At 70.4% G+C, this 55,684-nt stretch carries 53 protein-coding genes and 1 pseudogene (2 of these 54 cut by a window edge); 22 read left to right on the top strand and 32 right to left on the bottom strand.

Annotated features, from left to right (window positions below; all coding sequences use genetic code 11):
* Positions 1-430, bottom strand: the beginning of a protein-coding gene (gene gcvA, locus LG391_RS10810; RefSeq protein WP_225768024.1) for a transcriptional regulator GcvA. Its footprint begins 452 nt before the window's first position; the window shows 430 of its 882 coding nt (coding positions 1-430); its start codon is at positions 428-430; its stop codon lies off the left edge, out of view.
* Between the two features lie 100 nt (positions 431-530).
* Here gcvA and LG391_RS10805 point away from each other — a divergent pair, with 100 nt between their 5' ends.
* Both LG391_RS10805 and LG391_RS10800 read left to right on the top strand, forming a co-directional pair.
* Positions 531-701 (top strand): hypothetical protein, encoded by a 171-nt coding sequence (locus LG391_RS10805; protein ID WP_225768023.1) that lies wholly within the window; start codon positions 531-533, stop codon positions 699-701.
* Positions 698-1,123 carry a GFA family protein gene (locus LG391_RS10800; protein WP_225768022.1) on the top strand — a complete coding sequence of 142 codons (426 nt, stop codon included), beginning with the start codon at positions 698-700 and terminating at the stop codon, positions 1,121-1,123. Before LG391_RS10805 ends, LG391_RS10800 begins: the two co-directional genes overlap by 4 nt.
* A 3-nt stretch (positions 1,124-1,126) precedes the next feature.
* Here LG391_RS10800 and LG391_RS10795 read toward each other — a convergent pair whose 3' ends face one another.
* The gene (locus LG391_RS10795) at positions 1,127-2,023 is read right to left on the bottom strand and encodes a DMT family transporter (RefSeq protein ID WP_225768021.1); all 897 of its coding nucleotides are present in this window, start codon (positions 2,021-2,023) and stop codon (positions 1,127-1,129) included.
* Between the two features lie 129 nt (positions 2,024-2,152).
* On the opposite strand from LG391_RS10795, the gene LG391_RS10790 reads away from it, so the two are divergent.
* The gene (locus LG391_RS10790) at positions 2,153-3,064 is read left to right on the top strand and encodes a helix-turn-helix domain-containing protein (RefSeq protein ID WP_225768020.1); all 912 of its coding nucleotides are present in this window, start codon (positions 2,153-2,155) and stop codon (positions 3,062-3,064) included.
* Between the two features lie 62 nt (positions 3,065-3,126).
* Positions 3,127-4,566 (top strand): hypothetical protein, encoded by a 1,440-nt coding sequence (locus LG391_RS10785; protein ID WP_225768019.1) that lies wholly within the window; start codon positions 3,127-3,129, stop codon positions 4,564-4,566.
* Positions 4,567-4,581: 15 nt separating this feature from the next.
* Here the strand turns inward: LG391_RS10785 and LG391_RS10780 are convergent, their stop codons facing one another.
* The 6 genes from LG391_RS10780 to LG391_RS10755 form a co-directional block, all read right to left on the bottom strand.
* Entirely contained in the window at positions 4,582-5,865 is a 1,284-nt protein-coding gene (locus LG391_RS10780) for a nucleotide sugar dehydrogenase (protein ID WP_225768018.1), read from the bottom strand.
* Positions 5,866-6,094: 229 nt separating this feature from the next.
* Positions 6,095-9,013 (bottom strand): [protein-PII] uridylyltransferase, encoded by a 2,919-nt coding sequence (locus LG391_RS10775; RefSeq protein WP_225768017.1) that lies wholly within the window; start codon positions 9,011-9,013, stop codon positions 6,095-6,097.
* Between the two features lie 8 nt (positions 9,014-9,021).
* The gene (gene mutS / locus LG391_RS10770; RefSeq protein ID WP_225769336.1) at positions 9,022-11,649 is read right to left on the bottom strand and encodes a DNA mismatch repair protein MutS; all 2,628 of its coding nucleotides are present in this window, start codon (positions 11,647-11,649) and stop codon (positions 9,022-9,024) included.
* A 192-nt stretch (positions 11,650-11,841) separates the two neighbouring features.
* Positions 11,842-12,075, bottom strand: coding sequence for a GIY-YIG nuclease family protein (locus LG391_RS10765; protein ID WP_225768016.1), 234 nt, complete (start codon positions 12,073-12,075; stop codon positions 11,842-11,844).
* Between the two features lie 202 nt (positions 12,076-12,277).
* Complete coding sequence (locus LG391_RS10760) at positions 12,278-12,778, bottom strand: N-acetyltransferase (protein ID WP_225768015.1); 501 nt, start codon at positions 12,776-12,778, stop codon at positions 12,278-12,280.
* Between the two features lie 145 nt (positions 12,779-12,923).
* Positions 12,924-13,085: a hypothetical protein gene (locus tag LG391_RS10755; RefSeq protein ID WP_225768014.1), complete on the bottom strand. Its 162-nt coding sequence runs from the start codon at positions 13,083-13,085 to the stop codon at positions 12,924-12,926.
* Positions 13,086-13,576: 491 nt separating this feature from the next.
* On the opposite strand from LG391_RS10755, the gene LG391_RS10750 reads away from it, so the two are divergent.
* The 6 genes and pseudogenes from LG391_RS10750 to LG391_RS10725 all read left to right on the top strand — a co-directional run bounded on the left by LG391_RS10750 (position 13,577) and on the right by LG391_RS10725 (position 22,240).
* Positions 13,577-15,862 (top strand): NADP-dependent malic enzyme, encoded by a 2,286-nt coding sequence (locus LG391_RS10750; RefSeq protein ID WP_225768013.1) that lies wholly within the window; start codon positions 13,577-13,579, stop codon positions 15,860-15,862.
* Between the two features lie 203 nt (positions 15,863-16,065).
* Complete coding sequence (gene ppa / locus LG391_RS10745; RefSeq protein ID WP_225768012.1) at positions 16,066-16,614, top strand: inorganic diphosphatase; 549 nt, start codon at positions 16,066-16,068, stop codon at positions 16,612-16,614.
* Positions 16,615-16,632: 18 nt separating this feature from the next.
* On the top strand, positions 16,633-17,163 hold the full coding sequence (locus LG391_RS10740) for an O-acetyl-ADP-ribose deacetylase (RefSeq protein ID WP_225768011.1): 531 nt from the start codon (positions 16,633-16,635) through the stop codon (positions 17,161-17,163).
* Between the two features lie 170 nt (positions 17,164-17,333).
* Entirely contained in the window at positions 17,334-18,251 is a 918-nt protein-coding gene (locus LG391_RS10735) for an MBL fold metallo-hydrolase (RefSeq protein ID WP_225768010.1), read from the top strand.
* A gap of 130 nt (positions 18,252-18,381) precedes the next feature.
* Positions 18,382-20,850: a GNAT family N-acetyltransferase gene (locus tag LG391_RS10730; protein ID WP_225768009.1), complete on the top strand. Its 2,469-nt coding sequence runs from the start codon at positions 18,382-18,384 to the stop codon at positions 20,848-20,850.
* 133 nt (positions 20,851-20,983) lie between these two features.
* Positions 20,984-22,240 (top strand): annotated as a pseudogene (locus LG391_RS10725) (lytic transglycosylase domain-containing protein).
* 154 nt (positions 22,241-22,394) lie between these two features.
* Here LG391_RS10725 and LG391_RS10720 read toward each other — a convergent pair.
* The 11 genes from LG391_RS10720 to hrcA form a co-directional block, all read right to left on the bottom strand.
* On the bottom strand, positions 22,395-22,976 hold the full coding sequence (locus tag LG391_RS10720) for a class I SAM-dependent methyltransferase (RefSeq protein WP_225768008.1): 582 nt from the start codon (positions 22,974-22,976) through the stop codon (positions 22,395-22,397).
* A gap of 61 nt (positions 22,977-23,037) precedes the next feature.
* Complete coding sequence (phoB, locus tag LG391_RS10715) at positions 23,038-23,745, bottom strand: phosphate regulon transcriptional regulator PhoB (RefSeq protein WP_225768007.1); 708 nt, start codon at positions 23,743-23,745, stop codon at positions 23,038-23,040.
* Positions 23,742-24,473: a phosphate signaling complex protein PhoU gene (gene phoU, locus LG391_RS10710; RefSeq protein WP_225768006.1), complete on the bottom strand. Its 732-nt coding sequence runs from the start codon at positions 24,471-24,473 to the stop codon at positions 23,742-23,744. Before phoU ends, phoB begins: the two co-directional genes overlap by 4 nt.
* A 25-nt stretch (positions 24,474-24,498) precedes the next feature.
* Positions 24,499-25,332, bottom strand: coding sequence for a phosphate ABC transporter ATP-binding protein PstB (pstB, locus tag LG391_RS10705; protein WP_225768005.1), 834 nt, complete (start codon positions 25,330-25,332; stop codon positions 24,499-24,501).
* Positions 25,333-25,337: 5 nt separating this feature from the next.
* Positions 25,338-26,195 carry a phosphate ABC transporter permease PstA gene (gene pstA, locus LG391_RS10700; protein ID WP_225768004.1) on the bottom strand — a complete coding sequence of 286 codons (858 nt, stop codon included), beginning with the start codon at positions 26,193-26,195 and terminating at the stop codon, positions 25,338-25,340.
* A 2-nt stretch (positions 26,196-26,197) separates the two neighbouring features.
* The gene (pstC, locus tag LG391_RS10695; protein WP_225768003.1) at positions 26,198-27,178 is read right to left on the bottom strand and encodes a phosphate ABC transporter permease subunit PstC; all 981 of its coding nucleotides are present in this window, start codon (positions 27,176-27,178) and stop codon (positions 26,198-26,200) included.
* 80 nt (positions 27,179-27,258) lie between these two features.
* On the bottom strand, positions 27,259-28,320 hold the full coding sequence (gene pstS, locus LG391_RS10690) for a phosphate ABC transporter substrate-binding protein PstS (protein ID WP_225768002.1): 1,062 nt from the start codon (positions 28,318-28,320) through the stop codon (positions 27,259-27,261).
* Between the two features lie 101 nt (positions 28,321-28,421).
* Positions 28,422-29,858: an ATP-binding protein gene (locus LG391_RS10685; RefSeq protein ID WP_225768001.1), complete on the bottom strand. Its 1,437-nt coding sequence runs from the start codon at positions 29,856-29,858 to the stop codon at positions 28,422-28,424.
* 123 nt (positions 29,859-29,981) lie between these two features.
* Entirely contained in the window at positions 29,982-30,110 is a 129-nt protein-coding gene (locus tag LG391_RS34700) for a hypothetical protein (RefSeq protein WP_255646542.1), read from the bottom strand.
* Positions 30,110-30,742, bottom strand: coding sequence for a nucleotide exchange factor GrpE (grpE, locus tag LG391_RS10680; RefSeq protein ID WP_225768000.1), 633 nt, complete (start codon positions 30,740-30,742; stop codon positions 30,110-30,112). The genes LG391_RS34700 and grpE overlap by 1 nt, the downstream gene beginning before the upstream one ends.
* Positions 30,739-31,839: a heat-inducible transcriptional repressor HrcA gene (hrcA, locus tag LG391_RS10675; protein ID WP_225767999.1), complete on the bottom strand. Its 1,101-nt coding sequence runs from the start codon at positions 31,837-31,839 to the stop codon at positions 30,739-30,741. The genes grpE and hrcA overlap by 4 nt, the downstream gene beginning before the upstream one ends.
* Positions 31,840-31,954: 115 nt before the next feature.
* Here hrcA and rph point away from each other — a divergent pair, with 115 nt between their 5' ends.
* From rph to LG391_RS10660, 3 genes are all read left to right on the top strand, one after another.
* Complete coding sequence (gene rph / locus LG391_RS10670) at positions 31,955-32,674, top strand: ribonuclease PH (protein WP_225767998.1); 720 nt, start codon at positions 31,955-31,957, stop codon at positions 32,672-32,674.
* Positions 32,675-32,755: 81 nt separating this feature from the next.
* Positions 32,756-33,355 (top strand): hypothetical protein, encoded by a 600-nt coding sequence (locus LG391_RS10665; RefSeq protein ID WP_225767997.1) that lies wholly within the window; start codon positions 32,756-32,758, stop codon positions 33,353-33,355.
* Positions 33,356-33,417: 62 nt separating this feature from the next.
* Entirely contained in the window at positions 33,418-33,777 is a 360-nt protein-coding gene (locus LG391_RS10660; RefSeq protein WP_225767996.1) for a GFA family protein, read from the top strand.
* On the opposite strand, the gene LG391_RS10655 is transcribed toward LG391_RS10660, so the two are convergent.
* From LG391_RS10655 to LG391_RS10640, 4 genes are all read right to left on the bottom strand, one after another.
* On the bottom strand, positions 33,765-34,283 hold the full coding sequence (locus LG391_RS10655) for a DUF962 domain-containing protein (RefSeq protein ID WP_225767995.1): 519 nt from the start codon (positions 34,281-34,283) through the stop codon (positions 33,765-33,767). The genes LG391_RS10660 and LG391_RS10655 overlap by 13 nt on opposite strands.
* 69 nt (positions 34,284-34,352) lie before the next feature.
* The gene (locus tag LG391_RS10650) at positions 34,353-35,012 is read right to left on the bottom strand and encodes a TetR/AcrR family transcriptional regulator (protein ID WP_225767994.1); all 660 of its coding nucleotides are present in this window, start codon (positions 35,010-35,012) and stop codon (positions 34,353-34,355) included.
* Between the two features lie 179 nt (positions 35,013-35,191).
* The gene (locus tag LG391_RS10645; protein ID WP_225767993.1) at positions 35,192-37,123 is read right to left on the bottom strand and encodes a calcium-binding protein; all 1,932 of its coding nucleotides are present in this window, start codon (positions 37,121-37,123) and stop codon (positions 35,192-35,194) included.
* A gap of 1,047 nt (positions 37,124-38,170) precedes the next feature.
* Positions 38,171-39,034, bottom strand: a complete 864-nt coding sequence (locus LG391_RS10640; protein WP_225767992.1) for an NAD(P)-dependent oxidoreductase — start codon at positions 39,032-39,034, stop codon at positions 38,171-38,173.
* Positions 39,035-39,129: 95 nt separating this feature from the next.
* On the opposite strand from LG391_RS10640, the gene rdgB reads away from it, so the two are divergent.
* From rdgB to LG391_RS10620, 4 genes are all read left to right on the top strand, one after another.
* On the top strand, positions 39,130-39,762 hold the full coding sequence (gene rdgB, locus LG391_RS10635; RefSeq protein WP_225767991.1) for an RdgB/HAM1 family non-canonical purine NTP pyrophosphatase: 633 nt from the start codon (positions 39,130-39,132) through the stop codon (positions 39,760-39,762).
* On the top strand, positions 39,759-40,913 hold the full coding sequence (hemW, locus tag LG391_RS10630; RefSeq protein ID WP_225767990.1) for a radical SAM family heme chaperone HemW: 1,155 nt from the start codon (positions 39,759-39,761) through the stop codon (positions 40,911-40,913). Before rdgB ends, hemW begins: the two co-directional genes overlap by 4 nt.
* A 72-nt stretch (positions 40,914-40,985) precedes the next feature.
* Positions 40,986-41,567, top strand: coding sequence for a nicotinamide riboside transporter PnuC (gene pnuC / locus LG391_RS10625; RefSeq protein WP_225767989.1), 582 nt, complete (start codon positions 40,986-40,988; stop codon positions 41,565-41,567).
* Positions 41,564-42,532, top strand: coding sequence for an AAA family ATPase (locus tag LG391_RS10620; RefSeq protein WP_225767988.1), 969 nt, complete (start codon positions 41,564-41,566; stop codon positions 42,530-42,532). The genes pnuC and LG391_RS10620 overlap by 4 nt, the downstream gene beginning before the upstream one ends.
* 27 nt (positions 42,533-42,559) lie before the next feature.
* Here the strand turns inward: LG391_RS10620 and LG391_RS10615 are convergent, their stop codons facing one another.
* The gene (locus LG391_RS10615; RefSeq protein ID WP_225767987.1) at positions 42,560-43,207 is read right to left on the bottom strand and encodes a dihydrofolate reductase family protein; all 648 of its coding nucleotides are present in this window, start codon (positions 43,205-43,207) and stop codon (positions 42,560-42,562) included.
* Between the two features lie 135 nt (positions 43,208-43,342).
* Between LG391_RS10615 and LG391_RS10610 the strand changes: the two genes are divergently transcribed.
* From LG391_RS10610 to LG391_RS10590, 5 genes are all read left to right on the top strand, one after another.
* Positions 43,343-43,708, top strand: a complete 366-nt coding sequence (locus tag LG391_RS10610) for a VOC family protein (RefSeq protein ID WP_225767986.1) — start codon at positions 43,343-43,345, stop codon at positions 43,706-43,708.
* A gap of 75 nt (positions 43,709-43,783) precedes the next feature.
* A complete protein-coding gene (polA, locus tag LG391_RS10605) occupies positions 43,784-46,558 on the top strand; it encodes a DNA polymerase I (protein WP_225767985.1) in 2,775 nt (924 codons plus the stop codon).
* Between the two features lie 159 nt (positions 46,559-46,717).
* Complete coding sequence (locus LG391_RS10600) at positions 46,718-47,539, top strand: SDR family oxidoreductase (RefSeq protein ID WP_225767984.1); 822 nt, start codon at positions 46,718-46,720, stop codon at positions 47,537-47,539.
* 3 nt (positions 47,540-47,542) lie between these two features.
* Positions 47,543-48,379 carry a polysaccharide deacetylase family protein gene (locus tag LG391_RS10595; RefSeq protein ID WP_225767983.1) on the top strand — a complete coding sequence of 279 codons (837 nt, stop codon included), beginning with the start codon at positions 47,543-47,545 and terminating at the stop codon, positions 48,377-48,379.
* 72 nt (positions 48,380-48,451) lie between these two features.
* Entirely contained in the window at positions 48,452-49,066 is a 615-nt protein-coding gene (locus tag LG391_RS10590; RefSeq protein ID WP_225767982.1) for a LysE family translocator, read from the top strand.
* Positions 49,067-49,070: 4 nt separating this feature from the next.
* On the opposite strand, the gene LG391_RS10585 is transcribed toward LG391_RS10590, so the two are convergent.
* From LG391_RS10585 to LG391_RS10550, 8 genes are all read right to left on the bottom strand, one after another.
* Positions 49,071-49,985 carry an ABC transporter ATP-binding protein gene (locus LG391_RS10585; RefSeq protein ID WP_225767981.1) on the bottom strand — a complete coding sequence of 305 codons (915 nt, stop codon included), beginning with the start codon at positions 49,983-49,985 and terminating at the stop codon, positions 49,071-49,073.
* A complete protein-coding gene (locus LG391_RS10580; protein WP_225767980.1) occupies positions 49,982-51,145 on the bottom strand; it encodes an ABC transporter ATP-binding protein in 1,164 nt (387 codons plus the stop codon). Before LG391_RS10580 ends, LG391_RS10585 begins: the two co-directional genes overlap by 4 nt.
* Entirely contained in the window at positions 51,142-51,972 is an 831-nt protein-coding gene (locus LG391_RS10575) for an ABC transporter permease (protein WP_225767979.1), read from the bottom strand. Before LG391_RS10575 ends, LG391_RS10580 begins: the two co-directional genes overlap by 4 nt.
* A gap of 214 nt (positions 51,973-52,186) precedes the next feature.
* Positions 52,187-53,167, bottom strand: coding sequence for an ABC transporter permease (locus LG391_RS10570; protein WP_225767978.1), 981 nt, complete (start codon positions 53,165-53,167; stop codon positions 52,187-52,189).
* Positions 53,168-53,620: 453 nt separating this feature from the next.
* Positions 53,621-54,247 (bottom strand): hypothetical protein, encoded by a 627-nt coding sequence (locus LG391_RS10565; RefSeq protein WP_225767977.1) that lies wholly within the window; start codon positions 54,245-54,247, stop codon positions 53,621-53,623.
* Between the two features lie 380 nt (positions 54,248-54,627).
* On the bottom strand, positions 54,628-55,062 hold the full coding sequence (locus LG391_RS10560; protein ID WP_225767976.1) for a hypothetical protein: 435 nt from the start codon (positions 55,060-55,062) through the stop codon (positions 54,628-54,630).
* A gap of 24 nt (positions 55,063-55,086) precedes the next feature.
* Positions 55,087-55,371, bottom strand: a complete 285-nt coding sequence (locus LG391_RS10555) for a type II toxin-antitoxin system Phd/YefM family antitoxin (protein ID WP_225767975.1) — start codon at positions 55,369-55,371, stop codon at positions 55,087-55,089.
* 128 nt (positions 55,372-55,499) lie between these two features.
* Positions 55,500-55,684 carry the final stretch of an ABC transporter substrate-binding protein gene (locus LG391_RS10550; protein ID WP_225767974.1) on the bottom strand. It continues 1,426 nt past the right edge of the window, so 185 of the gene's 1,611 nt are visible here — the last part of the coding sequence; the start codon falls outside the window, past its right edge — the gene reads right to left on this strand; the stop codon is at positions 55,500-55,502.

Below are 55,684 nucleotides of genomic sequence, written 5' to 3'. Positions count from 1 at the left end.
TCGCCAGGTCGGTCCGGTCGCCACGGAAATCGGCCAGGCGCTGGGTCGGGTCCAGCTCGATGTCGATGCCGGGATGCAGCTTGCGGAAGGCGCCGAGCCGCGGCACCAGCCAGCGCCCGGCGAAGGCGGGCTCGACCGACAGGCGCAGCCGGCCGCGCCCGGCCTCGGCCGCGATCGCGACCATGCCCTGGGACAGCCGGTCGAAGGCGTCGGCGACCACGGCGGCGAAGGCCCGCCCGGCCTCGGTCGGGGCCAAGCCACGGCCGTCGCGCAGCAAGAGCGGCACGCCCAGCCGCGCCTCCAGCCCGCGGACATGGCGGCTGATCGCGGCGTGGCTGACGCCGAGCTCGGCCGCCGCCGCTGTGAAGCTGCCGCGGCGGGCGGCGGCCTCGAAGGCGCGGACGGCGTTGAGCGGCGGCAGCGGGCGCATGGCTTAATCTGTAACTTTTCCTTACAGATGCTGCAAGGGAACGGCGTTTGTGCCAGGGCGCGCGAAGCGGCAGAGTCATGGTCAAGCCCAGGAGGCGACCATGTTCCACCATCTGCTCGACGCCTATCTCACCGTCTTCGCCCCCGCCCAGCGCCGGCCCCCGGTGCAGCCGGTCGAATGCCGCACGGCGCCGGAGATCCTGCCGCCGCTGCCGATCGGCCGGCGCCGCAGCCGCCCGTCGCGGCGGCCGATGGTGATCGGCCGGCCGTGAGCGGCCCCTCTTTCCCGCTCGAGGGCGGCTGCCTGTGCGGCGCCGTGCGCTACCGCATCGACGGGCCGGTCGCCTCAGTCGACTACTGCCATTGCCGGATGTGCCAGAAGGGCACCGGCACCCCGGCCGTGGCCTGGGCGACCGGGCCGTTCGAGGGCTTCCGCTGGACCAAGGGCAAGCCGCGCGGCTATCGCTCCTCGCCGATCGGGCGGCGCTGGTTCTGCCCGGATTGCGGCTCGCCGCTGGCCTTCGAAGGCTTCGAGCCCGAGGGCAAGACCATGGGCATCACCCTGGCGACGCTGGACGACCCGACGGCGCTGCGGCCGCGCCAGCACGCCTGGGTCGGCACCCGCATCCCCTGGCATGCGATCGACGAGACGCTGCCGCGGTATGAGGATGCAGGCCCGGACAGCGGCCTCTGACCGTCAGGCGCTGGCGGGCGCCGTACCGTTGCGGCGGCCGGGCAGGCGCGCGAAGACCAGGACGTTGCCGAGCAGCACCAGTGCCACCCCGGCCACCGCCGCCGCGGTCCAGGCATAGCCTTCCAGCACGGCGGAGATGTTCAGCGCCACCAGCGGGAACAGCACGCTGGAATAGGCCGCCTTGTCGGCGCCGATGCGGCCGACCAGCGTCAGATAGGCCAGGAAGGCGACCACCGAGCCCGGGATGGCGAGGTAGAGCAGCGCCCCGACATAGGCCGGCGACGGGTCGAAGCGCCAGGGCAGGCCCTGGGCCAGCGCGACGGCCAGCAGGATCAGCGCACCGTAGAACATGCCCCAGGCGGTGGTGGTCCAGGGCGTCAGGCCGCGGCGCCGGTGCACCACGGCGAGGACGCTGCCGACGCCGAAGCCCATGGTGCCGGCCAGAGCCAGGGCGAGGCCGTAGAGCATCTGGAGGTCGAGCCGCGCCGGGTCGATGCCGAACAGCAGCCAGAGGCCGGCGAGACCGACCGCGCCGCCGGCCAGCACGCGCGGCTTCAGCGGCTGGCCGAGCGCGACCCGGCTGAACAGTGCGGTCCAGACGCTGCCGGTGGAGAAGGCGACGGCGACCAGGCCGCTCGGGACATAGGCGGAGGCATGATAGACCAGGAGGAAGTTGCCGCTGAACAGCGCCAGCCCCTGGCCGAGGCAGACCAGATGGTCGCGCGGGCGCAGGGTCTCGCGCCGGCGGGTCGCCAGAAGCAGCGCGAACATCACCAGCGCGGCAAGCGCGAAGCGGTAGAGGATCGACAGCTCCACCGGCACCGGGCCGATCTGGTAGTGGATGGCGATCCAGGTGGTGCCCCAGATCAGGACGACGAGCAGGTAAAGGGCGGCGGTCATGGCGGCATCGGGGTTCCGGGTGTCGGCCCCGATCCTGCGCCGGCCGGCGGCGAAGGGATTGCACGTCCTTGCGCAGTTTCCGCCCGGCCCCTGGCCGGCGCCGGACCGCAGGTCTAGAGTCCGGAGACCATGAACCGCCCCGGACCGAGACCTGGCGAGCCCCCGCTGCAGCGTCTGGCGGCACGCTACGGCGTGGCCGCGGCGCTGGCCTCGTCGCGCGCGGTGCTGGAGCGGACGGTCGAGATCGGCGACGGCTTCACCCTGGCGGAGTGGTGGAACGCCCACGACACCACCGGCTACCGCGCCCCCGGCCACCACACGCTGAGCCTGTATCTGGAGGGCGGCGAGGGCACCCAGCGCATCGGCTTCCCCGGCCGCTTCGGCGGCCCCGGACGGTTCTGCCTGCTGCCGGCCGAGCATGAATCGCACTGGATCCTGAGCCGGCCGATGCGCTTCCTGCATTTCTACTTCGACCGCGGCGCCCTGGCCGCGGCCGGCGCCGCCGCGCATGACGCCGACATCCGCGAGACCACGCTGCCGGACGACACCTTCTTCGACGACCCGGACGCGGCGCGGCTGATGGCCGGGCTGATCCGGCTGGACTGGGGCGATGCGGCGTCCCGGCTGGCAGCGACCCAGACCGGGCACGAACTGCTAGCCCATCTCGCCGGCCGCAGGCTGCGCCGCCGCCCCTCCCCGGCCCTCGATGGCGGGCTGGCCCCGCATGTCCGCCGCCGGGTGCTGGAGCTGGTCGAGGCGGCGCTGGACGAGCCGCTGACGCTGGGCCGGCTGGCGGAAGCGGCCGGGCAGTCGGAGTTCCACTTCGCCCGGATGTTCCGGGCCTCGGTCGGGCTGCCGCCGCACGCCTATGTGCTGGCCCGGCGCCTCGACCGCGCCCGCAGGCTGCTGGCCGAAAGCGACCGGCCGCTGGCCGAGATCGCCGCCGCCTGCGGCTTCACCCATCCGAGCCACCTGACCCGGCATTTCCGCGCCGCCTTCGGCGGCCCGCCCGGCGCCTGGCGGGCCGCGGTGCGGGGCTGAATCCGGCTTCACCCGCCTCCGCTTTCACCGTCATAGTGGCGGAAACGGGGGAGTGGAACACGATGCGGTGGAGTCTGTGTCTGGCCCTGGGTATCGGGGTGCTTGCGGCTGCGGGCGGCCCGGCCCGCGCCCAGGCGACGGCGGAGGGGGCGGCGAAGCTGCAGGCCGCGCTGGAGGCCTGGCAGCCTTCGGTTGGCAAGCTGAGCCTGGACGAGATCGTTGCCGTCACCCCGAAGATCCCCGTGCCCTTCTCGGTCAGCGACTGGCGGGTGACCGCCGACGGCGACGGCTACCGGGTCGAGGCGCCGGGGTTCCGCTGGCTGCTGAGCGAGGCTCTCGACGACCGCCGCCCCCCCTTCGTCCTGGCCTGCGATGCCGAGACGCTGCGGGCGACGCCGCTGGCGGACGGCCGCTTCTCCCTGGACTCCGACCGGCTGGTGTCCTGCCGCCTGTACAATGTCGGCCGCATTGCCGCCAAGTCCCGGCGCGTCACCGGAACGGTCGATCCCGCCGCCCCGGCAAAGACGGAGATCACCGTCACGCTCGACCAGGCGACGGTCGGGGGCGTGGCATCCCCCGTCGCGACGATCGAGCGGCTGGCCTTCACCCGCACGGCCCGGGCGGCTGCCGATGGCCGCTCGGATGCCGACGCCAAGCTCTCGATCTCCGGCCTGTCCATCCCCTTTCCCGGCGGAACCGGCACCCTGACCGTCGATCGCATCCTGTTCGACGCCGGCATGCCGGGGATTGATTCGCGCGGCCTGATCCAGGCCGCGGTCGCCTTGGCGAAGACCGGTGGACGCGAAGCCGGCCCGGAGGTTGCCGCGCTGCAGGACCGCCTCGTCGGCGGCCTGGGCGATGCCGGCACCAACACCCTGACCGCCGAGGGGTTGCGGGCCGTGCGCAACGACGTGACGATCAGCCTCGGCTCACTGGCCATCGGCCTCGGCTATCGGAATTTCACGCGCGAGGGGGCGGACGCCACCTTCCGCCTCGATGCCGACGGCATCGCGACCGACCCGAAATGGGCCTACGACGCCTGGACGCCGACCACCATGACCGTCCAGATCTCGATGGAGGACTTCCCGCTCTGGGAGATCTTCGCCGACAGCTTCGCGAACCGGCAGATCGACGAAGAGGACGAAGACAGGCTGTTCCGAGAGGCGCGCATGCGCTTCCTGTTCGACACCGTGCGCCTGTCGGCACCCGACGCAGCCCTCGATTTCGGCGGTGCCATCACCACCGATCCCGATGCCGTCCTCGGCCAGACCGGCACCTTGCGCATGCGCCTGACCGGCATCGACGGGCTGGTCAAGGCGCTGCAGGCCGACCCGCAGGCCGGCCAGGCCGCGGCGGGCTTGAGCGTGCTGCAGGTGCTGGGCCGGCAGACGACGACGCCGGACGGAAGGTCGGCGCGCGACTACGAGATCGTGATCGACCCGTCGGGCAAGCTCCTGGTCAACGGCGCCGACGTCCAGGCGCTGATCCCGAAGGAGCTTTGACCGCCGCGGACCCGGCTACAGGCTCCAATAGGCCAGGCGGGCCGGCACGCCCGCCGGGTCCAGCACCGATTTCACATCCATCACCAGACCGCCCTCGCGCAGGCAGGCCCAGAATTCCTCTCGCGGCCGGTCGAGATAGGCCCGGTGCGGCACTGCCAGCACCAGCGCGTCGAGGTCGCGGAAGGCGTCGAGGTCGGCGAGGTCGAGGCCGTATTCGTGCCGCGCCCGTTCGGGATCGGCCAGCGGGTCGTGCACCATCGGTTCGATGCCGTAGGAGCGCAGCTCGGCCACGATGTCCGGCACCCGGCTGTTGCGCAGGTCGGACACGTTCTCCTTGAAGGTCAGGCCCAGGATGCCGACCCGGGCGCCCAGGATGGTGCGGCCCTGGCGCGCCAGCACCTTGACCAGCTTGCCGGCCAAAAAGGCGCCCATCTGGTCGTTGATGCGGCGGCCGGCCAGGATCATCTCCGGCCGGTAGCCCACCGCCTCGGCCTTGGCGGTCAGGTAGTAGGGGTCGACGCCGATGCAGTGGCCGCCGACCAGGCCGGGCTGGAACTTGAGGAAGTTCCATTTGGTGCCGGCAGCCGCCAGCACCTCGGCCGTGCGCAGGCCCAGCCGGTCGAAGATCATCGCCAGCTCGTTCATCAGCGCGATGTTGAGGTCGCGCTGGGTGTTCTCGATCACCTTCGCCGCCTCGGCGACGCGGATCGAGGGCGCCCGGTGAATGCCGGCCGGAACGATGGCGCCATAGGCCGCGGCCACCCGCTCCAGCGTCGCTTCGTCCTGGCCGGACACGACCTTGACGATGCGCTCCAGCCGGTGCTCGCGGTCGCCGGGGTTGATCCGCTCCGGCGAATAGGCGAGCGCGAAGTCGACGCCGGCGCGCAGGCCGGAGGCGCGGGCGAGCGCCGGGCCGCACACCTCCTCGGTGGCGCCGGGATAGACGGTGGATTCGAACACCACCACGGCGCCGGGGGCGAGCGCACGGCCGATGGTCTCGCAGGCGCGCAAGAGCGGCCCGAAATCCGGCCGGCGCTCGGCATCGATCGGGGTCGGCACGGTGGCGACGAAGAAGCCGGCGCCGGCGAGGTCCGCCGGGTCGGCGGTGACGGTGAGGCCGCTGCCGGCGAGGTCCGCGGCCGCGACCTCGCCGGTGACGTCACGGCCGTCGCGCAAGGCGGCGACGCGGGCCGGGTCGATGTCGAAGCCGATGGTGCCGGGAAAACGCCGGGCGAAGGCCAGCGCCACCGGCAGCCCGACATAGCCGAGCCCGATCACGGCGATGCGTTCGGTCGTCATCGTCCGGCCTCCGCCGAGCCGCTCACATTGCCTCTCCCGCTTGCGGGAGAAGTCGGAGACGCGAAGCGGCTCCGGGTGAGGGGGTTTTGTCGAGGCCTGGACCAGCCCTCACCCGGACGTCCTGGCGGACGTCCGACCTCTCCCGCCACGCGGGAGAGGCCACGCGCGGAACTGGTCGGCAGGGCAGCACGGCCGTTCGGACGCCGCCCTATCGGCAGAGATCGCTCGCTCATGCCGCGGTCCGGCGGGCGCGGCGGCGGCGCTTGGGGGCGGCCGGCAGGGGCTTGGCCACCGGGTCGGCCAGGACCTCGCCGAGCGTCTTGCGGATCTGCGCCAGCTTGGCGTCGTGCTCGACCTTCAGCCCGAACACGTCCTTGACGTAGAACACGTCGACCGCCCGGGCGCCGAAGGTCGAGATCTTGGCCGAGGAGATCTGCAGGCCGAGGCCGGTCAGGGCCCGGCCGACCGCGTGCAGCAGGCCCGGCCGGTCGCGGCCGTTCAGCTCGATCACCGTATGGGTGCGGCTGGCCTCGTTGTCGACCAGCACGCGCGGCGCGATCGACACCGAATGGAGGCGCGGATAGCTGCGGTGCCGCCGCTCCAGCTCCGCCGACATCTTCATCTCGCCGGACAGGCTGCGCTCGATCGCGATGCGGACCCGGGCCAGCTTCTCCGGCGCGTCGAAGGCGCCGCCCTCGACCGCGTCCTGGACCAGGAAGGTGTCGAGCGCCATGCCGTCGGCGAAGGTGAAGATCTTGGCCTCGACGATGGTGCCGCCGGACACGGCGATGGCCCCGGCAAGGCGCGAGAACAGGCCGGGATGGTCGGCGGTGTGGATGGTCAGCTCGGCCACCGTGCGCTCCTGGTCGACCCGGATGTCGATCGCCAGCTTCTCGCCCTCCGCCTCGGCGCCGCGCACCAGCCGGGCGTGTCGCGCCTGGGTGGCGCCGTCGAAGGCCAGCCAGTAGGCGCGGCTGGCCTTGCCGAGATAGGATTCGACCGCGGCCGGCGGCCAGTCCGCCAGCGCCTGGCGCAGCAGGTCCTTGGCCTGGTCGACGCGGTGCTCGACCCCGACCGCCTCGTCGGCGCCGGACAGCCGCTCCTCGGCCCGGTGGTACAGCTCGGCCATCAGCGTCGCCTTCCAGGCGGTCCAGCGGCCGGGGCCGACGGCGCTGATGTCGGCCGCGGTCAGGACCAGCAGCAGGCGCAGCCGCTCCGGGCTCTCGACCGCGGCGACGAAGTCCTGCACCGTCTTGTCGTCCTCGATGTCGCGCTTGAAGGCGGTGTCGCTGAGCAGAAGGTGCCAGCGCACCAGCCACTGCGCCGTCTCGGTCTCCTCCGGCGTCAGGCCGAAGCGGGGGCCGAGCTTGCGCACCACGCGGGCGCCGAGCACCGAATGGTCGCCGCCGCGGCCCTTGGCGATGTCGTGGCACAGGAGCGCGACATAGAGCGCCCGGCGCGACCCGGTCTTGCGCATCACCTGGGTGGCCAGCGGCAGCGTGTCGGCCGCTTCGCCGGCCTCGATCCGGTGCAGGATGCCGAGCGCGAACAGCGTGTGCTCGTCGACCGTGTAGGTGTGGTACATGTCGTACTGCATCTGGGCCACGACCCGGCCGAAATCCGGCATGAAGCGGCCCAGCACGCCGGCCTCGTTCATCCGCCGCAGCGGGATCTCGGGGTCCTGCTCCGCGGTCAGGATCTCGAGGAAGATGCGGTTCGCCTCCGGGTCGTCGCGCAGCCCCGCGATCAGGTCGATGTTGCGGGTGATCAGCTTCAGCGCCGCCGGATGGATGTCGAGGTCGCGCGCCTGCGCCACCCGGAACAGTCGGATGATGTCGACCGGATGGTCGCGCAGCGGCTTCTCCCCCGCCAGGCTGATGCGGTCGCCGTCGAGCGGCAGCCCGTCGACCAGCGGTGCCGCGAACCCCAGGAAGGCCAGGCCGCGCTTCGGCCGGCGCTGGCTTTCCGCCTCCAGCGCCGCGCAGAAGATCCGGGTCAGGTTGCCGACCTCCTTGGCGACCAGGAAGTAGTGCTTCATCAGCCGCTCGACGCCCTTGGCGCCGGCATGGTCGGTGTAGCCGGCGACGCGCGCCAGCTCAGGCTGCAGGTCGAAGGTCAGGCGGTCCTCGGCCCGGCCGGTCAGGTAGTGCAGGTGGCAGCGCAGCGCCAGGAGGAAGCTCTCCGACCGGCGGAAGCGCCGCGCCTCCTCCCCCGTCAGCACGCCCTTGGCGACCAGCCCGTCGACGCCGTCGACCTGGTACAGGTACTTGCCGATCCAGAACAGGGTCTGCAGGTCGCGCAGGCCGCCCTTGCCCTCCTTCACATTGGGTTCCAGCACGTAACGGCTGTCGCCCATGCGGCGGTGGCGGGCGTCGCGCTCGGCCAGCTTGGCCTCGGTGAAGGCGGCGCCGGTGCCGGCCGCCACCTCCTCGACGAAGCGGCGGCGCAGCGTGTCGTAGAGCGACGGCTCGCCCCACAGCAGCCGCGTCTCCATCAGGCTGGTGCAGATGGTGGTGTCCGTGCGGGCCAGGCGCAGGCTGTCGTCGACCGAGCGCACGGAGTGCCCGACCTTCAGCCCGAGGTCCCACAGCAGGTAGAGCATATACTCCACCACCTGCTCGACCCGCGGGTTGCGCTTGTAGGGCAGGAGGAACAGCAGGTCGATGTCGGAGAAGGGCGCCAGCTCGCCCCGTCCATAGCCGCCGACCGCGGCGACGGCGAAGCGCTCGCCCACCGTCGGGTTCGAGACCGGGAACAGCCGCGACACGGTGAGCGAGGCCAGCGCCCCGATCAGCACGTCCATCAGATAGGCGGATTCGGCGACGCAGGCATCGGCCGTCCCCGCTTCCTCGACGAAGCGGCGCCGGATCACGGCGCGGCCGGCGGCCAGCGTCTCGCGCAGTGCCGCCAGGATCTCGGGCCGCTGCGCCTGGGCGTCGCCCGAGACCATCGCCTCGTTCAGCCGCCGCTCCAGCACCGCCGGGTCGACGATGTCGAGCGGCGCCTCGATCCGCTCGCCGTGCCAGGTCGCCGCCGCCGGGGCCGCGGCGGCCGGCACCGCAGCCGTCGCGCCATAGGGCAGGAAGCGGCGGAGGCGACCCCGAAGGCCGGGGCGGGCGCCAGGAGGCGATGCGATCTCGTCGGGCATGATTTGTCTTAAATGAGCAACGCCTTCAGAGCATACAACCGTTCGAGCGCTTCGCGCGGGGTCATCGCATCGGGGTCGAGCTCCGCCAGGGCGGTCTCGAGCTCGGACGGGCCGGCCGGAGCCGCGGCCGGGCGCGCGGCCGCCACGGCGGCGGCCGAGAACAGCGGCAGATCGTCGACCAGCCGGGCGACGCTGCGGCCTTCCTTGCCCTGCTCCAGCGCCTCCAGCACCTCCTGCGCCCGGCCGACCACGGCGGCGGGCAGCCCGGCCAGCCGGGCGACATGGATGCCGTAGGAGCGGTCGGCGGTGCCCGGCGCCACCTCGTGCAGGAAGACGATGTCGCCCTGCCATTCCTTGACCCGCATGGTGTGGCAGGCCAGGTGCTTCAGCCGCGCCTGCAGCGCCGTCAGCTCGTGATAGTGGGTGGCGAACAGGGCGCGGCAGCGCGTGGTCTCGTGCAGGTGCTCGACGCAGGCCCAGGCGATCGACAGGCCGTCGAAGGTGGCGGTGCCACGGCCGATCTCGTCGAGGATCACCAGCGCCCGCGGGCCCGCCTGGTTCAGGATCGCCGCCGTCTCCACCATCTCGACCATGAAGGTGGAATGGCCGCGGGCCAGGTCGTCGGCGGCGCCGACGCGGCTGAACAGCCGGTCGACCACGCCGATCTCCGCCTCCTCCGCCGGCACGAAGCCGCCCATCTGGGCCAGCACCGCGATCAGCGCGTTCTGGCGCAGGAAGGTCGACTTACCGGCCATGTTCGGGCCGGTCAGCAGCCACAGCCGGCGATCCTCGGACAGGTCGCAGTCATTGCCGACGAAGGGGCCGGCCTGGGCCTCGGCCAGGGCGATCTCGACCACCGGATGGCGGCCGCCCTTGATCCGGAAGCCGGTGCCGCCGGTGACCTTCGGCCGGCAGTAGCGGCGCTCGACCGCCAGCTCGGCCTGGCTGGCGGCGACGTCGAAGCCGGCCAAGGCGCGAACGGCGCCGGAGATCGCCTCGGCCCGGCCGGTCACCTCGGCCACCAGGTCGGCGAACAGCCGCAGCTCGATCGCCAGCGCCTTGTCCGCCGCCTCGGCGATCGAGCGCTCCAGCGTGCTGAGCTCGACCGTGGTGAAGCGCATCGCCGAGGCCATGGTCTGGCGATGGATGAAGGTGCCGGCATGCGGCGGCTGCAGCAGCTTGTCCGCCTGGTTGGCCGAGACCTCGATGTGATAGCCGATGACGTTGTTGTGGCGGATCCGCAGGGTCGGGATCTTCGTCTCGTCGGCGTAGCGCTGCTGCAGCGCCGCGATCAGCCGGCGGGATTCGTCGCGCAGGGTGCGGACCTCGTCCAACTCCGGCAGGTAGCCCGGTGCGATGAAGCCGCCGTCGCGGATCAGCAGCGGCAGGTCCTCGGCGAGCGCCCGGGTCAGCCGGTCGACCAGCGCGTCGTGCTCGCCCAGCTCGGAAGCGGCACGGGACAGGAGCGGCGGCAGGTCGAGGAAGCGCGGCGCGCCGAGCCGTTCGCGCAGGCGCCCGCCCTGGCGCAGCGCGTCGCGGATCGCCGCCAGGTCGCGCGGGCCGCCGCGGCCAAGGCCGAGCCGGGTCAGCGCCCGCTCCGCATCCGGGCAGGCGCGCAGGAGCGTGCGCAGGTCGTCGCGCAGCCGGCCGTCCTCGACCAGCGCCTGGACGGCGTCGAGCCGCTCGGCGATGGCGTCGGGATCGGTCAGCGGCGCCGCGAGATGGGCGGCCAGCAGCCGGGCGCCCGGGCCGGTGACGGTGCGGTCGATCGCGGCCAGCAGGCTGCCGCGGCGGTCGCCCGAGAGCGTCCGGGTCAGCTCCAGGTTGCGGCGAGTGGCAACGTCGATCTCCATCACCGCGCCGCGCGGCAGACGGCGCGGCGGCGACAGCCGCGGCAGCGCCTTCTGAGTCAGCTGGATGTAGTCGACCAGGGCGCCGGCGGCCGCGACCTCGGCCCGCTCGAAGCTGCCGAAGGAGTCGAGCGTGCCGACCCGGAACAGGTCCTGCAGGCGCCGGCGGCCGTTCTCGCTGTCGAAGCGGGCGGAGGGCTGCGGCGTCAGCCGCATCTTCCATTCGCCCAGGAGCTCGAACAGCCCCGGGTTCTGCAGCACCCGCTCGGGCAGCAGGATCTCGCTGGGGTCGAAGCGGGCCAGGGCCGCGGCCAGCCGGTCGGGCGACGTCGGCTCGGTGACGAGGTCGCCCGAGGAGATGTCGACGGCGGCGATGGCGAGGGTGCCGGCGACATCGGCCAGCGCCACCAGGTGATTCGCCGCGCGCGGCTCGAGCAGCCCGTCCTCGGTGACGGTGCCGGGGGTGACGATGCGCACCACCTCGCGCCGCACCAGGGTCTTGCCGGAGCGCTTCTTCGCGTCCTCCGGGCTCTCGGTCTGGTCGCACAGCGCGACGCGGAAGCCCTGGCGGATCAGCCGGGCCAGATAGGCCTCGTGGCTGTGGGCCGGCACCCCGGCCATCGGGATGTCCTCACCCTGGTGCTGGCCGCGCTTGGTCAGGGCGATGTCGAGCGCCGCCGCGGCCTTGACCGCGTCGTCGAAGAACATCTCGTAGAAATCGCCCATGCGGAAGAACAGCAGGCAGTCCGGATGGGCCGCCTTGGCCTCCAGATACTGCGCCATCATCGGCGTGACGGGGCTGTCGGTCGTCGCGGGGGTGCTGCTGTCGGGCAAGGCTGTCGACACGGTCTGCGGGATCGGATCGGCGAAGGGCGGACCGTAGCACGCACGCGGCGATGTCGGAACGCGGTTGCGCCGATGCCTGGATTCAGACCAGATCGTCGTAGAGATCCCGCCAGGTCGGATTCATGGCTTCGATCAGGCCAGTTTGGCTGATCGCGACCCGCCCTTGATCTGCTTCTCGCGCGCAATGGCGTCGAGCATCGATTCGTGCGGCTCGCACCAGACCAGAAGCCTGCAGCCATACCGGGAGGAGAAGCCCTTGATGGCTCCCGTCCGATGCTCGTGCGCCCGGCGCGGGAGATTGGACGTCACGCCGATATAGAGGGTCCCGTTACGCTTGTTCGCCATGATGTAGACGAAGGGCTGCATCAGACCGAAGCCTGTCATTGCGAACGCAATGACGCAATGGCGAGGGATTGGCTCGCTCCCCAAACCGTCATTGCGAGGAGGCGGAGCCGACGAAGCAATCCAGGGGCCACGCCAAACGGCCCTGGATTGCTTCGCTGCGCTCGCAACGACGATGATTGGAAGGCGAAACAGGCTCATGAGGAAGGAAGGTCGAGGCCGCCGGTCAGGCGGCCTCGACTCGGTGCAGGACCCGCTGCAGCACCAGCTCGTCGCCCAAAGTCTCGCCGGTCTCGACGAAGCCTTCGGAGGCGTAGAGCCGGCGGGCGGCGGCGTTGGCCGGCACCACGCCAAGCCGCACCCGCTCGCCGCGGGGCAGCCGGTCCGTGATGGCGAGCGTCGCCCGCAGGGCGGAACGGCCGAAGCCGCGGCCCTGGTAGCGGGCGTCGATCATCAGCCGGTAGATCCAGCGATGGCCGTCGTCGGGGTCCAGCGCATGCATGACGAAGCCGACCGGCCCGCCATGCGCGGCGTCGCAGACGCCGAGCGCCGCGCACCAGGGCGAGGCGTCGGCCTCGGCGATGGAGTCCGCATTGCTGGCGACGAAGTCCGCCTGGTCCGGCGCGACCCGGAGCGAGCCGAACACGGCCCGGTCCTGCGCCGTGACCAGGGGGACGAGCCGCACCGCCGGCGCGGCCGGCTGGGGCGGCGCACGATATGCGTACATGATTATAGTCCTATCCACGTCGGATGCCTCGCGGCCCTGGGCGGCGGCCATGCAGTCGCGCGCCCGGCCCGAGGCCGGGGACGGCGGTCGATCTATGGATGGGAAGCGGCGGAGCGGCGCCCGGAGGCCCCGCCCCGCTGCCGTATCAAGATCGTAACCCGACGTCGCGTTTCAGATGCTCGCTCAGCGAGTCGGCATCGCGGGGTTTTCGGCGCGGCGTCACGAGGACGCGGCCCAGCTCCGCAAAGGCGACGACGACGAGCGACAGGGACGGACGGAAGGCACGCTTCTCGGTCGAGATGTGCATGATGATCTCCAACAGGTCTGGAGGTGGGAAGACCGTCCTGCCGCCAAGGGGCAAGCCGATGGGGGTCGGACGGGGCGAATCCGCACGGCGGGATGCCGGGCGGAATGGGGTGGACGGTTGAAGGGACGATCGGATGCAGAGTCGTCGGAGCGGCCCGTGAGGGGCGTCCGGCGGGTCGGCAGCGATCAGGTCAGCGCAGGGAAAATGTCAGGTCGTGAGTCGACGAGAACTGATCGTGCAGACGCTCAGGCGGCCATGCCGCGGAGGTTATAAGCGAAGGTCATTGCACGATCCTCCCTGGAATTGGAGTGGCCCCAAGGAGTACGGGATCGCCGCTGCGCTGCGCAAGCGGCTTTTCAAGGGGCCGCGCGAAGATGGCGCGGCGTTGCATCGAAGCCACAGTCGGACGGGCCGGGCCGCAATGGGCTTGACGGTCCCTCCCGCCGAAGGGTCCATTACTCGGCCCGTCCCGCCGCGCCGCCGGATAAGAAATGACTAAGACCTCGCTCGACGACGATGCCCTCGCCCTGCACGCCCAGGGCCGCCCCGGCAAGCTGGAGATCAGCGCGACCAAGCCGCTGACCACCCAGCGCGACCTGTCGCTGGCCTATTCCCCGGGCGTCGCCGCGCCGTGCCTGAGGATCCATGCCGACCCGGCCACGGCCTACGACTACACGGCCAAGGGCAATGTCGTCGCCGTGATCTCGAACGGCACCGCGGTGCTGGGGCTGGGCGACCTCGGCGCCCTGGCCAGCAAGCCGGTGATGGAAGGCAAGGCCGTCCTGTTCAAGCGCTTCGCCGATGTCGACGGCTTCGACCTCGAGGTCGACACCCGGGACGTCGACGAATTCGTCAACTGCGTGCGCTTCCTGGGCCCGTCCTTCGGCGGCATCAACCTCGAGGACATCAAGGCGCCGGACTGCTTCGTGATCGAGGCGCGGCTGCGCGAGCTCCTGGACATCCCGGTGTTCCACGACGACCAGCACGGCACGGCGATCATCGCCGCGGCCGGGCTGATCAATGCGCTGGAGCTGACCGGCCGCGCCATCGGCGACGTGCGCATGGTGCTGAACGGCGCCGGCGCCGCCGCCATCGCCTGCGTCGAGCTGTTCAAGTCGCTGGGCGTGCCGGCGCAGAACATCATCCTGTGCGACAGCAAGGGCGTGGTCTGGCAGGGCCGCACCGAGGGCATGAACCAGTGGAAGGCGGCGCATGCCGTCGACACGCCGCACCGGACCCTGGCCGAGGCGGTCAAGGGCGCCGACGTGTTCATCGGCCTGTCGGTCAAGGGCGCGATGACCCAGGAGATGGTGCGGTCGATGGCCGACAAGCCGATCGTCTTCGCCCTGGCCAACCCCGACCCCGAGATCGCGCCGGACGAGGTCAAGGCGGTGCGGCCGGACGCCATCATCGCCACCGGGCGGTCGGACTATCCGAACCAGATCAACAACGTCCTCGGCTTCCCCTACATCTTCCGCGGGGCGCTGGACGTCCGCGCCCGCACCATCAACGAGGCGATGAAGCTGGCCGCGGCCCACGCTTTGGCCCGCCTCGCGCGGCAGGACGTGCCGGACGAGGTCGACAGCGCCTATTCCGGCCGCCGGCTGCGCTACGGCCCCGACTACATCATCCCGGTGCCGTTCGACCCGCGGCTGATCGAGGAGATCCCGCTGGCGGTGGCCGAGGCGGCGATCGAATCGGGAGTCGCCCGCAAGCCGATCACCGACGTCGCCGCCTACCGCCAGAGCCTGCGCCGCCGCCTGGACCCGACCGCGGACAAGCTGCAGCTGATCTTCGACAAGGTGGCGTCGGCCGAGACCCGCGTGGTCTTCGCCGAGGGCGAGGAGGAGCGCACGATCCGCGCCGCCATCGCCTTCCGCGCCCAGGGCTACGGCACGCCGATCCTGATCGGCCGCGAGGAGCGGGTGCGCGAGACCATGGCCCGGATCGGCCTGCCCGAGGCGACCGTGGCGGAGCTGGAGATCCACAACGCCCGGCTGTCGCGGCACAACGAGCGCTACATCGACTTCGTCTACGGCCGGCTGCAGCGCCAGGGGCTGCTGCAGCGCGACGTGGCCCGCATGGTCAACCAGGGCCGCAACATCTTCGCCGCCTGCATGGTCGCGCATGGCGACGCCGACGCCATGGTCACCGGCCTGACCCGCAACTTCACCACCTGCTTCGAGGAGATCACCCGGGTCATCGACCCGGCGCCGGAGCATGTGCCCTTCGGCCTGTCGATGCTGACGGTGCGCGGAGGCACGGTGCTGATCGCCGACACCACGGTGCATGAGCGGCCGGACCCGGAGCTCCTGGTCGACATCGCCCTGCAGGCCGCGGCCAAGGCCCGGGCGCTGGGCCACGAGCCGCGCCTGGCCTTCGTCTCCTCCCCCAATTTCGGCCAGCCGATGCGCGAGTTCACCCAGCGCATCCGCGACGCGGTGACGATCATGGACGCCCGCGCCAAGGCCGGCGGGGTCGATTTCGAATACGATGGCGAGATGACCGCCGAAGTCGCGCTGGACTATGCGCTGATGAAGCGGCTGTACCCCTTCGCCCGCCTGTCCGGCCCGGCCAACCTGCTGATCATGCCGGCGCTGAACGCGGCCAATATCGGCGCCAAGATGATCCAGAAGCTGGCCGGCGCCTCGCTGATCGGTCCGCTGCTGTGCGGGCTGCAGAAGCCGGCGCAGGTGGTGCAGATGGGCGCCACGGTGAACGAGATCGTCACCGCGGCGGCGCTGGCCGCCTACGACGCCCTGGCGCAGCACCGCTAGGGCGAGAGCCGCGGCGCCGGCGCCAGGGCGGGGCGACGGCCGCGCGGCCTTGATGCGGCGCCGCTTCCGCGTAAGATCGCTGCTGCACCGCACAAAAACGACGGGGCGAGTCGCGGGGAGGGAATGGCTCGGCACTAGCCGCCGGGCTCGGTCCGCATTATGGTCCGCGCCCGGAACCCTCAGGACCACAGACCAGGGCCGACATGGACATCAGCAAGATCGCGGTCGGGGTGAACCCGCCCTTCGACGTCAACGTCATCATCGAGAACCCCATGGGCGGGGTGCCGGTGAAGTACGAGCTCGACAAGGAATCGGGCGCGATGTTCGCCGACCGCTTCCTGCACACCGCGATGGCCTATCCGGGCAATTACGGCTTCACCCCGCACACCCTGTCGGGCGACGGCGCCCCGGTCGACGTCATCGTCGTCGGCCGCGAGCCGGTGATGCCCGGCGCCGTGCTGCGCGCCCGCCCGGTCGGCGTGCTGCTGATGGAGGACGAGGCCGGCCAGGACGAGAAGATCCTGGCGGTGCCGGTGTCGAAGCTCCACCCCTACTACAACAAGGTGCAGAGCTACGAGGACCTGCAGGAGATCCTGCGCGACCAGATCGCCCATTTCTTCGCCCACTACAAGGACCTGGAGAAGGGCAAGTGGGTCCGCATCCTCGGCTGGGACGGCCCGCAGCGGGCGGCGGAGATGATCGTCGACGGCATCGAGCGCGCCAAGGCCGAGAAGAAGAGCGCCGCGGAGTAAACTGATGGACGCCGCGCCATGACGGCATCGCTGGAGGTCACGGTCGGGGACATCACCCGGCTGGAGATCGACGCGATCGTCAACGCGGCGAATGAAAGCCTGCTGGGCGGGGGCGGCGTCGACGGCGCCATCCACCGCGCCGCGGGGCCCGAGCTTTTCGCCGAATGCCGGACGCTGGGCCGCTGCCCGACCGGCGAGGCCCGCATCACACGAGGCTACCGGCTGCCGGCGCGGCACGTGATCCATTGCGTCGGCCCGGTCTGGCGCGGCGGCGGCCAGGGCGAGGACGGCCTCCTCGCCGGCTGCTACCGTTCGGCGCTGCGCCTGGCCCAGGAGAATGGCTGCGCCGGCATCGCCTTCCCGGCGATCAGCACCGGCATCTACCGCTTCCCGCCCGACCGCGCCGCCGGCATCGCCGTCGGCACGGTGCAGGAGATGCTGCCGCAGGTGCCGGCGGTGCGGCGCGTGATCTTCTGCTGCTTCGACGAGGCGATGGCGGCGCGGTACCGATCTTTGCCCGGGCTTCATGCCGGCGGACAAGGGCCCTGATCCGGCCGGCATCATGACCGCGGCCAGCCGGCAGCCCTGATCCGGCCTTTCAGGCGGACGGGGACCTATCCCCTGGTATGGCTCGTCCTCTCCCTCGACCCAATCGATCGCGAGCACGCCTCGACGTAGCGTCGTCGAAGCCGTGCAAGGCGATCAGCCAGGAGAGAAAGATGAGCCCGGACAGCATCCCGCACCCCGTTCCGAAGGGGCCCGAAGAGTTGGTTCCGTCCCGCTACGCGGTGCAGGTCGGCGAGATCGACGTGCTGGTGGTCAGCGACGGGGTGCTGCCACTGCCGACCGCGATGCTGGCCCACAACGTCGACCCGGCCGTCCGGGCGGCCTGGCTGAAGGACATGTTCCTGCCGCCGGACGCGTTCGACTGGGCGCTGAACGTGGTCGTGGTGCGCAGCGGCGACCAGACCATCCTGGTCGACGCCGGGCTGGGGTTCGACCCGGACCTGCACCTGCCACGGGCCGGGCAGCTGATCAAGCGGCTGGAGGCGGCCGGCATCGATCTCGCCTCCGTGACCGATCTGGTGCTGACCCACATGCATATGGACCATGTCGGCGGGCTGCTCGTCGACGGGGTGAAGGACCGGCTGCGCCCGGAGCTGCGGATCCATGTGTCGGCCGCCGAGGTCGAGTTCTGGGAGGCGCCCGATTTCTCCCACGTCGCCATGCCGCCGGGCTTCCCGGACGCGCTGCGGTCGGCCGCCAAGCGGTTCATGGAGCTGTACCGCAGCCATCTGCGGACCTTCGAGGAGAAGCAGGAGGTGGCGCCGGGGGTGGTCGCCCATCGCACCGGCGGCCACACCCCCGGGCACTGCGTGGTCCGCGTGGCGGCGGGCGGCGACCGGCTGACCTTCGCCGGGGACCTCGTGTTCGCGGTCGGGTTCGACCACCCCGACTGGTACAACGGCTTCGAGCACGACCCGGAGGAGGCGGCCCGCGTCCGGACCCGCCTGCTGCAGGAGCTGGCGGGGACCGGCGAGCTGCTGGTGGCCACCCACCTGCCGTTCCCGTCCGTCGGCCGGGTGGCGGCCGCCGGCGACACCTTCCGCTGGGTGCCGGTCTTCTGGGACTACTGACCGCGTGCCGGATTGAAGCCGAACGCATAGCAAGCCGATGCAGGGACCCTACTCGGGCCACGACATCCCCGCTTGAGCCCGGGCGCCCCGTCCGCCACCCTGGGGCGGTGGTTTCGGGCGGGAGCCTGCGATGTCGGTGCGCAACCTGGATGCCCTGTTCCGACCGGCCTCGATCGCCCTGATCGCCGACGGTCCGGTCGGCGCCGTGCTGGCCCGCAACCTGTTCGCCGGCGGCTTCGACGGGCCGGTGATGCCGGTCACCCAGGGCGCCCGGTCGGTCGGCAGCGCCCTCGCCTACCCGTCCGTCGCCGACCTGCCGATGGCGCCGGACCTGGCCGTGATCGCGGCGCCGCCCGACGCCCTGCCCGGGCTGATCGCCCAGCTGGGCGGCCGCGGCACCCGTGCCGCCGCGGTCGTCGGCATCGACCGGCCGGCGGCGGCGAAAGGCACGGAGGGCGCCCGGCTGCGCCAGGCGATGCTGGACGCGGCCCGGCCGCATCTGCTGCGCATCCTCGGCCCCGACGGCTTCGGCCTGATGGCGCCGCATCGCGGCGTCAACGCCAGCCTGGGCCATGTCGCCCCCGAGGCCGGCGACCTGGCCTTCGTCAGCCAGTCCGGCACCGTGGCCGCGGCGGTGCTGGACTGGGCCACCCGGCGCGGCATCGGCTTCAGCCACGTCGTCTCGCTGGGCGGCATGGCCGATGTCGATTTCGGCGACATGCTGGACTGGCTGGCCGCCGACACCCGCACCCGCGCGGTGCTGCTGCACATCGAGACCATCAGCCACGCCCGCAAGTTCATGTCGGCCGCCCGCGTCGCCGCCCGCACCCGGCCGGTGGTGGTGATCCGCCCCGGCCGCGGCGACAGGCGGGCCGGCGACGCCGACGGGCTGATCGGCCCCGATGCGGTGTACGACGCCGCCTTCCGCCGCGCCGGCATGCTGCGGGTGTTCGACCTGGCCGAGCTGTTCGACGCGGTCGAGACCCTGGCCAGCGGCCTGCGGGTCGAGGGCGAGCGGCTGGCGATCCTGACCAACGGCGCGGGCCTCGGCCTGCTGGCCACGGAGGCGCTGGCCGACGCCGGCGGGACCGTGGCCGTGCCGGCGGCGGCGACGGCGAGACGGCTGGGGATCGCCGGTGCCGATCCGCCCGGCCCGGTCGACCTGGGCGATGCGGCGCCGGCCGACCGCTTCGCCCGGGCGCTGGAGGCGCTGCTGGCCGATCCCGGCCGCGACGCGGTGCTGGTGGTGAACGGCCCGAGCGCGATCGCCGACCCGGTCGAGGCGGCCCGGGCGGTGGCCGGCGTGGTCGCCGAGACGGCGAGGCGCGACGGCCGCCGCCCGCCGGTCCTGGCCAGCTGGCTGGGCGCCGCCGCCGAGACCCGGCGCCTGTTCGCCGAGGCCCGCATCCCCGGCTACGACACGCCGGGCCAGGCGGCGCGCGCCTTCATGCATCTGGCCCGGCACCGGCGGAACCAGGTGCTGCTGATGCAGACGCCGCCGGCCCTGCCGGAGGATTTCCAGCCGGATGCCGACGCCGCCCGGGCGGTGATCGCGGCGGCCCTCGCGGAAGGCCGGGCCGCCCTGACCGCGGCCGAGGCGCGGTCGGTGCTGGACGCCTATCGCATCCCGCTGTCGCCCGAAGGCGCCGCCGCCCGGCCCGAGGCGCATCAGCTGGTGCTGGGGATCGACGACGACCCGGTGTTCGGCCCGGTGCTGCTGTTCGGTCAGGGCGGTGCCGCGGCCGAGCTGCTGCATGACGGCGTCGCCGCCCTGCCGCCCTTGAACGCCGTGCTGGCGCGCGACCTGATGCGGCGCGCCCGGGTCTGGCGGCTGCTGCAGGGCTATCGCGGCCGGCCGCCGGCCGACCTGGACGCCGTGGCGCTGACGCTGGTCAAGCTGTCGCAGCTGGCCGCCGACCTGTCGGAGGTGGCGGCGCTGCGGATCAACCCGCTGCTGGCCGGCGCCGCGGGCGTGCTGGCGCCCGGCGCCGCGATCCGGGTGCAGCCGCCGCTGCCGCCGGGCACGCCGCGCTTCGCCATCCGGCCCTATCCGCAGCGGCTGGTGCAGCACCTGGCGCTGCGCGACGGCCGCGAGGTCACGCTGCGGCCGGTTCGGCCGGAGGACGAGCCGGCGATCCGCGAGATGCTGCAGCGGTCCAGCCCGGAGGATGTGCGGCTGCGCTTCTTCAGCGCCATGCGCAGCTTCAGCCACGAATTCGCGGCCCGGCTGACCCAGATCGACTACGACCGCGAGATGGCGCTGGTGGCCGAGGCCGAGGAGGACGGGCAGCGCGTGATCCTGGGCGCCGTGCGCATCATCGCCGATCCGGACGGCGAGACCGCGGAATACGGCATCATGGTGCGCTCGGACCTCAAGGGCCAGGGCCTCGGCCACCGGCTGATGACCGAGATCATCGGCTATGCCCGCAGCCGCGGGCTGAAGCGGATCTTCGGCGAGGTGCTGCGGGAGAACGTGACCATGCTGCGCATGGCCGAGGAGCTCGGATTCGCCCGCGCGGACGTGCCGGACGAGCCCGGCATCATTCATGTGACGATTTCGCTCGACGAGATCGCCGCTCTCGGTCAGCATTCCGCCTAGGGATTCAGTCGCCCAGGGGGATGGGCGATTGATGTTTTCCTCTTTGAATGAAGCACTTGTCCGTATAAGTTGAGGGCCTGCGTTAATTTTCGGGCCCGCGGCGTCGCCGCTGGGCTTTCGTATTTGGGGGAGCATGGAGGGGAAGATGCCAGGGACAACCCGCTGGACCAGGACGGTTGCGGCCACGGCCTTGCTCGCGGGCTTGCTTGCCGCCTGCGCCGAGGCACCGAAGCCGAAACCCGTGGTCGCCAGCGGCCCCTGGGGGGCCGAGATCCACGACGCCTCGCGCCGCTTCAACATCCCCGAGGAATGGATCCGCGCGGTGATGCAGGTGGAGAGCGGCGGCCAGACCCATTGGAAGGGCGGCCAGCCGATCACCAGCCACGCCGGCGCCATGGGGCTGATGCAGGTCATGCCCGGCACCTAGGAGGAGCTGCGCTACGTCCACGGCCTGGGCCCCGACGCCTACGAGCCGCGCGACAACATCATGGCGGGCGCCGCCTATATCCGCGAGATGTACGACCTGTACGGCTATCCCGGCTTCCTCGGCGCCTACAATGCCGGGCCGGGGCGGGACCGCCAGTATGTCGAGGAAGGCCGGCCGCTGCCGCGCGAGACGCGGCGCTACATGGACATCATCGCGCCGCAGATCGCCGGCATCATGCCGGGTCGCGACGGCGGCACCGACCGGATGACCCAGTATGCTGCCGCCCAGATCCAGCAGAAGGTGCCGGCGACGATCCGCATGGCCCCGATCCCCGACGGATCCTCGCGCCGCAACACCACCGTGGTGGCGGCGATGAAGCCGATCCCCGACGGGTCCTCGACCCGCGGCACCACCGTCGTCGCCGCGATGCAGCCGATCCCGGATGGCTCGTCGACCCGCGGCAGCACCGTGGTCGCGGCGATGCAGCCGATCCCCGACGGGTCGGGCACCGTCGTCGCGTCGGCGCTGCCGCCGGTCCGCGTGGTGCCGCAGCCGGGCGCGGTGCGCATGCAGCCGATCCCGGACGGCAGCACCCAGGTCGCCGCGGCCGCTCCGGCAACCCGCCCGGCACCGGTGCGCATGGCCCCGATCCCCGACGGCAGCACCCAGGTCGCCGCCGCGCCCGCCCCGGCAGCCCGCCCGGCACCGGTGCGGATGGCGCCGATCCCGGATGGCAGCACCCAGGTCGCGGCCGCTGTCCCGGCCCCGGCTCCCGCCGCCCGCGCGGCGGTGGCGCCGACCCGGATGGCGCCGATCCCCGACGCGCCGCCGGTCCGCGTCGCTTCGGCCAAGACCGGCCGCGCCCAACCCGTGCTGCAGCAGGTCGCCGATGCCGGCGAGCCGCGCCGTCAGGCCAACGGCCTGCCCGCCGGCTGGTTCGTGCCGAGCGCGCCGGGCAACTGACGCTCCGTCAAAACGGAAGCCCGCGCCGCCGACAGGTGGCGCGGGCTTTTTCTTTGGGAATGGCGCCAAGCCCGTCTGCCCTCATCGTCATTGCTTCGTCGGCTGCGCCTCCTTGCAATGACGGTGTCGGGAACCCGGGAAGGGGGCTCGCCGATCACGCCGCGTCGGGGACGCCCGCAGGGCGGCGGTAGCTCCAGGCGCCGAGGGGCGGCAGGTTGCGCCAGACGAAGTCGACCATCCGGCCCTGCAGCCCCAGCTTGCGCCGCGGCAGCGGCGACAGGATCGGGTTGGTCAGCTGCAGGAACCGCCCCGACCGGCCCATGCGGGCGAAGGCGGCGTCGATGATCGCCCGCTGCAGGTCGAGCGGGAACCAGATGATCGGCAGGCTGGACACCACCACCGACAGCCGCTTGACCCCGATGCCGTCCAGCATCCGGCCGATCTCCGCGACGTCGCCCTCCAGCACCGTGACGCCGGGGAAGCGCTGGCGCAGCACGGTGCAGAATTCGGGCATCTTCTCGACGACGATCAGCTTCTCCGGCGGCAATCCCGTCGCCAGCAGCCCTTCGGTGAGGCTGCCGGTGCCGGCGCCGAGCTCGAGCCCCGGGTCGCTGCAGCGAGGATCGACGTGCCGGGCGAAGGCGCGGGCCACGGCCGGGCTGGAGGGCGCCCAGGCCGCGACCTTCAGCGGCGACCGGGCCCAGATCCGGAGGAACAGCCAGGAATCCTTGCTCACGCGACATCTCCCGTGCCGTTTTGCCCGGACAACCAACAACCTTGACGGATGGTTCCCGGGATCAGGCCTGCGCCTGGACATCCAGCGAATAGCCGGCGGAGCGGACGGTGCGGATCAGGTCGATCTCGCTGTCGTCGTTCAGCGCCTTGCGCAGCCGGCGGATATGCACGTCGACGGTGCGCGGCTCGACATAGACGTCGTGGCCCCAGACGATGTCGAGCAGCTGCTCGCGGCTGAACACCCGGCCGGGATGCTGCATAAAGTGGCGCAGCAGGCGGAACTCGGTCGGGCCGAGATGGACGTCGCGGTTGCCGCGGCGGACGCGGTGGCCGCCGAGATCCATGCTGAGATCGGCGTAGCTGAGGATGTCGCCGGCGCTGGAGGGCGAGGTGCGGCGCAGCACCGCCTTGATCCGGGCCATCAGCTCCGGCGTCGAGAACGGCTTGGCGACGTAGTCGTCGGCGCCGGAATCGAGGCCGCGCACGCGGTCCCCCTCCTCGCCCCGCGCCGTCAGCATGATCACCGGGATGTCGCGGGTCTTGGCGCCGCGGCGCAGCTGCCGGCAGACCTCGATGCCGGAGAGATGCGGCAGCATCCAGTCGAGCAGCACCAGGTCCGGGCGCTGCTCGCTGGCCAGCAGCAGCGCCTCCTCGCCGTCATAGGCGGCGAGGACGCGGAAGCCTTCGCGCTCCAGGTTGTAGGTCAGGAGGGTGACGAGGTCGACCTCGTCCTCGACCACCAGAACCAGCGGCTGGATGCCGGCTCTCATGCATTGTCCTCCGGCTTGGCCTCGGGGGTGACGACGGTGAAGGAGGTGGCGTCGCCCTTCGGCCGCACGTCCTTCACCGGCTTGCCCGTGAGCAGGAAGTGGATCAGCTCGGCGATGTTGGTCGCGTGGTCGCCGATCCGCTCGATGTTCTTGGCGATGAAGAGGAGATGGGTGCAGGGGGTGATATTGCGCGGATCCTCCATCATGTAGGTGAGGGTCTCGCGGAACAGGCTGGTGTAGAGGTCGTCGACCGATTCGTCCTGGCGCCAGGCCGACAGCGCCTTGTCCAGGTCGCGCTCGGTATAGGCGTCGAGCACGTCCTTGATGATCTGCTGCACCATCCGGCCCATGCGGGGCAGCGTCGCCACCGGGCGGACCACCGGCACCTGGGCCAGGGCCAACGACCGCTTGGCGATATTGGCGGCGTAGTCGCCGATCCGCTCGAGGTCGGCGGCGATGCGGAGCGCCGAGATCACCTCGCGCAGGTCGGCCGCGAAGGGCTGGCGCAGGGCCAGGATCTGGACCACCGCGGCGTCGACCGAGGCCTCGTAGGCGTCCATCTGCTCGTCGCTGCGCATCACCCGGCCGGCGAGGTCGGCGTCGCGCCGCACCACCGCCTGGATGGCGAGCTCGAGTTGGCTTTCCGCCAGGCCGCCCATCTGCACGATGGTGCGGCGCAGCGCCTCGAGCTCCTGGTCGAAGGACTTGACGATATGTTCGTTTGCCATGGCGCTGATCCTTCTGACCCGGGGCTCAGCCGAAGCGGCCGGTGATGTAGCTGTGCGTCCGCTCGTTCTTCGGGCTGGTGAACAGCTCCGACGTCTCGCCGAACTCGACCAGCTCGCCAAGATACATGAAGGCGGTGAAGTCGGCGGCGCGGGCCGCCTGCTGCATGTTGTGGGTGACGATCGCGATCGTGTAGTCGGTCTTCAGCTCGTCGATCAGCTCCTCGATCTTCGCGGTCGAGATCGGGTCGAGCGCCGAGGTCGGCTCGTCGAGCAGCACCACGTCGGGCTGCATCGCGATGGTGCGGGCGATGCACAGGCGCTGCTGCTGGCCGCCGGAGAGGCTGGTGCCGCTCTTCTTCAGCTTGTCCTTGACCTCGTCCCACAGCGCGGCGCGGCGCAGGGCGCCTTCGACACGGCTGTCCATCTCGGCCTGGTCCAGCTTCTCGTAGAGCCGGATGCCGAAGGCGACGTTGTCGTAGATCGACATCGGGAACGGCGTCGGCTTCTGGAACACCATGCCGACCCGGGCGCGCAGCAGGTTCACGTCCTGCTTCGAGCCGAGGATGTTCTCGCCGTCCAGCAGCACCTCGCCGACCGCGCGCTGCTTCGGGTACAGGTCGTACATCCGGTTCAGGATGCGCAGCAGCGTCGACTTCCCGCAGCCCGAGGGACCGATGAAGGCGGTCACGCAGCGCTCATAGAGCGGCAGGTTGATCTTCTTCAGCGCCTCGTGGTCCTCGTAGAAGAAGGACAGGTTGCGGATCGAGATCTTCTCGCGGAGATCGCGGGCGAAGTCCTTGGGGCGGTCGACGTTGATGTTCACGTCGAGCGTCGTCACCTGAGCGCCATTGCCTGTCATGACCGTCAGCCCTGCTTGCCGCCGAGCGAGGAGAGCGCCCGGGCGATGATGTTGAGGAGGAGGATCGTCACCGTGATCAGGAGCGCGCCGCCCCAGGCCAGCCGCTGCCAGTCCTCATAGGGGCTGAGCGCGAACTGGAAGATGACCACGGGCAGATTCGCCATCGGCGCGTTCATGTCCGTGCTCCAGAACTGGTTGTTCAGAGCGGTGAACAGAAGCGGCGCCGTCTCGCCGCTGATGCGGGCGACCGCCAGCAGCACGCCGGTGATCATGCCGTTGCGCGCGGCGCGGTAGCAGATCATCAGCACCACCTTCCACTGCGGCGAGCCGAGCGCCGCGGCGGCTTCGCGCAGGGTGTTCGGCACCAGCTTCAGCATGTCCTCGGTGGTGCGGATCACCACCGGCACCGCGATGATCGACAGAGCTACGGCGCCGGCCCAGGCCGAGAAGTGCCCCATCGACGACACCATGATCTCGTAGACGAACAGGCCGACCACGATCGAAGGCGCGCTGAGCAGGATGTCGTTGATGAAGCGGATCACCTCGGCCAGCTTGCTGGTCTTGCCGAACTCGGCCAGGTAGGTGCCGGCGAGGATGCCGATCGGCGTGCCGATCAGGGTGCCGACCACGGTCATGATCAGGCTGCCGAAGATCGCGTTCAGCAGGCCGCCCCCTTCGCCCGGAGGCGGCGGGGTGGATTCGGTGAACAGGGCCGGGGTGATCGCGTCGAGGCCGTTGATCAGCAGCGTGGCGAGGATCCAGACCAGCCAGAGCAGACCGAACACCGCCGCCCCGAAGGAGATGCTGAGCAGGATCGAGTTGGTCGCCCGGCGGCGGGCGTAGAGTGCAGTCGGTACCGGCATGTCTAGCCCCCCGCCTTGCGCTGCAGCCGCAGCAGCTGGATCTTGGCCAGCGCCAGGACGATGAAGGTGATGACGAAGAGCACGAGGCCCAGCGCGATCAGCGACGAGGTGTAGAGGTCGCCGACGGCCTCGGTGAATTCATTGGCGATCGAGGCGGAGATGGTGGTGCCCGGCGCCAGGATCGAGTTCGAGATGCGGTGGGCGTTGCCGATGACGAAGGTGACCGCCATGGTCTCGCCCAGCGCCCGGCCGAGGCCGAGCATGACGCCGCCGACCACGCCGACGCGGCTGTAGGGCAGCACCACCTTCCACATCACCTCCCAGGTCGTGGCACCCAGGCCGTAGGCGGATTCCTTGAGCAGCGGCGGCACCGTCTCGAACACGTCGCGCATGATCGAGGTGATGAAGGGCAGCACCATGATCGCCAGGATCAGCCCGGCGGTGAAGATGCCGATGCCGTAGGGCGGGCCGGCGAACAGCGGCCCGATCAGCGGCAGCTTGCCGAAGGTGCCGATCAGGAAGGGCTGCACCGTCTGCTGCAGGATCGGCGCCAGCACGAAGAAGCCCCAGATGCCGTAGATGATGCTGGGGATGCCGGCCAGGAGCTCGATGGCGATGCCGAGCGGCCGCTTCAGCACCGGCGGGCACAGCTCGGTCAGGAAGATGGCGATGCCGAAGCTGACCGGGACGCCGATCAGCATGGCGATCAACGAGGTGACCAAGGTGCCGTAGATCGGCGCCAGCGCGCCGAACTTGTCGGTGACCGGGTTCCAGACCTCGGTCGTGACGAAGCCGAAGCCGAAGGTCTGCAGCGCCGGCATCGCGCCGATGATCAGCGACAGGATCACCCCGCCCAGGATCGCCAGCACCAGCACGGCGAAGAACAGGGTGGTCAGGCGGAATCCGGTGTCCGCCATGCGCTGTCGCTGGGCGGTGCGCGCGTCGATCCGCGGCCCGATCTTCTGAAAGGTGGTGTCCACCATGATCACCTTGCCTGGGAAACAAGCGGCGCCGTGCGGAGGTTCAACCGCACGGCGCCCACTCGATCAGCCGTGTCGGCCGATCACTTCGAGGCGGTCCAGATCGGCTTGCCGTCGGCGCCCTTGATGCTGTCGGCCCAGGTCTTGTGGACCATCTCGACCACCGAGTCCGGCATCGGCACGTAGTCGAGGTCCTCGGCCAGCTTGTCGCCCTTGCTGTAGGCCCAGGCGAAGAACTGCAGCGCGGTGGCCGACGCGGCCGGATCCTGCGGCTGCTTGTACATCAGGATGAAGCTGGCGCCGGTGATCGGCCAGCTCTCCGCACCCGGCTCGTTGGTCAGGATGACGTAGTAGCCCTTGGAGTTCGCCCAGTCGGCGGCCGACGCCGCGGCCTGGAAGCTCTTGATCGTCGGCTCGACCGCCTTGCCGTCCTTGTTGACCAGCTTGACGTAGGTCAGCTTGTTCTGCTTGGCGTAGGCGTATTCGACGTAGCCGATGGCGCCTTCGGTCTGCTTGGTGGTGTTGGCGACGCCCTCATTGCCCTTGGCGCCGATGCCGGCCGGCCACTGCACCGAGGAGTTGGCGCCGACCGAGTCCTTGAACTTGGCGTTCACCGACGAGAGGTAGGTCGTGAACAGGAAGTTGGTGCCCGACCCGTCCGACCGGTAGGCCGGGGCGATGGCGGTGTCCGGCAGGTTGACGCCCGGGTTCAGCGCCTTGATCTTCTCGTCGTTCCAGGTGGTGATGTCGCCGAGATAGATCTGCGCGACCAGGTCGCCGCTGAGGGTCAGCTGGCCCGGCGCAACGCCCGGGATGTTCACGACCGGCACCACGCCGCCCATGATCATCGGGAACTGCACGAGACCGGCGGCGTCGAGATCCTCCGGCTTCAGCGGCATGTCCGAGGCGCCGAAGGTGACGGTCTTTTCCTTGATCTGCTTGATGCCGCCGCCCGAGCCGATCGACTGGTAGTTCAGGCCGATGCCGCTTTCCTTCTTATAGGCGTCGGCCCACTTGGCGTAGATCGGGTACGGAAAGGTGGCGCCGGCGCCGGAAATATCGGCCGCCTGGGACGCGCCCGCCACGAGCGCGACCGCCGCGCCGAGCACCGCGCCGCGAAGGATGGATCGTGAAAAAAGCTTCACGGGAATCTCCTGTGGTGGTGGGACGAGCCCCACGGCATCGTCCGGTCAGGCGGCCAGCGCCCCCGTCCGAGCGCAGGCTATAGTCGTCGCCGCCGACGCTTTTAAGACAATTCGGTTACAGTTTTATGAAGGGCCCGGCCGGCCGGCTTGCTGCCCGGCGCGGCCGGCAGATGCACGGTGAAGACGCTGCCGCGGCCGACCTCGCTGTCGATCTCCAGCCGGCCGCGATGGCGGCTGACGATGTGCTTGACGATGGCGAGGCCGAGGCCGGTGCCGCCGACGGCGCGGCTGCGCGCCGGGTCGACCCGGTAGAACCGCTCGGTCAGCCGCGGCAGGTGCTCGCGGGCGATGCCTTCGCCCTGGTCGCTGACGCTGACGACGAGGCCGGTCCGCCGCCCCTCGGCCGAGGCCCGCGCGGACAGGCCGACCACGCCGCCCTGGCGGCCGTAGTTGATCGCGTTCGACACCAGGTTCTGGAACACCTGGTACAGCTGGTCCGAATCCCCGACCACCTGCGGCAGGTCGGGCGCCAGGTCGAGCTCGAGCCGCTGGGCCTTGCGCTGGGCCTTGAGCTCGAGCGCGTCGGCGACCGACTGCAGCAGCGGCCCGACCGCGACCCGCCCGGTCGGCGGCACATGCTCGTCCAGCTCGATCCGCGACAGCGACAGCAGGTCGTTGACCAGTCGGGACATGCGCTCGGCCTGCTGCTGCATGATGCCGAGGAAGCGCTCGCGCGCCGCCGCGTCGTCTCGCGCCGGGCCGCGCAGCGTCTCGATGAAGCCCATCAGGCTGGACAGCGGCGTGCGCAGCTCGTGGCTGGCATTGGCGACGAAGTCGGCCCGCATCTGCTCGACCCGCTTGGAGGCGGTGAGATCGTAGAAGGTGACCAGCAGCGCCGGCTCGGGCCGGTCGTCGGACTCCCGCTCGCCAGCGTCGCCGCGCCGTTCGAAGCGCTGGATCCGGACTTCGAACTCGCGCTCGATCGGCACCGGCAGGTTCAGCGGGACGGTCAGCATCGGGCCGCCGGCGAGGACGGCGTCGACGGCGGCGACGATCTCCGGATGGCGGATCGCCTCGGCCATGTCGCGGCCCAGGAGCCGGTCGCCGAACAGCCGCTCGGCGGCGCCGTTGGCGCGCAGCACGCTGCGGTCGCCGGCCAGCACCAGGATCGGGTCGTCCTGCGCCTCCAGGATCTCCGACGCGGTCTGCAACTCGACCGCCAGGCTGCGCTCGCGGCCGCGGGCATGACGCTGCAGCCGCTGCAACTGCAGGAACAGGATCTGGCCGATCTCGGTCGAGGGCCGCGGCGGCCGATCCGGCGCCTCGGAGGCCGAGGCCTCGATATGGCGGCGCAGCAGGTCGAGGTCGCGCAGCAGGCGCCAGGCAAACAGGCCGGCGACGCCGACCACCGCCACCACCCCGGCCGCCGCTAGCCAGATGCCGATCCCGTCAGATCCTGCCGACAGCAGCAGCAGCGCGATCACCAGAGCGGCGATCACCCCGATGCCGAACAGGTGGCGATAGATCGGTCCGGCCATGCCCATGCGCCTCGAACAGCGAGCCCCAGAATACCGCGATCACGCGGAAAGCGGCGACGCTACCCGTGGTCGATGACGGTTTCATGTCGTCGGCTGCGGCATCGGGGCCGGTGCCGCCATGCGTCAGGAGGGGACGGACACGCCGCCACCGGCGCCCATATAGACGCCCTTGGCCGGCTTGTCCGACCGCTCGCAGGCGGCGGCGGCGACCGCCACCGCCAGCAGCGCCGCGAGAAGGCCGAGCCGCCGCATCACTCGCCCTTGGCCACGCCGACCATGGCCGGGCGCAGCAGCCGGCCCTGCAGCACATAGCCGGGCTGGACCACCTGGACGATGGTGCCGGACGGCTTGCCGGTGCCCGGCAGCTCGAACATGGCCTGGTGGAAGTTCGGGTCGAAGGTCTCGCCGACCGGCTCGATCCGGGTCACGCCGTGGCGCTCGAAGGCGGCCAGCAGTTGGCGCTCGGTGGCGGCGACGCCGTCGACCAGGGTCTTCAGCGCCGGATCCGCGTCGACCGCCTCGGCCGGCACCGCGTCGATGGCGCGGCGCAGGTTGTCGGCGGCGTCGAGCAGCGACTTGGCGAAGCCGGAGATGGCGTATTTCGCCGTGTCCTCGCGCTCGCGCTCCGACCGGCGGCGGATGTTCTCGGTCTCCGCCAGGGCGCGCAGCGCCTGGTCCTTCAGCTTGGCGTTCTCGGCCTCGAGAGCGGCGATGCGCTCCGCCGCCCCGGCCAGCGCCGCATCGCCCCCGGGATCGGAGGCCTGCGCGGCTTCGGCCGCGGTTTCGGTCTCGGCGACACCCTCGACCTCGGGCCCGGCGGCCCCGGTCTCCGGCTCCGTCGCGTCGGGGCGGGGCTCGGCGGACATCGTCTTGCTGTGCATCATGCTACCTGGTTCGTGGTCTCGTTGGTTCTGAGGAGACGGCCTATCATCTTCGCGGTGTAATCCACCATCGGGATGATGCGCGCATAGTTCAGCCGGGTCGGCCCGATCACGCCGACGGCGCCGACCACGCGCTGGTCGCCCCCCTTGTAGGGGGCGATGATCATCGAGCAGCCAGTGTGGCTGAACAGCCCGTTCTCGGCGCCGATGAAGATCTGCACGCCCTCGGCGGCATTGGCCGCGTCGAGCATCCGCAGCATCGCCTCCTTGGTCTCCAGCGCCTGGAACAGGCTGCGGATGCGCTCCAGATCCTCCAGCGCCGTGACGTCGTTGAGCAGGCGCGACTGGCCCTTGACGATCAGCGTGCCGCCCCCGCCGCCGCTCCAGGTGGCGAGGCCGGCCTCGACCACCTTGGCGGCCAGGCTGTCGAGCTGGCTCTTCTGCGCCTCGATCTCGCCCAGCACCTCGGCGCGGGCCTCGGCGATGGTGCGGCCGACGATGCGGGCGTTGAGATAGTTGGTGACGTGGACGAAGGTCGAGGCCGGCAGGCCCAGCGGCACCTCCAGCACCCGGTTCTCGACCATGCCGTCCTCGGTGACCAGCACCACCAGGGCGCGGCCGGGCGACAGGTTGACGAACTCGATATGCTTCAGCGGCCGGTCGGTCTTCGGCGCCAGAACGAGGCCAGCGCAGGCGGACAGGCCGGAGAGGGCGGAGGTCGCCTCCTCCAGCATCTCGGACACGCCGCGCCCGGCCTGGGCGCACATCGCCTCGATCGAGGCCCGCTCGCTCTCGCCGACATCGCCGAGCTGCATCAGCCCGTGCACGAACAGGCGCAGGCCCGCATCGGTCGGCAGCCGCCCGGCCGAGGTATGCGGGGCGTAGAGCAGGCCGGCATCCTCGAGATCCGCCATGACGTTGCGGATCGTCGCCGGCGACAGCGACATGCCGAGCCGGCGCGACAGCGTGCGGCTGCCCACCGGCTCGCCGGACTGGACATACGCGTCGACGATCAGGCGGAAGATCTCCCGCGAGCGCTCGTCGAGGTCCCGGAATGCCTGGCCGCCGGATCGGCTTGAAAGTTCGTTCAGCATGCTCATGGCCGTCGCCACGCTATGTAGGGGCCGTTGCACCCGAATCAACGTTCCCGGGCTTTACGGGTCGGACCCGCGAGGATAGCGTGCGCGACCTTCGCCGAGAACAGAAAGCGACCCCATGCGACCGTCCGGACGCGCCTTCGACGCCCTGCGCGCCATCCGCCTCGAGACCGACGTCAACAAATATGCCGAGGGCTCGTGCCTGGCGAAGTTCGGCGACACCCATGTGCTGTGCACGGCCTCGGTCGAGGACCGGGTGCCCTCCTGGCTGAAGGGCGGCGGCAAGGGCTGGGTGACGGCGGAGTACGGCATGCTGCCGCGCGCCACCGACCAGCGCACCGACCGCGAGGCCGCGCGCGGCAAGCAGACCGGGCGGACCCAGGAGATCCAGCGCCTGATCGGCCGGTCGCTGCGGGCCGTGACCGACCTGAAGTCGCTGGGCGAGATCCAGATCAAGGTCGATTGCGACGTGCTGCAGGCCGATGGCGGCACCCGCACCGCCGCGATCACCGGCGGCTATGTCGCGCTGGCCCTGGCGCTGCGCCATCTGGTGCAGATCCGCAAGATCAAGGCGCTGCCGCTGACCGACAGCGTCGCCGCCATCTCCTGCGGCCTCTACCAGGGCCAGGCGGTGCTGGACCTCGACTATGCCGAGGATTCGACCGCCCAGGCCGACGCCAACTTCGTCATCACCGGCAAGGGCGGGCTGGTCGAGGTGCAGGCGACGGCGGAGCAGACCCCCTTCAGCCGGGCCGAGTTCGAGGCGCTGCTGGCGCTGGCCGAGCAGGGCACGGCCGAGCTGGCGGCGATCCAGAAGGCGGCGCTGGGAGAGGACTGAACCCGGCCGGATTGTCATCCCCGGCGCTTGAGCCGGGAGAGCTGCCATGAAATCCTGCCGGCTGTGCCAAGGGAGCGGCCGATGATCAGCCTCGTGTTCTTGGTTTCCCTGATCCCAGCCGCGCTGGTGCTGCCCACCTTCATGACGCCCGGCCTACCACGGATCGAGGCCCATCTGCTGACCACCTTCGTCGCTCTCGAGCGGGCACCCCGGGCCGAGAAGCTGATCGACTACGCGCCCGAGGCCGGCGGCCCGGTCCTGTACCGGCTGCCGGGCAATGCCTGCTTCCTGCGCCTGGGCGGACAGCCCGGCCAGACCGAATGGATCCGGCGCGATGACCTCAACCGGATCGAGATCCTGGTCTCCGCCCCCGGCCTGGCGAAGGCCGGCGGGCGCTTCCAGCCCGACGGCACGGCGGAGCTGCGGCTGGGCTCCCAGACCGTCGCCGTCTCGGTCGCATCGCCCGGCCTGCCGACCTGGCGCTTCACGCTGGAGGAGACGCCGGCCCTGCAGGAGACGCTGGACGCAGACGAAGCGACTCTGCGCTTCACCGCGATCCGCGCCGGCCAGCCGGTGCCGGAGGAGGTGCTGAGCATCGCCGCCGGCAATCTGTGGCAGGCGATCCAGGGCCTCGATTCCTGTGCCATCGGCGCCGAGCTGCCGGGTGTGGTCGGGCCCTGAGTTGCGGTCCGGGCGGTACGGGCGGATCATCCCGGCATCCGAGCCGACCCCGCGAGGTCCCTATGATCGAAGCCTCCTGCCATTGCGGCGCCGTCCGGCTGCAGGTCGCGGAGCGGCCGCAGCGGCTGACCTCCTGCAACTGTTCGATCTGCCGCCGCCTCGGCACGCTGTGGGCCTATTATCCGCGCGACCAGCTGACCATCGTTGCCGGCGCCGGCACCACGGTGGCCTACATCCAGGGCGACCGCAGCCTGGCGATCCACCATTGCCCGACCTGCGGCTGCGTCACCCATTGGGAGGGGTTGCCGGCCGGAGATCCGGCACGGGTGGCGATCAACGCCCGGCTGATCGACCCGGCCGAGATCGAGGGCGTGCCGGTGCGCCGCTTCGACGGCGCCGATACCTGGACCTATCTCGACTGATAGGCGGCCGCCGCGGCCTCGACCCGGTGCTTCAGGCCGGAGCGCAAGCCAAGGGCGAAGGCGGTCTCGGCCATCAGGAACATCGGGCCGATCAGCAGCTGGAACAGGTTCGACAGGAAGGCCGGCCGTTTGCCCTCATAGGCATGGCCGACCAGCTGCAGCACCCAGCCGCCGACGAACAGGGTGCCGGCGACGATCCAGGTGGTCGAAGGCGAGCCGCCGCCGGCCACGGCACGGGCGACGATCAGCCCCGGGATCACCACCACCGCCATGGCCAGGCCGAGCCCGAGATCGAGCGCGATCCACAGGAGCCAGACCAGCAGGGCGACCAGATCGGCCAGCGTCACCGGCCAGCCGCCGATGGTGCCGAGCGGGATGGCGGCCAGCGCGATCAGCACCGCCTGGATGATCGCCGGGATGCCGAAGAAATGGGTCAGCCGGTTGCGGCCGTCGCGGTGGAAGCTGGTGTACATCGCCATCTGGCGATCGAACAGATCCGAAGCCATGCGCGATCCTCCCCGCCAGGAGAATAAACCCAGGGCGGGCTTCACGCGAGACGCAGAGCGATCGCGCGATCAGGCATGCGCGGCGAACGCCAGCACTTCACCCGGAGAGCGGATGGTGGCGCCGAGATAGCCGGTCACCAATGCCACGAGTTCTCTCTTCAGCTCCGGCATCCTCGGCGTCCCGTTCCGGTTGGCGTTGTAGATCACGCTCTCCACAGCAGAGGACAGCACCTGCACGACGGCCGCATCGGCTGCGCCCTTGGGGCCGCCCCGAAACGCCCGGACGACGGCCTCGCATCGGCTCAGATATTCGGCCTGAAAGGCAGCGCGCGCCGCGCGGGATTCGGCGGGGGCGGGCGAGTCGAGCAGGGCCCGGTGCAGCCAGGGATCGATGGAATGGACCGCCACCATCCCCTGGACGAAGTCATCGACGAGATGCCTCAGCCCGCTTCTTCCACTCACGGACCGCCGCAACTCCTCCAGCGCATGATCGAAGTGCTGCCGCCCGACGGCCGCGACCAGCGCGTCCTTGTTCGGGAAGTACTGGTACAGCGTGGCAGTGCCCACCCCCGCCACGTCGATCACCTCGTTGGTCGTGAACCCGAACCAGCCCCGGGCGCTCAGCACGGCGGCCCCCGCCTGGACGATCGCTTCGATCGTGGCGCGAGAGCGAGCCTGGCGCGGCACCCGCCGGACCTTTGCCGACAGCCTGGCATCATGAGTGGACATGCTCTCGCCTCCTGAGAAGGCACTTCGGCGCAGCCGGCCCGCTCGGACGAAGGCAGGCCACGCAAGGGAGGAGAGAGAACGAGCGAGGGAGTGGGCCCCTCGCTCGCTCATGCCGGTCCGATCGATCTGCATCGTCCGGACCGGGGCACCGCAGCGGCCCGAGGGCCGCGTCTGCCGAACTACAGCACGAAGTCGCCGGCGGTCAGGGTGACCACGCCGATGAGACGGATCTGCGCATCGGCCGAGCCGTCGCCATTGGCGTCGATATAGATCTGGGTGTCCTCGGTCCCCGCCTCGTAGCGGACCTCGCCGGCGGCGCCGCTGAACGCCGCCGTGCCGATGAAGCTGCCGGAGCCGCCGGTGATGGCCGACACGTCGATCTTGTCGGCATCGCTTTGCGAGAAATCGTTGATCCGGTCCGGATTGCCGGCCACGGTGTCGGCCGCGGTGGAGAAGACGAAGGTGTCCGCGCCGCTCGAGCCCACCAGGGTATCGGCGCCGCCCCCGCCGTCGATCCGGTCGTCGCCGTAATAGCCGATGATGTAGTTGGTGCCGGCATCACCGGTCAGCACGTCGTTGAATTGGCTGCCGAGGAGGTCTTCGATGCTGTTGTAGACGTCGCCCACCGCGTCGCCGGTGTTGGCGGAGGGGTCGGCCAAGCTGACCGTCAGGCCGGCGGAGGCGTTGTCGTACCCCGCCATGTCGAAGCCGTCGCCGCCGTTCAGGATATCGGCCCCGGCACCGCCGATCAGCTTGTCCTGGCCGGCACCTCCGTTGAGCGTGTCGACGCCGTCGAGGCCGGACAGGCGGTTGTCGCCATCGTTGCCGGTCAGGGGGTCGTCGAAGGCGGGGCCGCGCAGGCTCTCGATGCTGGTCAGGGTGTCGCCGGCGGCGTCGCCGCCGCTGGCAGTGCCGGCCGCCAGGTCGATCGTCACCGCGGCACCCGAGTCGATGTAGTCCGCCATGTCGATCCCGGCGCCGCCGTTGATGCGGTCGGCGCCGCCCTTGCCGGACAGGCCGTCATCGCCGGCGCCGCCGTTCAAGGTGTTGGCTGACGCATTGCCGCCCAGGTAGTCGCTGAAGCTCGATCCCGCGAGATTCTCGATGCCGCTGAAGGTATCGCCCTCGGCATCACCGCCGGACGCCGTCCCGTTCGACAGGATCACCGCCACGCGAGCCGCCGAACCGGCATAGCTCACCGTGTCGACGCCTGCGCCTCCATTCAGCCTGTCGGCACCGGCGCCACCGACCAGATAGTCATTTCCATCGTAGCCGGCCAAGTTATCGGCCCCGGCACTGCCGGCGATGGCATCGTTTCCGGCGCCGCCGTTAAGATTGTCGTTCCCGTTCCCACCATTCAAGTCGTCGGCACCGGCGCCGCCGTAAAGCGTATCGTTGCCGTCCTGGCCACGGAGCTGGTCGTTGCCGGCCCCGCCGCTCAGCACATTCGCGGCAGCGTTGGCGGCAATATAGTCATCGAACCTCGTTCCGGTCAGATTTTCGATGTTCGCCAGCGTATCGCCCGTGGCCGCGCCGCCGATTTGACCAGCCTGCAGGTTGATCGAGATCCGGGCTGTCGCGTCGCCGTAGGACACGGTGTCGATGCCGGCGCCGCCATCGAGGAGATCGGAACCGGCCCCTCCGTTCAGGTAATCGTTGCCGTTGCCGCCATTCAGGCGGTCATTGCCGTCCTGGCCGCTGACGGTATCATTGCCGTCTCCGCCATTCATGGTGTCGGCGCCGCCGGCTCCAGTGAGGGTGTTGGCCCCGGCATTCCCGATCAGAGTGTCGTTGAAGTTGCCGCCCCGGAGATTTTCGATCCCGGTCAGCACATCGCCCGCGGCCCCGCCGCCGGTGGCGCCGGTCTGGAGATTGACGCTGACCCCCGTGGTGAGCCCGTTCTGACGGAGCCAATCGGCGGTGTCGATGCCCGCACCGCCATTGATCCGGTCGGCGCCCGCCTCGCCGGTGAGGAGATCGTTCCCATCGCCGCCGTTCAGAACATCATTGCCGCCGCCGCCTTGCAGCTGATCATTGCCGCCAAAGCCGTTCACGGTATCGGCGGTGTCGTCGTTGCCATAGAGCACGTCGTTACCGGCCGTGCCGTTCACTGTCGCCATGAAGCTCTCCTGAAAATTAGTTGGCCCGCCGCCTTCGGGCCGCTCGCATGGCGGAAAACAAGGCCGCCGCCTCGGCATCGGCCGAGCACATCAGGAAAAAGCTCTTGCCTCCCCTTCTATCAAGGAGAAGGCACGATTCGCACTATGCGTACATCAAAACGGGAAGAGTCTTCAATATTTCTTTTATACATTTGTCTGATGTAGAACAACAAATTCAGAACTGATGAGTACAAATTTTCTCCCTCAGGCACCGATAGACTCCGTGATTGCTAATATATTCAGAGGTATAGGACATTGATATAAAATGTTATGCATTTTCTAAAAATGACGCACTCTTTCCCTTAGGATCCCGATGGATTCCCTTTGTCACGCCCTATGGCGCCAATCCAATGGATCGAGCGGGCAGCCACGCCGGGTGGCCGCATGGGACCTAAATCCAACACTGAAAGTCCGGACGCGTTCGCCGGATGGAAGGAGCCGCAGAAGGGCCGTCAGTTCCAGCAACAGGAACCGTTCGATGATCCCGCGGAAATCCCCGGCCGAATGCTTCGGGGAGTTGGCGGGGGCGGCGCTTCGTGCATTTCGTCGTCTCGCCCGACACCGTTGCGCGGCTGAATCGGGCTGATGAACTACGCGAATGGCGATGATTGACCGTGGCTGCGTCGGACTTCTATCCGGGACGCGATTTCGACCTCGGCCCGAGGAGAGAAGAAAAGCTCCCTCTCCCCGGGGCTGCCGGATTCACATGTCGTTGAAGCGAGTTTTTGAGTCTCCTCTCGCTCGCGGGAGAGGACTCAAAGGAGGCGATGTGTGAATGCCATAGCTCCCCCGGGAGGGTGAAGAGGATACGGCGACGCCGTCGAACCACCCGTCGGCCCGTCTCATACCAGTGGTCTTTGAGATCGACTCTTCGGTCCCTTTCCCATCGTGGCGAAGCGGCAGCGCCGTGGCCATCCCCAGGAGCCGGTGCACGCCGCCCTGGATGGCCACGCCCCTTCGGGGCTCGCCATGACGGGTCAATATTTCGGACCGCTGGTATCAGTCCTGCAGCGCCAGCAGCAGGCTGGAGGTGTCGACCCGGCCGCCGGCTTTGGCCTGGACCGCGGCGTAGAACTGGTCGACCAGCGCCGTCACCGGCAGCCGGGCGCCGTTGTGCCTGGCCTCCTGGAAGCAGATGCCGAGGTCCTTGCGCATCCAGTCGATGGCGAAGCCGAAATCGTACTTGCCCTGGAGCATGGTGCGGCCGCGATTCTCCATCTGCCAGCTCTGCGCCGCGCCTTTGGAGATGACGTCGAGCACCAGGTTGCCGTCGAGCCCGGCCTTCTGGGCGAAGTTCAGCCCCTCGGCCAGGGCCTGGACCAGCCCGGCGATGCAGATCTGGTTGACCATCTTGGTCAGCTGGCCGGCGCCGGCCGGGCCCATCAGGGTGCAGGCGCGGGCGTAGCTGTCGATCACCGGCTTCGCGATGGCGAAGACCTCCTCGCGCCCGCCGCACATCACCGTCAGCACACCGTTCTCCGCCCCCGCCTGGCCGCCCGAGACCGGCGCGTCGAGGAAGCCGAAGCCGAGCCGGTCGGCCTCGGCCTCCAGCTCGCGGGCGATATCGGCCGAGGCCGTGGTGTGGTCGACCAGGATGGCGCTGCCGGACATGCCGGCGAAGGCGCCGTCCGGCCCCTTGACCACCGAGCGGATGTCGTCGTCATTGCCGACGCACATGAACACGATGGCGGCGTCCTTCGCCGCCTCGGCCGGGGTCGGCGCCCACTGACCGCCGTGGCGCTCGGCCCAGGCCTCGGCCTTCGCCGCGGTGCGGTTGAAGACGGTGACCTCGTGCCCCGCCTTGACCAGATGCCCCGCCATCGGCGCGCCCATGACGCCCATGCCCAGGAATGCGACCTTCATCGTCCTCGCCCCTCACCGCCATGCGTTGGAGACGACACAGTGCACCAGACGCCGCCTTTGATTCCAGCCTCCGGCACGCGTATCTGATGCCCATCATGACGAACGCCGCCTCCCCCGCCCGCCGCTTCGCCGGCGACCACCTGGTCATCGCCAGCCACAACAAGGGAAAGATCCCCGAGATCGCCGCCCTGCTGGAAGGCCGCGTGCCGCGCCTGACCTCGGCCGCCGACCATGGCGTGCCGGAGCCGGAGGAGACCGGCACGACCTTCGTCGCCAATGCCGAGCTGAAGGCCCGCTTCGTCGCCGCGGCCACCGGCCTGCCGTCGCTGGCCGACGACAGCGGCGTGTCCGTCACCGGCCTGGGCGGCGATCCCGGCATCTATTCCGCCCGCTGGGCCGAGAAGCCCGACGGCAGCGGCCGCGACTTCGCCTATGCCATGGAGCAGGTGCGGCTGAAGCTGGGCGACAACCCGGACCGCAGCGCCCGCTTCGTCTGCGCCCTGTCGCTGTGCTGGCCGGACGGCCATTGCGAGACGGTCGAGGGCGAGATCCGCGGCCGGCTGGTCTGGCCCGCCCGCGGCACCAAGGGCTTCGGCTACGACCCGATCTTCGTGCCGGACGGCCATGACCGAACCTTCGGCGAAATGGAAGCGGCCGAGAAGCACGCCATGAGCCATCGCGCCGACGCCTTCCGCAAGCTGGTGGCGCGCTGCTTCGAGGCCGGATGACCGCCCCCGGCTTCGCCCTCTACGTCCATTGGCCGTTCTGCCGGTCGAAATGCCCGTATTGCGACTTCAACTCACATGTCCGGGAGCAGGTGGAGCATGAGCGCTGGCGCCGGGCGCTGGTGGCGGAGCTGGACCATTTCGCCGACCTGACGCCGGGCCGGACGCTGACCTCGATCTTCTTCGGCGGCGGCACCCCGTCGCTGATGCAGCCGGCCACCGCCGCCGCCGTGATCGATCGCGCGGCCCAGCGCTGGGGGCTGGCGCCCGATGTCGAGATCACGCTGGAGGCGAACCCGACCTCGGTCGAATCCCACCTGTTCGCCGGATTCCGCGCCGCCGGGGTGAACCGGGTGTCGCTGGGCGTCCAGGCGCTGGACGAGGCGTCGCTGCGCTTCCTGGGCCGCAACCATTCCGCGGAGGAGGCGCTGGACGCCGTCGGCCTGGCCGCCCGGCATTTCGACCGCTTCTCCTTCGACCTGATCTATGCCCGGCCGGGCCAGACCGTGGCCGGCTGGACGGCGGAGCTGCGCCGGGCGCTGGACCATGCCGTCGGCCACATCTCGGCCTATCAGCTGACGATCGAGCAGGGCACCCGCTTCCACACCCTGTACTCCCGCGGCGAACTGGTGCTGCCGGACGAGGACACCCAGGCCGCCCTCTACGAGGCCACGGCCGAGGTGCTGGGCGCCGCCGGCCTGCCGGGCTACGAGATCTCGAACCACGCCCGGCCGGGCGAGGAATCGCGGCACAACCTGACCTATTGGCGCTATGGCGACTATGTCGGCATCGGCCCCGGCGCGCATGGCCGGCTGACGCTGAACGACGGAAAGTGGGGCACCCGCACCCACCGGGCGCCGGAGGTGTGGCTGGAGCGGGTCGAGGCCGCCGGCCATGCCGAGCACGAGCGCGAGGCGGTCCCGCCGGAGAGCCGCCGCGACGAGATGCTGATGATGGGGCTGCGCCTGGTCGAGGGCGTCCTGAAGTCCCGCATCGCCGACGAATCCGGCCTGCCCTTCGACCGGGCGATCGACCGCCGCCGGCTGGACCGGCTGGTCGCCGGCGGCTTCCTGGCCGAGGATGCTGCGCGCCTGACCGCCACCCCCGCCGGCCGCCAGCGCCTCGACGCGGTGCTGGCGGCGCTGCTGGGGTGAGACGGGTCTTCCCTTATTCTGCCATCAATATCTGGCACACGCGGCCGTAACGCCGCGAAGCGAGACCGCGCCATGCCCCCGATCGAGATCGTCGCCACCCTGCTCGGCCTCGCCAATGTCGCGCTGATCATCCGCCGCAGCGTCTGGAACTATCCCTTCGGCGTCGCGATGGTGGTGCTGTACGGCAAGATCTTCTTCGACGTGAAGCTGTACTCCGACGCGCTGCTGCAGGTGTTCTTCCTGGTCGTGCAACTGGCCGGCTGGTGGGGCTGGCTGCGCCGGCGCGGCGAGGACGGCCTGGTCCGGGTCGAGTCCTCCCCGACGCGCGACCGCATCCTGGCGGTGGCGGCGACCGCCCTGCTCTCCCTCGCCCTCGGCCATGCCATGGCGGCCTGGACCGACGCGGCCCTGCCGCATTGGGACGCCGCCATCGCGGCGATGAGCGTCACGGCGCAGACCCTGCTGGCCCTGCGGCGGATCGAGAACTGGCTGTTCTGGATCGCTACCGACGTGGTCGCGATCGGCGTCTATGCCGCCAAGGGGCTGGTCCTGACGGCCGGGCTGTACGGCATCTTCCTGGTCCTGGCGACGCTCGGCCTGTTGCAATGGCTGCGCCATCTGGAGGCCGGCCCGGCGGCGGAGGCCGCGCGGTGACGCGGGGTTTCCTTCTCGGCAAGTTCTTGCCGCCGCATCTCGGGCACCTGCATCTCTGCGACTTCGCCCAGGCCTACAGCGACGAGGTGACGGTCCTGGTCTGCTCGATCGCCCGCGAGCCGATCCCCGGCCGCCTGCGCCATGAATGGATGCGCGAGCTGTGCCCGAAGGCGCGGGTGCTGCATTGCGACTGGGAGGTGCCGCAGGAGCCGGCCGAGCATCCGGAGTTCTGGCCGATCTGGCGCAACCTGATCCGGCACTTCCACCCGGAGCTGATCGACCACGTCTTCGCCTCCGAGACCTATGGCCATCGCCTGGCGGAGGAGTTGGGCGCGCGCTTCGTCCCGGTCGACCCACCGCGGTTGGGCGTGCCGGTCTCCGGCACCGCCATCCGTCGCGACCCGGCTGCCGTCTGGCGTTACCTGCCGGCACCGGTGCGGCCGCATTTCCTGCGGCGCGTCGTGCTGTTCGGCCCGGAGAGCAGCGGCAAGACCACATTGGCCGCGGCGCTGGGCGAGGCGCTGGAAACCGTGGTTGTGCCGGAATACGGGCGGACCTTTACCGACGCCTTCGGCACCGACGTGCCCGCCGAAGGCCTTCTGGCCATCGCCCGCGGGCACTTGGCGTCCCGCGCCGCCCTGTCTCGGCAGTCCAACTGGGTGCTGGTCGAGGACACCGACCCGGTCCTGACCGCGGTGTGGAGCGACATGCTGACCGGCCGCCGGGATCCCTGGTTCGACGCCTTCGACGATCTGGCCGACCTCTATCTGCTGACCGCGCCGGATTTCGGCTGGGTCGACGACGGCACCCGCTATTTCCCCGACCAGGCGCAGCGCGACCGCTTCTTCGCGCTGTGCCGGGCGGAGCTGGAGCGCCGCGGCGCCCGTCACGTCGTGCTGACCGGTCCCCATGACCGGCGTCTGGAAGACGCGCTGGCGACGATCCGGCGCCTCGCGGACCGTTAGCGGCCCGGGCGCCGACGGGATAGTCCCTCAGCCCAGTTTCGTCACCATGAAATGGATGGCGTTCGGGCTGTAGACGCGCTCGCCCACGCCATAGCCCAGAGCGACAAGGTCGATCCCGGCGAACAGGCTCTCGCCGCTGCCCAGCAGGATCGGCGACACGGCGATATGCATCTCGTCGATCAGGCGCCGGCGCAGGTACTGCTGGATCGTGGCGACGCCGCCGCCGACCCGCACGTCCTTGCCGCCCGCGGCCTCGCGCGCCTGGCGCAGCGCTGAATCGATGCCGTCGGTGACGAAGTGGAAGGTGGTGCCGCCCTCCATCTCGATCGCCGGGCGGGCGTGGTGGGTGAGGACGAAGACCGGCACATGATAGGGCGGGGTGTCGCCCCACCAGCCCTTCCAGCTGTGGTCCGGCCAGGGCCCGCGCACCGGCCCGAACATGTTCCGGCCGAGAATCCAGGCCCCGAGGTTCTCGAAGCTGCGGGCGGCGAAATCCTCGTCGATGCCGGTGGTTCCGCCCTCCTGCCCGGTCATGGCCCGGAAGGTGGGGGTGTCGACGAACCACCGGTGCAACTCCTCGCCGCCCTTGCCGAGCGGGTTCTCGAGGCTCTGCTCCGGCCCTGCGCCGTAGCCGTCCAGGGATATCGTGAAGGCGCGGACGACGAGCTTGGACATGGCGGCGTTCCTCCGGGCGACGTTGTTTCCGATTTTGTATCGAAACCAGTTATATACTGCAATCGGTTTTGGCGTGAGCTGTCCTTGCCCTGCCGTCCGAGCTATCCTTTTGGCCCAACTCGCCGGGAGGCAGCCATGCCGACGGTCCGGTACATCGTCCAGGACGTCGACCAGGCGGTCGCGTTCTACAGGGACAGCCTGGGGTTCCGGCTGCAGCGGCAGTTCGGGCCGAACATGGCGATCCTCGAGCGGGACGGGCTGACGCTGTGGGTCGCCGGCCCCGGCGCCTCGGCCAGCCGGCCGATGCCGGACGGCAGCAGGCCGGAGCCCGGCGGCTGGAACCGATTCGTGCTGCAGGTCGACGACCTGCCGACGTTGGTCACCGATCTGCGCGGCCGCGGCGTGCGGTTCCGCAACGACATCGTCACCGGCCCCGGCGGCCGGCAGATCCTGTGCGAGGACCCGTCCGGCAACGGGGTCGAGCTGTTCCAGCCCGCCTGAGCAGGCGCCCGACCGGGTGGACAATCCGCCCTCCGGCGCGGCATGGTCGCGCTCTGTTCCGCCGGAGGCCCGCCCATGTCGACCACGCCCAAGACCTATTACCTGATCGACGGTTCGGGCTACATCTTCCGCGCCTTCCACGCGCTGCCGATGATGATGCGCAAGTCGGACGGGCTGCCGGTGAACGCCGTCTACGGCTTCACCAACATGCTGATCCGCCTGCTGGCCGATCTCGACGCCGACCACCTGGCGGTGATCTACGACAAGTCGGAGCGCAGCTTCCGCAAGGAGATCTACCCCGCCTACAAGGCCCAGCGGCCGGACCCGCCGGAGGAGCTGATCCCGCAGTTCCCGCTGATCCGCGCCACCAGCGAGGCCTTCAACCTGCCCGGCGTCGAGGTCGAGGGCTTCGAGGCCGACGACATCATCGCGACCTATTGCCGGATGGCGCGGGAGGAAGGGTCGCGCGTCGTCATCGTCTCCTCCGACAAGGACATGATGCAGCTGGTCGGCGACGGCGTGACCATGCTGGACCCGATCAAGAACAAGCCGATCGACGCGACCGAGGTGATGGAGAAGTTCGGCGTGATGCCGGACCGGGTGATCGACGTGCAGGCCCTGGCCGGCGACAGCGTCGACAACGTGCCGGGCGTGCCCGGCATCGGCATCAAGACCGCGGCCCAGCTGATCACCGAATACGGCGACCTCGATTCGCTGCTGGCCCGGGCCGGCGAGATCAAGCAGCCGAAGCGCCGCGAATCCCTGATCCAGTATGCCGAGCAGGCGCGGATCAGCCGCGAGCTGGTGAAGCTGCGCAGCGACGCGCCGGTGCCGTTCGGGCTGGACGGCATCGTGGCGCGGCCGCCGAACCGCCAGCAGTTGGTGCGGTTCCTGGAGGAGATGGAGTTCCGCTCGACCATCACCCGGGTCGAGGCCGCCTTCGACAAGCTGGGCACCACCGGCGGCGACGAACCGGACCTGGCCGCGCCGGGCAAGCCGGAGGCGATCGCCCAGGACTACCAGCTGGTGCAGGACGTCGACGCGCTGCAGCGCTGGGCCGACGCGGCGGTCGAGGCCGGGGTTCTGGCGATCGACACCGAGACCAACTCGCTGGACGCCGAGGCGGCGATGCTGTGCGGCATCTCCCTGGCCGTGGCGCCCGGCCGCGCCTGCTACATCCCGATCGCCCATGTGCCGCCGGAGGGCGACGGGCTGAACTTCGGCGGCCAGACGCTGCAGCAGATCCCGATCGCGGAGATCCGCCGCATCCTGGGGCCGGTGCTGACCGACCCGTCGGTGCTGAAGGTCGGCCACAACCTGAAATACGACGCCCATGTGCTGGGCCGGCCCGATATCGGCCTGCCGATCACGCCGTGGGACGACACCATGCTGATCTCCTACACCCTCGACGGCGGGGCGCACGGCCACGGCATGGACGAGCTGTCGGAGCTGCATCTGCAGCACCGCACCATCCCCTATTCCTCGGTCTGCGGCACCGGCAAGAACGCCATCACCTTCGACCGCGTGCCGCTGGACAAGGCCCTGGCCTATGCCGCCGAGGACGCCGACATCACCCTGCGCCTCCACATGCTCCTGAAGCCGCGGCTGGTGGGCGAGCGGATGACGACGGTGTACGAGACCATCGAGCGGCCGCTGGTCGGCGTCATCTCCGACATGGAGATGGCCGGGATCAAGGTCGACCGCGTCGCCCTGGCCCGGCTGTCGCTGGAGTTCGCCGAGCGCATGGCGGCGCTGGAATCGGAGATCCACGTCTCGGCCCAGGGCCCGTTCAACGTCGGCAGCCCGAAGCAGCTGGGCGAGGTGCTGTTCGAGCGGCTGGGCATCCCCGGCGGCAAGAAGAGCAGCAAGACCGGCGCCTATTCGACCGATTCGAGCGTGCTGGAGCAGTTGGCGGCGCAGGGCCACACGATCGCCAACCAGATCCTGGAATGGCGCCAGCTGGCCAAGCTGAAGGGCACCTACACCGACGCGCTGCAGGCCCAGATCAACGAGAGGACCGGGCGGGTCCATACCTCCTTCTCGCTGGCCGCGACCAACACCGGGCGGCTGTCCTCGAACGAGCCGAACCTGCAGAACATCCCGATCCGCACCGAGGAGGGGCGCAAGATCCGCTACGCCTTCGTGGCGGAGGAGGGGCACAAGCTGGTCTCGGTCGACTACAGCCAGATCGAGCTGCGCCTCGTGGCCCAGATCGCCGGCGTGGCGCTGCTGAAGCAGGCCTTCCTCGACGGCACCGACATCCACGCCATGACCGCGAGCCAGGTGTTCAACGTGCCGCTGGCGGAGATGACGCCGGAGACCCGGCGCAAGGCCAAGGCGATCAATTTCGGCATCATCTACGGCATCTCGGGATTCGGCCTGGCGGCGCAGCTGGGCATCCCGCAGGGCGAGGCCACGGCCTTCATCCGCGCCTATCTCGACCGGCTGCCGGAGCTGAAGGCCTGGATGGACGAGACCAAGCGCACGGCGCGCGAGCGCGGCTGGGTCGAGACCCTGTTCGGCCGCAAATGCCATGTGCCCGGGATCAAGGACCCGAACCCGGCCCGCCGCGCCTTCGCCGAGCGCCAGGCGATCAACGCCCCGATCCAGGGCACCGCGGCCGACATCATCAAGCGCGCCATGGGCAAGCTGCCCCGGGCGCTGGCGGCGGAGGGGCTCAAGGCCCGGATGCTGCTGCAGGTGCATGACGAGCTGCTGTTCGAGGCGCCGGAAGGCGAGGCGCAGCGCACCGCCGAGGTGGCGCAGCGGGTGATGCAGTCGGCGGCCACGCTGGAGGTGCCGCTGATCGCCGAGGCGGGGATAGGCCACAGCTGGGCCGAGGCCCACTAAGAGATCGGGCCGACTGAGCAAAGCCCCCTTGCTGTCATGCCCGGGCTTGACCCGGGCATCCAGAGACCGTCGAGACCTTCTGGATTGCCGGGTCAAGCCCGGCAATGACAGTGTGGGGAGGGCTTTCACCCGACGGCCCGAAGCGAAGGGAATCAGATCATGGGTGAAGTGATCGACTTCGCCGGCAAGACGGTGTTCGTCGCCGGCGGCACCAGCGGCATCAATCTCGGCATCGCGCTGGGCTTCGCCCGGGCCGGGGCGCGGGTGGCGGTGATGAGCCGCAGCCAGGAGAAGGTCGACGCGGCGGTGGCGCGTCTGCGCGAGGCCGGAGCCGAGGCCATGGGCGCGGCCGCCGACGTGCGCGACTACGCCGCCACCGAGGCCGCGCTGAAGGCGGCGCACGACGCCTATGGCGATCTCGACGTGCTGGTCTCGGGCGCGGCCGGGAACTTCCCGGCGCCGGCGCTGGGCATGTCGGCGAACGGCTTCAAGTCGGTGATCGACATCGACCTCTTGGGCAGCTTCCACGTGCTGCGGGCGGCGCATGCCTTCCTGCGCAAGCCGGGGGCGTCGGTGATCAACATCTCGGCCCCGCAGGCCGAGGCGCCGATGGCGATGCAGGCGCACGTCTGCGCCGCCAAGGCCGGCGTCGACATGCTGACCCGGGTGCTGGCCATGGAATGGGGCCGCGACGGCATCCGCATCAACTCGGTGATCCCGGGCCCGATCGACGAGACCGAGGGCATGGCCCGGCTGGCGCCGACGCCGCAGGCCCGGGCCCTGGTGCAGCGCAGCGTGCCCCTGGGCCGGATGGGCGTGGCCGAGGATGTGGCTGCCGCCTGCCGCCTGCTGTCCTCTCCCCTCGCCGGCTTCATCACCGGCGCGGTGCTGCCGGTGGACGGCGGCTGGTCGCTGGGCGGCGCCGCGGCCTCGATGGGCGTGATCGCCGAGCAGGCGATGGCGGCCAGGGCGAAGGGATAGGCCGTGCCGATCCGGCCGGCGATCGCCGTGGCCCTCCTGCTGGTCCTGGCGGCGCGGACCGAGGCCGCCGAGATCGCGATCACGCTGGACGATCTGCCCTATGCGGTGCCGGCGCGGGTCGGCCCCGAGCAGGGCCGGGACATCGTCGAACGCGTCAACCGCATCCTCGCGGCCTACGACGTCACGGCGATGGGCTTCGCCATCGGCGAGAAGCTGGTGCCGGAGGCGCTGCCCGCCCTGCAGGCCTTCGCCGAGGCCGGGCACACCGTCGCCAATCACACATGGTCGCATCCGGACTATGACAAGATCACCGCGGCCCAGTTCGGCAGCGAGGTGGAGCGGGCGGACGCCGCCCTGGCGCCCTGGATGACCGGCGGGAAGTTCTTCCGCTTCCCGTTCCTGCATTCGGGGGCAACGGCGGAGAAGCGGGCCGCGGCGGCCGGGATCCTGGCGGCGCTGGGCTATCGCGACGTGCCCGTGTCGATCGACGATGACGACTTCCAGTACAACAGCGACTACATGGCCGCCCTGGCGGCGGGCGACGCCGAGGGGGCGCAACGGATCGCAGCCGGGTACCTGGCGCATATGAAGGCCCAGACCGCGCACTTCCAGGCGATGGCGCGGGAGCGGCTGGGCCGGGACGTGAAGCACATCCTGCTGCTGCACATGAACCGGATCAACGCCGACCATCTGGGCGAGCTGCTGGCCTGGTACCGGTCCGAGGGCTGGACCTTCATCACGGCGCAGGAGGCGCTGGCCGACCCGATCTACGGCATGGAGAGCCGATATGACGGGCCGAAGGGCCTGTCCCAGATCGAGCGCGTGACGTGGAAGCCGTAGCATCGCAGAACGCCCTTCACTGACGCCCCCGGCCGTGGGACGCTGGCCGCTCCGGTTCGGAGGAGGCCGCCCATGACCATCGAGGTCTATCTCGCCTACATCGCCGCCTGCATCCTGGTGGCGATCATCCCGGGGCCGTCGGTGACGCTGATCGTCGCCAACAGTCTGACCCACGGCACCCGCGCCGGCCTTCTCAACATCCTCGGCGGGCAGATCGGCCTCGTCGTCATGCTCGGCGTGCTGGTCGTCGGCCTGGCCGCGGTGGTGGAGGCGATGGGCCACTGGTTCGACTGGCTGCGCCTGGCCGGGGCGGCGTATCTGGTCTGGATCGGCTGGAAGCTGCTGCGCGCCCCGGACGCGCTGGCCGAGCCCGGCAGCCTGCGCCCGCCGCGCGGCGGCTTCGTGCTGCAGGGCCTGCTGGTGGCGCTGAGCAACCCGAAGATGCTGCTGTTCTTCGGCGCCTTCATCCCGCAATTCGTGCAGCCCGGCGGCGACCAGTCGAGCCAGGTGCTGCTGCTGGGCGCCACCGCGCTGGTGGTCGCGGCGCTGTCCGACGCCCTGTACGCCCTGCTGACCGGCCGGGCCGGCACCATGCTGTCGCGCCGGCATGTGCGGCTGGTGTCGCGCACCGGCGGCGTGTGCCTGATCGGCGGCGGGGTGTGGCTGGCCTTTGCGAGGGCGCGGTAGCGGCTCACGACGCGACCTCCCCCGCGACCAGGCAGGCGGCCTGCTGGCCGGCGCCGAGGGCGACCGGCGGCGGATCCTCCAGCGCGCAGCGGTCGAAGGCGAGCGGGCAGCGGGTGCGGAAGCGGCAGCCGCTGGGCGGCCGGCGCGGGCTGGGCGGGTCGCCCTGCAGCAGGATGCGTTCCGCCCCCGGCGCCGGGCGCAGCCGCGGCACGGCCGACAGCAGCGCGCGGGTATAGGGATGGCCGGGGCGGGACCAGACCCGGCCGGTCGGGCCGTTTTCGACGATGCGGCCCAGATGCATCACCGCCACCCGGTCGGCGACGTGCCGCACCACCGCCAGGTCGTGGCTGATGAAGAGATAGGCGAGGCCGAGCTCGGCCCTGAGCTCGGCCAGCAGGTCCAGCACCTGGGCGCGGACCGAGACGTCGAGCGCCGAGACCGGCTCGTCGCAGATCACCAGCTGCGGCCGGGGCGCGAGCGCCCGGGCGATGGCGACGCGCTGGCGCTGGCCGCCGGACAGCTCGTGCGGGTAGCGGTCGGCGAGTCCCGAGCCTAGCCCGACCCGATCCAGCAGCCAGGCGACGCGCAGCGGGTCCTCCACCGCCGTGCCGACCGTGTCGCGCGGGTTGAGCGAGGCGGCGGGGTCCTGGAACACCAGCTGGATCTGTGCCCGCAAGGGGCCGAGGCTGCGGCGGCGGGTGACGTCCTGCCCGGCGAAGCGGATCGCGCCGGAATCGGGGTCGATCAGCCGGGCGGCCAGCCGGCCCAGGGTGGACTTGCCGGAGCCGGATTCGCCGACCAGGCCCAGCACCTCCCCCGGCGCGACGGTGAGCGACACGCCGTCGACCGCCTGGACGGCGTCGGGGGCGCGGCCGAAATGCTTCACGACGCGGTCGAGCTGCAGCAGGGGTTCGGTCATCGGCCGCTTCTCCGACCCTGCCTTCCACTCTCCCCCTCCCCTTGCGGGAGGGGAAGGGAGGGTTTGGTGCCGCTGGGGCTGATGCCGAACGACAATCCCGATCCGGCGGAGGTCCCAGGCAATGCCGCGCCGGCGCCTGTCATCGACACCCCTCCCCTACCCTCCCGCGAGGGAGGGAGGATGAATGGGCAGGGCTGTCGGGGCGAGGCCGGCAGGCTGAGCGGATTTGTCGAAGCCGCGGTCATGCTCCGCCCCGGTCCGGCTCCGACGGAGGGACCCCCTCCCCTACCTCCCTCCCGCAGAGGGAGGGGGGACTCGGGCGGCTTGGGTTGATGTGGCCGCCCCTCCCCCACCCACCGCGGCGCATCGTCGACCGAGAGCGTCGCAGCCAGCAGCTCCCGGGTGTAGCCGTGCTCCGGCGCGTCCAGCACCCGGCGGACGGGACCGGTCTCGACCACCCGCCCCTCCTTCATCACCGCGACGCGGTCGGCCAGCTCGGCGACCACGCCGAGATCATGGGTGACCAGCAGCAGCGCCATGCCGCGGCGGTCGCGCAGGCGCCGGAACAGGTCGAGGATCTGGGCCTGGACGGTGACGTCGAGCGCCGTGGTCGGCTCGTCCGCGATCAGCAGCCCGGGACTGGCGGCCAGCGCCATGGCGATCATCGCCCGCTGGCGCATGCCGCCCGACAGCTCGTGCGGGTACTGGCCGGCCCGGGCGGCGGGGTCGGCGATGCCGACCTCGGCCAGCAGTTCCACCGCCCGCGCCCGTGCCGCCCGGCCGCGGCAGACCGCGTGCGCGGCCAGCGCCTCGCGGATCTGCTCGCCCACCGTCAGCACCGGGTTCAGACTGGTGGCGGGCTCCTGGAACACCATGCCGATGCGGCCGCCGCGCACCGGGCGCAGCGCCGGCTCGGGCAGGCCCAGCAGCTCCGCCCCCGCGAGGCGGATCGAGCCGGCGATCCGGGCGCCGGGCGGCAGGAGGCCGAGCGGCGCCATGGCCACGGTCGACTTGCCGGAGCCGGATTCGCCGACCAGGGCCAGCGTCTCCCCCGCCGCGAGGTCGAGATCGACGCCGTCCACCGCGCGCACCGCCCCGCCTTCGCCGAGATAATCGACGGTCAGGTTGCGGATGGAGAGGAGGCCGGTCACCGCGGTCACCGCCGCCTCCGCCGCGGGTCGAGCGCGGCCGTGAGCGCCTCGCCGAGCAGGCTGACCGACAGCACGGCGACGACGATGGCGAGGCCGGGGATGGCGGAGAGCCACCAGGCGCTGCGCAGCACGGCGCGGCCGTCGGCGATCATGCTGCCCCAGCTGACCCGGTTCGGGTCGCCGAGGCCGAGGAAGGACAGCGCCGATTCGATCAGGATCGCGCCGGCGGTGATCACCGTCGCCAGCACCAGCACCGGCGCCAGGGCGTTGGGCAGCAGCTTGGCGAAGGCGATCCGCGCCCAGCCCATGCCCATGCAGCGATAGGCGTCGACGAAGTCGCGCCGGGCCAGGGCCATGATCTCGGCCCGCACCACCCGGGCCGGGCTGGTCCAGGCGCCGAGGCCGATGGCGAGGACGACATGGCCGAGCGACGGGCCCAGCACCAGGATCAGCGCCAGGGCCAGGACGAAGCCGGGCACGGTCTGCACCGCCTCGGTCACCCGCATCAGCGCCTCGTCCGCCCAGCCGCCGAGGAAGCCGGCGGTGGTGCCAACCAGGAGGCCGATGCCGACCGCCAGCACCGCCGCCGCGGCACCGACCAGCAGCGAGACGCGGGCGCCGGGGAACAGCTGGGCCAGCACGTCCCGGCCGAGGCGATCGGTGCCCAGCCAGTGCGCCGGGTCCTGGAGGGGCGGCAGTTGCGACGGGCCCGCGACCGCCAGCGGGTCGCCCGGGAAGATCCAGCCGGCGGTCAGCGCCATGCCCAGCACCAGCACCAGGCCGGCGAGGCCGATGCGGCCGTTGCGGTCGGCCAGGAAGCGGCGGAGGACGCGCATCAGGGGCGTCCCCGGGGGCAGGAGCAAGACCTCTCGGGCTGGCTCCGATTGCCTCTCCCGCTCGCGGGAGAGGTCGGAGACGCGAAGCGGCTCCGGGTGAGGGGAGTTCGTTGAGGCCGGGACCAGCCCTCACCCGGTCTCGCTGACGCGAGCCCGACCTCTCCCGCGTCCGGCGGGAGAGGCAATCGGATCGCTCCGGACAGACAGTGGACCGTCATCGCGCCCGCCTCAGCCGGGGATCCAGCCTGGCGTAGAGCAGGTCGACGGCGAGGGTGACCAGGATCACCATCACCGCGCTGGCCAGGATGATGCCGAGCAGCAGGTTGAGGTCGCGCTTCGTCACCGCCTCATAGGCCAGGCGGCCGAGGCCGGGGATGGCGAAGACGCTTTCGATCACCACGCTGCCGCCGAGCAGCATGCCGAAATGCACGCCGAACACCGTGACCATGGGCAGGAGCGCGTTGCGCGCCACATGGCGCCAGGTGATGCGGCCGGGCGGCAGGCCCTTGGCCCGGGCGGTGCGGACGAAGTCGCTGCCCGCCACCTCCAGCATGCCGGCGCGCATCAGCCGCAGATAGACGGCGACATACATCAGCGACAGCGCCACGGTGGGCAGCACCAGGTGGCGGGCGATGTCGGCCGCATAGGCCCAGCCGGTGTCGAAGCTGGGCACGGTGGCGATGCCGCCCAGCGGCAGCCAGCGCAGCTTGACCGCGAAGGCGACGATCAGCATCAGCCCGATCCAGAAGCCGGGCATGGCGTAGAGCAGCAGGCCGAAGCCGGTGATCAGCGTGTCGAGCCGGCCGCGCCCGCGCAGGTGGCTCTGGGCGGCGGCGACGCCGAGCAGGGTGCCGGCGGAGAGGGCCAGGGACAGCGCCGCGGCCATCAGGAGCGCGGTGTTGCCCGCCCGCTCCAGCACCAGGCCCAGCACCGGGCGGGAGAATCCGACCGACCAGCCGAGGTCGAGCCGCACGACATGGGCGAGATAGAGGCCGAGCTGCACCGGCCAGGGCCGGTCGAGCCCGTAATCGGCGCGCAGCCGGGCGATCAGCCCGGGGTCGCCGCCGCCCATCTCGACCACCAGCGCGTCGACGGCGTCGCCCGGCGCCAGCCGCAGCAGCAGGAAGGCCAGGCAGGCGACGATCAGCAGCACCGGCACCGCCTGGACCAGGCGCCGGACGAGGAGCGACTTCATCGGGCGGCTCCGGGATCCGCGGGGAGCGGCAGCTTAGCGCGCCGAGTCCGCGATGCCACGGGGTTGTGGAGGTGCGGCTGCGGCACCAGGGCCTGCCTTCATCCTCCCTCTCCCCGCGGTTCGGCATCTGCATATCGATGGTCGGTATCGGGCGGCAGGCCTGCGAACAGATTGCCTCTCCCGCGTGGCGGGAGAGGTCGGGCTCGCACAGCGAGACCGGGTGAGGGCGGGCCTAGGCCTCGACAAAACCCCCTCACCCGGAGGCGCAAGCGCCTCCGACCTCTCCCGTAAACGGGAGAGGCAAAATTGTCGGTTCTGGTCACTGTTTCTCAGCCCCCACACCGTCATCGCGAGCGCAGCGAAGCGATCCAGGGCCGTTTGGCGTGGCCCCTGGATGGCTTCGTCGGCTTCGCCTCCTCGCCATGACGGTGCAGGGATGCGCGACCTGGGCGCTCAGCTGCTGTCCGGCTTGGAGGGCTCCGGCTCGGGACGGCCGGTGTCGGACGCGTCCGATGCCTCAGGCCAGTCCTCCGCGGGCTCGCGATCGCTGGCCTCGGCGGGCTCCGCCGAGGCCGGCGGTGCGGCGGCCGGCGGCTCGAGGATCTCGTCCCAGCTGCGCGGCAGCCGGATCGGGTCCGGCGGGTGGCCGATCCTGCGGCACACCGCCTGCACGAACTCCGCCGCCGACAGCGTGTCCAGCTGCGCGTCCAGGATCTCGTCCTCGACCAGGCTCTCCCACGCCAGCGACCGCATGCGCTCGGCGTCCAGGCCCGCCTCCGGCCGCGCCGCCGCCGCGGCCACCATCCCGGCCGCGCGCTCCCGCCGCTCCCGCCGGCGCTGCTCCTCCCCCGACGCCGTCCGCTCCTGCCGCCGCTCCATGAAGCCGGTGCGGATCCGCTCGGTCAGGGCGATCGTCAGCCGCAGCGAGCGCGTCAGCCGCGCCTGGATCGGCCCGAAATCCGGCGGCGCCTCCGGGTCCGGATGCGCCCGCTCCTGCTGCCGCTCGGTCATCCGCTTGCAGCGCATGTCGATCTCGGCCGCGTCGCGCAGCAGGCGCAGCGCCCAGCCCGTCCAGTTCATGTCAGGATCGTCGGCCGGTCCGGTTCGGAATGCGCCTCATTCATGGAACATATCATGAACACGAGTCGCGAATTAAGGCAATAGACGCGTTGCGTTCATCCTATGCGACGGAGCGCCCGCATCGGACACGAGGATGATGCAGGCGAAATCAGGGGGCGAGCTAACGAATCAAATCACCCTCGCCAAATTTGTGCACTGTCACCGAATTCGCCTGTACGCCGAAGCGTCCCGCACACATTCCGATGCCGCTCGGTCGGTACGCGATGGCACTCGAAAAATCAGACTGACAACTCAGAATCGGCGACCGCAGATCCTGTTCAATTTGAGCACGTCATCGAATTCTCATCAGGACAACGCATATAGGAATGATATGCAAAATCCTAACCACTCCTTGCGAGCATTGCTTCAATCGACAATAATGAAATTATAAATGAGATCAACGAAAATAGTGCAGCCAACCCCATAAAAACTAACGTCAATATTTCAGAATAATCCGCATCCCTAGCACCCCCTTGGTGATCTGTAAAATAATTCTTATAGGAATAAACGGCCAACGCCGATATGATAGTCGCACCCGCAAGAGATATAGACATTTGAAGAACTAGATGCGCTACTCTTTTTACAGATTCACTTTCAAATGCAGGCTGAATTAAAGAGATAAACGAAATAAATACCGTGCTGGACGCGATCAGCCCGATTTGGGTATATTTAATTATGTTAAAATCAACAAGAAAATCATGCCATATCTGCAACGACTTATATCTAGCCCATTTCGGATATTTTACCGGACCGCCATCTGCTCGTTCTTTCATCATGCATGGTCCTCTCGGTCGAATCGATCAGCTTAGCGGAAGCGGCCTAGAGACCGCGCTGCCCAGATCAGCCGGCCGAGGCAGATCAACCAAGCGCTCGGGCTCGAACTCAATGTCCTCCTGGCCCGGCATCGCCAGCATGTCGACGATGCTGCGGCCGCCGCCAGTCAGCTTGCGATAGTCCTCGACCGTCAGCAGTACATTGGCGAGCCGGCCGCCGTCGGTGATGAATACCGGGCCGTTGCCGGCGAGCTTCCTGGCCCGGCTGGGGTTGCGGCTGAATTCACCGCTGGAGAGGGTGGTGATCGTCATGCGGCGCCTCCGTCTGACGCAGAGTACTACACCGGGCGGTGGTCAGCCTCGGCGGCAGTGCCACTGGATCGCCACGCCCCTGCGGAACTCGCGATGACGGTGGGGGAAGACCAGCGGGAGTTGTCCTCTCACCCCTCCATCCAAGTCTCCGCCCAGGACGACGTCGCCCATCTGGGATTGGTCGCGATGTTGTGCAGCCGCCGGCTGGCGACGGTGATGAAGGTGAACTCCGCCGCCACGATCAGCGGCAGCTGGTCGGAAGCTCGCACCTGGAACTGCTTGTACAGATCGATCCGCTTGCCCCGGTCCAGCT

The organism is Inquilinus sp. Marseille-Q2685 (assembly GCF_916619195.1).
Classification (GTDB): domain Bacteria; phylum Pseudomonadota; class Alphaproteobacteria; order DSM-16000; family Inquilinaceae; genus Inquilinus.
Note: the sequence above shows the minus strand (reverse complement) of the source record. Positions and strands in the feature narration are given on the sequence as shown.

Excerpts from the sequence above, each read along its gene's own strand:
- LG391_RS10805 (WP_225768023.1), top strand. The coding sequence starts at position 531 with ATGTTCCACCATCTGCTCGACGCCTATCTCACCGTCTTCGCCCCCGCC.
- LG391_RS10795 (WP_225768021.1), bottom strand. The coding sequence starts at position 2,023 with ATGACCGCCGCCCTTTACCTGCTCGTCGTCCTGATCTGGGGCACCACC.
- LG391_RS10790 (WP_225768020.1), top strand. The coding sequence starts at position 2,153 with ATGAACCGCCCCGGACCGAGACCTGGCGAGCCCCCGCTGCAGCGTCTG.
- LG391_RS10785 (WP_225768019.1), top strand. The coding sequence starts at position 3,127 with ATGCGGTGGAGTCTGTGTCTGGCCCTGGGTATCGGGGTGCTTGCGGCT.
- LG391_RS10780 (WP_225768018.1), bottom strand. The coding sequence starts at position 5,865 with ATGACGACCGAACGCATCGCCGTGATCGGGCTCGGCTATGTCGGGCTG.
- LG391_RS10775 (WP_225768017.1), bottom strand. The coding sequence starts at position 9,013 with ATGCCCGACGAGATCGCATCGCCTCCTGGCGCCCGCCCCGGCCTTCGG.
- mutS (WP_225769336.1), bottom strand. The coding sequence starts at position 11,649 with ATGATGGCGCAGTATCTGGAGGCCAAGGCGGCCCATCCGGACTGCCTG.
- LG391_RS10765 (WP_225768016.1), bottom strand. The coding sequence starts at position 12,075 with ATGCAGCCCTTCGTCTACATCATGGCGAACAAGCGTAACGGGACCCTC.
- LG391_RS10760 (WP_225768015.1), bottom strand. The coding sequence starts at position 12,778 with ATGTACGCATATCGTGCGCCGCCCCAGCCGGCCGCGCCGGCGGTGCGG.
- LG391_RS10755 (WP_225768014.1), bottom strand. The coding sequence starts at position 13,085 with ATGCACATCTCGACCGAGAAGCGTGCCTTCCGTCCGTCCCTGTCGCTC.
- LG391_RS10750 (WP_225768013.1), top strand. The coding sequence starts at position 13,577 with ATGACTAAGACCTCGCTCGACGACGATGCCCTCGCCCTGCACGCCCAG.
- ppa (WP_225768012.1), top strand. The coding sequence starts at position 16,066 with ATGGACATCAGCAAGATCGCGGTCGGGGTGAACCCGCCCTTCGACGTC.
- LG391_RS10740 (WP_225768011.1), top strand. The coding sequence starts at position 16,633 with ATGACGGCATCGCTGGAGGTCACGGTCGGGGACATCACCCGGCTGGAG.
- LG391_RS10735 (WP_225768010.1), top strand. The coding sequence starts at position 17,334 with ATGAGCCCGGACAGCATCCCGCACCCCGTTCCGAAGGGGCCCGAAGAG.
- LG391_RS10730 (WP_225768009.1), top strand. The coding sequence starts at position 18,382 with ATGTCGGTGCGCAACCTGGATGCCCTGTTCCGACCGGCCTCGATCGCC.
- phoB (WP_225768007.1), bottom strand. The coding sequence starts at position 23,745 with ATGAGAGCCGGCATCCAGCCGCTGGTTCTGGTGGTCGAGGACGAGGTC.
- phoU (WP_225768006.1), bottom strand. The coding sequence starts at position 24,473 with ATGGCAAACGAACATATCGTCAAGTCCTTCGACCAGGAGCTCGAGGCG.
- pstB (WP_225768005.1), bottom strand. The coding sequence starts at position 25,332 with ATGACAGGCAATGGCGCTCAGGTGACGACGCTCGACGTGAACATCAAC.
- pstA (WP_225768004.1), bottom strand. The coding sequence starts at position 26,195 with ATGCCGGTACCGACTGCACTCTACGCCCGCCGCCGGGCGACCAACTCG.
- pstC (WP_225768003.1), bottom strand. The coding sequence starts at position 27,178 with ATGGTGGACACCACCTTTCAGAAGATCGGGCCGCGGATCGACGCGCGC.
- LG391_RS10685 (WP_225768001.1), bottom strand. The coding sequence starts at position 29,858 with ATGGCCGGACCGATCTATCGCCACCTGTTCGGCATCGGGGTGATCGCC.
- LG391_RS34700 (WP_255646542.1), bottom strand. The coding sequence starts at position 30,110 with ATGCGGCGGCTCGGCCTTCTCGCGGCGCTGCTGGCGGTGGCGGTCGCC.
- grpE (WP_225768000.1), bottom strand. The coding sequence starts at position 30,742 with ATGATGCACAGCAAGACGATGTCCGCCGAGCCCCGCCCCGACGCGACG.
- hrcA (WP_225767999.1), bottom strand. The coding sequence starts at position 31,839 with ATGAGCATGCTGAACGAACTTTCAAGCCGATCCGGCGGCCAGGCATTC.
- rph (WP_225767998.1), top strand. The coding sequence starts at position 31,955 with ATGCGACCGTCCGGACGCGCCTTCGACGCCCTGCGCGCCATCCGCCTC.
- LG391_RS10665 (WP_225767997.1), top strand. The coding sequence starts at position 32,756 with ATGATCAGCCTCGTGTTCTTGGTTTCCCTGATCCCAGCCGCGCTGGTG.
- LG391_RS10660 (WP_225767996.1), top strand. The coding sequence starts at position 33,418 with ATGATCGAAGCCTCCTGCCATTGCGGCGCCGTCCGGCTGCAGGTCGCG.
- LG391_RS10655 (WP_225767995.1), bottom strand. The coding sequence starts at position 34,283 with ATGGCTTCGGATCTGTTCGATCGCCAGATGGCGATGTACACCAGCTTC.
- LG391_RS10650 (WP_225767994.1), bottom strand. The coding sequence starts at position 35,012 with ATGTCCACTCATGATGCCAGGCTGTCGGCAAAGGTCCGGCGGGTGCCG.
- LG391_RS10640 (WP_225767992.1), bottom strand. The coding sequence starts at position 39,034 with ATGAAGGTCGCATTCCTGGGCATGGGCGTCATGGGCGCGCCGATGGCG.
- rdgB (WP_225767991.1), top strand. The coding sequence starts at position 39,130 with ATGACGAACGCCGCCTCCCCCGCCCGCCGCTTCGCCGGCGACCACCTG.
- hemW (WP_225767990.1), top strand. The coding sequence starts at position 39,759 with ATGACCGCCCCCGGCTTCGCCCTCTACGTCCATTGGCCGTTCTGCCGG.
- pnuC (WP_225767989.1), top strand. The coding sequence starts at position 40,986 with ATGCCCCCGATCGAGATCGTCGCCACCCTGCTCGGCCTCGCCAATGTC.
- LG391_RS10615 (WP_225767987.1), bottom strand. The coding sequence starts at position 43,207 with ATGTCCAAGCTCGTCGTCCGCGCCTTCACGATATCCCTGGACGGCTAC.
- LG391_RS10610 (WP_225767986.1), top strand. The coding sequence starts at position 43,343 with ATGCCGACGGTCCGGTACATCGTCCAGGACGTCGACCAGGCGGTCGCG.
- polA (WP_225767985.1), top strand. The coding sequence starts at position 43,784 with ATGTCGACCACGCCCAAGACCTATTACCTGATCGACGGTTCGGGCTAC.
- LG391_RS10600 (WP_225767984.1), top strand. The coding sequence starts at position 46,718 with ATGGGTGAAGTGATCGACTTCGCCGGCAAGACGGTGTTCGTCGCCGGC.
- LG391_RS10590 (WP_225767982.1), top strand. The coding sequence starts at position 48,452 with ATGACCATCGAGGTCTATCTCGCCTACATCGCCGCCTGCATCCTGGTG.
- LG391_RS10585 (WP_225767981.1), bottom strand. The coding sequence starts at position 49,985 with ATGACCGAACCCCTGCTGCAGCTCGACCGCGTCGTGAAGCATTTCGGC.
- LG391_RS10575 (WP_225767979.1), bottom strand. The coding sequence starts at position 51,972 with ATGCGCGTCCTCCGCCGCTTCCTGGCCGACCGCAACGGCCGCATCGGC.
- LG391_RS10570 (WP_225767978.1), bottom strand. The coding sequence starts at position 53,167 with ATGAAGTCGCTCCTCGTCCGGCGCCTGGTCCAGGCGGTGCCGGTGCTG.
- LG391_RS10565 (WP_225767977.1), bottom strand. The coding sequence starts at position 54,247 with ATGAACTGGACGGGCTGGGCGCTGCGCCTGCTGCGCGACGCGGCCGAG.
- LG391_RS10560 (WP_225767976.1), bottom strand. The coding sequence starts at position 55,062 with ATGATGAAAGAACGAGCAGATGGCGGTCCGGTAAAATATCCGAAATGG.
- LG391_RS10555 (WP_225767975.1), bottom strand. The coding sequence starts at position 55,371 with ATGACGATCACCACCCTCTCCAGCGGTGAATTCAGCCGCAACCCCAGC.